The organism is Gilliamella sp. B14448G11 (genome assembly GCF_016101765.1).
Classification (GTDB): domain Bacteria; phylum Pseudomonadota; class Gammaproteobacteria; order Enterobacterales; family Orbaceae; genus Gilliamella; species Gilliamella apicola_N.
In genome coordinates, this window is the sequence record NZ_JACFPX010000013.1 from 1 (window position 1) to 57671 (window position 57671).

General features: G+C 34.4%; 49 protein-coding genes (1 of these 49 running past the window's edge). 35 read left to right on the plus strand and 14 right to left on the minus strand.

Annotated elements, in window-relative coordinates; genetic code table 11:
- Positions 1-118: 118 nt before the first annotated feature.
- From H3S88_RS09190 to H3S88_RS09215, 6 genes are all read left to right on the plus strand, one after another.
- Positions 119-835 carry a hypothetical protein gene (locus H3S88_RS09190; RefSeq protein ID WP_198228731.1) on the plus strand — a complete coding sequence of 239 codons (717 nt, stop codon included), beginning with the start codon at positions 119-121 and terminating at the stop codon, positions 833-835.
- A 54-nt stretch (positions 836-889) separates the two neighbouring features.
- A complete protein-coding gene (locus H3S88_RS09195) occupies positions 890-1552 on the plus strand; it encodes a hypothetical protein (protein WP_198237269.1) in 663 nt (220 codons plus the stop codon).
- A complete protein-coding gene (locus H3S88_RS09200) occupies positions 1553-2260 on the plus strand; it encodes a hypothetical protein (RefSeq protein ID WP_198228729.1) in 708 nt (235 codons plus the stop codon).
- Between the two features lie 94 nt (positions 2261-2354).
- Positions 2355-3059, plus strand: a complete 705-nt coding sequence (locus tag H3S88_RS09205) for a hypothetical protein (protein ID WP_198228728.1) — start codon at positions 2355-2357, stop codon at positions 3057-3059.
- Between the two features lie 392 nt (positions 3060-3451).
- Complete coding sequence (locus H3S88_RS09210) at positions 3452-3724, plus strand: PAAR domain-containing protein (protein WP_039128253.1); 273 nt, start codon at positions 3452-3454, stop codon at positions 3722-3724.
- Positions 3724-4926 (plus strand): hypothetical protein, encoded by a 1203-nt coding sequence (locus tag H3S88_RS09215; protein ID WP_198228727.1) that lies wholly within the window; start codon positions 3724-3726, stop codon positions 4924-4926. Before H3S88_RS09210 ends, H3S88_RS09215 begins: the two co-directional genes overlap by 1 nt.
- Before the next feature lie 94 nt (positions 4927-5020).
- On the opposite strand, the gene lipA is transcribed toward H3S88_RS09215, so the two are convergent.
- Both lipA and lipB read right to left on the minus strand, forming a co-directional pair.
- On the minus strand, positions 5021-5980 hold the full coding sequence (lipA, locus tag H3S88_RS09220) for a lipoyl synthase (protein WP_065737327.1): 960 nt from the start codon (positions 5978-5980) through the stop codon (positions 5021-5023).
- An 18-nt stretch (positions 5981-5998) separates the two neighbouring features.
- Complete coding sequence (lipB, locus tag H3S88_RS09225; protein WP_198228726.1) at positions 5999-6616, minus strand: lipoyl(octanoyl) transferase LipB; 618 nt, start codon at positions 6614-6616, stop codon at positions 5999-6001.
- A 379-nt stretch (positions 6617-6995) separates the two neighbouring features.
- Between lipB and aceE the strand changes: the two genes are divergently transcribed.
- From aceE to H3S88_RS09260, 7 genes are all read left to right on the plus strand, one after another.
- Complete coding sequence (gene aceE / locus H3S88_RS09230) at positions 6996-9662, plus strand: pyruvate dehydrogenase (acetyl-transferring), homodimeric type (RefSeq protein ID WP_039128263.1); 2667 nt, start codon at positions 6996-6998, stop codon at positions 9660-9662.
- A gap of 12 nt (positions 9663-9674) precedes the next feature.
- Positions 9675-11288, plus strand: a complete 1614-nt coding sequence (aceF, locus tag H3S88_RS09235; RefSeq protein ID WP_198228725.1) for a pyruvate dehydrogenase complex dihydrolipoyllysine-residue acetyltransferase — start codon at positions 9675-9677, stop codon at positions 11286-11288.
- A gap of 16 nt (positions 11289-11304) precedes the next feature.
- Positions 11305-12729 (plus strand): dihydrolipoyl dehydrogenase, encoded by a 1425-nt coding sequence (lpdA, locus tag H3S88_RS09240; RefSeq protein WP_039128266.1) that lies wholly within the window; start codon positions 11305-11307, stop codon positions 12727-12729.
- Between the two features lie 1781 nt (positions 12730-14510).
- Positions 14511-17426 (plus strand): type VI secretion system Vgr family protein, encoded by a 2916-nt coding sequence (locus tag H3S88_RS09245; RefSeq protein ID WP_198237270.1) that lies wholly within the window; start codon positions 14511-14513, stop codon positions 17424-17426.
- 15 nt (positions 17427-17441) lie between these two features.
- Entirely contained in the window at positions 17442-18446 is a 1005-nt protein-coding gene (locus H3S88_RS09250) for a hypothetical protein (RefSeq protein WP_198228723.1), read from the plus strand.
- Positions 18447-18589: 143 nt separating this feature from the next.
- Entirely contained in the window at positions 18590-19597 is a 1008-nt protein-coding gene (locus H3S88_RS09255; RefSeq protein WP_198228722.1) for a hypothetical protein, read from the plus strand.
- Between the two features lie 413 nt (positions 19598-20010).
- A complete protein-coding gene (locus tag H3S88_RS09260) occupies positions 20011-21543 on the plus strand; it encodes a tannase/feruloyl esterase family alpha/beta hydrolase (RefSeq protein WP_198228721.1) in 1533 nt (510 codons plus the stop codon).
- A gap of 282 nt (positions 21544-21825) precedes the next feature.
- On the opposite strand, the gene H3S88_RS09265 is transcribed toward H3S88_RS09260, so the two are convergent.
- Positions 21826-22368 carry a DUF4865 family protein gene (locus H3S88_RS09265; RefSeq protein WP_086327750.1) on the minus strand — a complete coding sequence of 181 codons (543 nt, stop codon included), beginning with the start codon at positions 22366-22368 and terminating at the stop codon, positions 21826-21828.
- Positions 22369-22477: 109 nt separating this feature from the next.
- Here H3S88_RS09265 and H3S88_RS09270 point away from each other — a divergent pair, with 109 nt between their 5' ends.
- Positions 22478-23215 (plus strand): LysR family transcriptional regulator, encoded by a 738-nt coding sequence (locus H3S88_RS09270; RefSeq protein WP_198228720.1) that lies wholly within the window; start codon positions 22478-22480, stop codon positions 23213-23215.
- Positions 23216-23232: 17 nt separating this feature from the next.
- On the opposite strand, the gene H3S88_RS09275 is transcribed toward H3S88_RS09270, so the two are convergent.
- Positions 23233-24099 (minus strand): helix-turn-helix transcriptional regulator, encoded by an 867-nt coding sequence (locus tag H3S88_RS09275; protein WP_198228719.1) that lies wholly within the window; start codon positions 24097-24099, stop codon positions 23233-23235.
- 516 nt (positions 24100-24615) lie between these two features.
- Here H3S88_RS09275 and fsa point away from each other — a divergent pair.
- From fsa to H3S88_RS09290, 3 genes are all read left to right on the plus strand, one after another.
- A complete protein-coding gene (gene fsa, locus H3S88_RS09280) occupies positions 24616-25278 on the plus strand; it encodes a fructose-6-phosphate aldolase (RefSeq protein ID WP_086327077.1) in 663 nt (220 codons plus the stop codon).
- A 195-nt stretch (positions 25279-25473) separates the two neighbouring features.
- Positions 25474-26271, plus strand: coding sequence for a siderophore-interacting protein (locus tag H3S88_RS09285; RefSeq protein WP_198228718.1), 798 nt, complete (start codon positions 25474-25476; stop codon positions 26269-26271).
- 18 nt (positions 26272-26289) lie between these two features.
- Positions 26290-26877 (plus strand): ACP phosphodiesterase, encoded by a 588-nt coding sequence (locus H3S88_RS09290; RefSeq protein WP_198228717.1) that lies wholly within the window; start codon positions 26290-26292, stop codon positions 26875-26877.
- Positions 26878-26946: 69 nt separating this feature from the next.
- Here H3S88_RS09290 and H3S88_RS09295 read toward each other — a convergent pair whose 3' ends face one another.
- Both H3S88_RS09295 and ilvY read right to left on the minus strand, forming a co-directional pair.
- Positions 26947-29034 carry a 3-hydroxybutyrate oligomer hydrolase family protein gene (locus H3S88_RS09295; protein ID WP_198228716.1) on the minus strand — a complete coding sequence of 696 codons (2088 nt, stop codon included), beginning with the start codon at positions 29032-29034 and terminating at the stop codon, positions 26947-26949.
- A gap of 110 nt (positions 29035-29144) precedes the next feature.
- The gene (gene ilvY / locus H3S88_RS09300) at positions 29145-30059 is read right to left on the minus strand and encodes an HTH-type transcriptional activator IlvY (protein ID WP_198228715.1); all 915 of its coding nucleotides are present in this window, start codon (positions 30057-30059) and stop codon (positions 29145-29147) included.
- 206 nt (positions 30060-30265) lie between these two features.
- Here ilvY and prfC point away from each other — a divergent pair, with 206 nt between their 5' ends.
- Entirely contained in the window at positions 30266-31858 is a 1593-nt protein-coding gene (prfC, locus tag H3S88_RS09305; protein WP_086308798.1) for a peptide chain release factor 3, read from the plus strand.
- Between the two features lie 85 nt (positions 31859-31943).
- On the opposite strand, the gene H3S88_RS09310 is transcribed toward prfC, so the two are convergent.
- From H3S88_RS09310 to H3S88_RS09325, 4 genes are read right to left on the minus strand one after another with little or no spacing between them, the layout of a single operon-like run.
- Positions 31944-33245 carry a hypothetical protein gene (locus H3S88_RS09310; RefSeq protein WP_198228714.1) on the minus strand — a complete coding sequence of 434 codons (1302 nt, stop codon included), beginning with the start codon at positions 33243-33245 and terminating at the stop codon, positions 31944-31946.
- On the minus strand, positions 33235-34662 hold the full coding sequence (locus H3S88_RS09315) for a glycosyltransferase (protein ID WP_198228713.1): 1428 nt from the start codon (positions 34660-34662) through the stop codon (positions 33235-33237). The genes H3S88_RS09310 and H3S88_RS09315 overlap by 11 nt, the downstream gene beginning before the upstream one ends.
- Entirely contained in the window at positions 34659-35600 is a 942-nt protein-coding gene (locus H3S88_RS09320) for a hypothetical protein (RefSeq protein WP_198228712.1), read from the minus strand. Before H3S88_RS09320 ends, H3S88_RS09315 begins: the two co-directional genes overlap by 4 nt.
- Positions 35588-36778: a YaiO family outer membrane beta-barrel protein gene (locus H3S88_RS09325; RefSeq protein ID WP_198228711.1), complete on the minus strand. Its 1191-nt coding sequence runs from the start codon at positions 36776-36778 to the stop codon at positions 35588-35590. The genes H3S88_RS09320 and H3S88_RS09325 overlap by 13 nt, the downstream gene beginning before the upstream one ends.
- A 492-nt stretch (positions 36779-37270) precedes the next feature.
- Between H3S88_RS09325 and ptrA the strand changes: the two genes are divergently transcribed.
- From ptrA to H3S88_RS09380, 11 genes are all read left to right on the plus strand, one after another.
- Positions 37271-40144 carry a pitrilysin gene (gene ptrA / locus H3S88_RS09330; RefSeq protein ID WP_198228710.1) on the plus strand — a complete coding sequence of 958 codons (2874 nt, stop codon included), beginning with the start codon at positions 37271-37273 and terminating at the stop codon, positions 40142-40144.
- Positions 40145-40258: 114 nt separating this feature from the next.
- Complete coding sequence (locus tag H3S88_RS09335; protein ID WP_198228709.1) at positions 40259-41131, plus strand: helix-turn-helix transcriptional regulator; 873 nt, start codon at positions 40259-40261, stop codon at positions 41129-41131.
- A gap of 29 nt (positions 41132-41160) precedes the next feature.
- Positions 41161-42441 carry a 3-phosphoshikimate 1-carboxyvinyltransferase gene (gene aroA, locus H3S88_RS09340; protein ID WP_198228708.1) on the plus strand — a complete coding sequence of 427 codons (1281 nt, stop codon included), beginning with the start codon at positions 41161-41163 and terminating at the stop codon, positions 42439-42441.
- Between the two features lies 1 nt (position 42442).
- Positions 42443-43123, plus strand: a complete 681-nt coding sequence (cmk, locus tag H3S88_RS09345) for a (d)CMP kinase (protein WP_198228707.1) — start codon at positions 42443-42445, stop codon at positions 43121-43123.
- 112 nt (positions 43124-43235) lie between these two features.
- Complete coding sequence (gene rpsA / locus H3S88_RS09350; RefSeq protein ID WP_086326142.1) at positions 43236-44918, plus strand: 30S ribosomal protein S1; 1683 nt, start codon at positions 43236-43238, stop codon at positions 44916-44918.
- A gap of 100 nt (positions 44919-45018) precedes the next feature.
- On the plus strand, positions 45019-45309 hold the full coding sequence (ihfB, locus tag H3S88_RS09355) for an integration host factor subunit beta (RefSeq protein ID WP_025315113.1): 291 nt from the start codon (positions 45019-45021) through the stop codon (positions 45307-45309).
- 330 nt (positions 45310-45639) lie between these two features.
- Entirely contained in the window at positions 45640-47946 is a 2307-nt protein-coding gene (locus H3S88_RS09360) for a DNA internalization-related competence protein ComEC/Rec2 (RefSeq protein WP_198228706.1), read from the plus strand.
- A gap of 96 nt (positions 47947-48042) precedes the next feature.
- Complete coding sequence (gene lpxK, locus H3S88_RS09365) at positions 48043-49050, plus strand: tetraacyldisaccharide 4'-kinase (protein ID WP_198228740.1); 1008 nt, start codon at positions 48043-48045, stop codon at positions 49048-49050.
- 3 nt (positions 49051-49053) lie between these two features.
- Positions 49054-49239 (plus strand): Trm112 family protein, encoded by a 186-nt coding sequence (locus H3S88_RS09370; protein ID WP_065737363.1) that lies wholly within the window; start codon positions 49054-49056, stop codon positions 49237-49239.
- A gap of 21 nt (positions 49240-49260) precedes the next feature.
- Entirely contained in the window at positions 49261-50025 is a 765-nt protein-coding gene (gene kdsB / locus H3S88_RS09375; RefSeq protein ID WP_198228705.1) for a 3-deoxy-manno-octulosonate cytidylyltransferase, read from the plus strand.
- Between the two features lie 3 nt (positions 50026-50028).
- Positions 50029-50721, plus strand: coding sequence for a DUF2461 domain-containing protein (locus H3S88_RS09380; protein WP_198228704.1), 693 nt, complete (start codon positions 50029-50031; stop codon positions 50719-50721).
- Positions 50722-50739: 18 nt separating this feature from the next.
- Here the strand turns inward: H3S88_RS09380 and H3S88_RS09385 are convergent, their stop codons facing one another.
- The gene (locus tag H3S88_RS09385; protein WP_039127685.1) at positions 50740-51402 is read right to left on the minus strand and encodes a MarC family NAAT transporter; all 663 of its coding nucleotides are present in this window, start codon (positions 51400-51402) and stop codon (positions 50740-50742) included.
- A gap of 105 nt (positions 51403-51507) precedes the next feature.
- Complete coding sequence (locus tag H3S88_RS09390; RefSeq protein ID WP_039127675.1) at positions 51508-52029, minus strand: single-stranded DNA-binding protein; 522 nt, start codon at positions 52027-52029, stop codon at positions 51508-51510.
- Positions 52030-52247: 218 nt separating this feature from the next.
- On the opposite strand from H3S88_RS09390, the gene corA reads away from it, so the two are divergent.
- The 4 genes from corA (at position 52248) to H3S88_RS09410 (ending at position 55031) form a co-directional block, all read left to right on the plus strand.
- Positions 52248-53189 (plus strand): magnesium/cobalt transporter CorA, encoded by a 942-nt coding sequence (corA, locus tag H3S88_RS09395; RefSeq protein ID WP_086308788.1) that lies wholly within the window; start codon positions 52248-52250, stop codon positions 53187-53189.
- Between the two features lie 195 nt (positions 53190-53384).
- The gene (locus tag H3S88_RS09400) at positions 53385-54344 is read left to right on the plus strand and encodes a glucokinase (RefSeq protein WP_198228703.1); all 960 of its coding nucleotides are present in this window, start codon (positions 53385-53387) and stop codon (positions 54342-54344) included.
- Between the two features lie 22 nt (positions 54345-54366).
- On the plus strand, positions 54367-54612 hold the full coding sequence (locus H3S88_RS09405; RefSeq protein ID WP_039127699.1) for a YcgL domain-containing protein: 246 nt from the start codon (positions 54367-54369) through the stop codon (positions 54610-54612).
- A complete protein-coding gene (locus H3S88_RS09410) occupies positions 54609-55031 on the plus strand; it encodes a YcgN family cysteine cluster protein (protein WP_065737359.1) in 423 nt (140 codons plus the stop codon). The genes H3S88_RS09405 and H3S88_RS09410 overlap by 4 nt, the downstream gene beginning before the upstream one ends.
- Before the next feature lie 38 nt (positions 55032-55069).
- Here H3S88_RS09410 and H3S88_RS09415 read toward each other — a convergent pair whose 3' ends face one another.
- Together H3S88_RS09415 and H3S88_RS09420 are read right to left on the minus strand one after the other, a co-directional pair.
- The gene (locus tag H3S88_RS09415; RefSeq protein ID WP_198228702.1) at positions 55070-55627 is read right to left on the minus strand and encodes a YggT family protein; all 558 of its coding nucleotides are present in this window, start codon (positions 55625-55627) and stop codon (positions 55070-55072) included.
- Positions 55628-55664: 37 nt separating this feature from the next.
- Positions 55665-56366, minus strand: coding sequence for a YggS family pyridoxal phosphate-dependent enzyme (locus H3S88_RS09420; RefSeq protein WP_198228701.1), 702 nt, complete (start codon positions 56364-56366; stop codon positions 55665-55667).
- Between the two features lie 36 nt (positions 56367-56402).
- On the opposite strand from H3S88_RS09420, the gene H3S88_RS09425 reads away from it, so the two are divergent.
- Positions 56403-57347: a type IV pilus twitching motility protein PilT gene (locus H3S88_RS09425; RefSeq protein ID WP_198228700.1), complete on the plus strand. Its 945-nt coding sequence runs from the start codon at positions 56403-56405 to the stop codon at positions 57345-57347.
- A gap of 126 nt (positions 57348-57473) precedes the next feature.
- A protein-coding gene (gene proC, locus H3S88_RS09430) for a pyrroline-5-carboxylate reductase (RefSeq protein ID WP_039127658.1) crosses the window boundary here: on the plus strand, positions 57474-57671 show its 5' end (the start). Its footprint extends 612 nt past the window's final position; 198 of the gene's 810 nt are visible here — the first part of the coding sequence; it begins with the start codon at positions 57474-57476; the stop codon falls past the right edge of the window.

Below are 57671 nucleotides of genomic sequence, written 5' to 3' on the forward strand. Positions count from 1 at the left end.
TCAAACGTCGCAAAATAGTCAAAATAAAATTGTTGACAACCAACCATTGATGATTTATTACACTTATAAAAATCATCACTCTCTTATGAACGGTTTTTAAGATATAGGAAAATATATAATGAAAAATAATGTCCAATTAACAATCCTAATACTTGTGTCCAGTCTTCTTTTGGGTTGTGATACCTATGATAAAGATGAGTTCAAAAAATCAGCTCAAAATATGTATGATGGAGTTCAAACTGACCTCAAAATCAAAGGAAATTTCTGTTATTATTTGGGTTCTGTGAAATTTCCTTATACCGACGAGCCAGTATTAGCAGATGATATTCAGTGGGCAATTTGGAATAAAGCTAAATTAATTAAAACATTACCATTATTTGCAGAAATAGGCTTATTAACTCGTCAGCCGGTTGACGGTAAAGAGGGACTTTATCATTATGATTTGACCGAGTTGGGGCAAGAATATTTATACTCTTCTTATAAAAAGTCAGGGAGCGGACGAACAATTTACGATAACTCGTTTTGCTATGGCCCGATAAAAGTCATTAAAGTAACAGATGTGAGCGAAGAAACTTATGAAAGAGGTTTGAGCGGTTATAATGAAACACAAATTACAGTAAAAATCAATTATCAAGTAGTAAACACCCCAGAATGGGTAATTAATAATCAAGATAAACTCAAAGCATTATATGATTCTAGTTCTGTGCGCTTGCCAGATGTTACATACCCTCAAAGCTTATTGTATATAAAAGGTAAAGATGGAAAACTATATAATAAATCTTCCTCTTATTTTCTTATGCAACCTTATGGAGAGTTATTAACTGATAAAGAATAAATGATGAAAAAAATTATTCAATTAATAACTGTGATATTTGTAACGAGTCTTCTTTTGGGTTGTGATATCTATGATAAAGATGAGTTCAAAAAATCAGCTCAAAATATGTATGATGGAGTTCAAACTAACCTCAAAATCAAAGGAAATTTCTGTTATTATTTGGGTTCTGTGAAATTTCCTTATACAGATATTCCTCCTTCCAAGGAGGATAGTCAATGGGGGGGTTGGAACAAAGAGGATTTAGCAAAAACCTTACCTTTATTTGCAGAAATAGGCTTATTAACTCGTCAGCCCGTTGACGGTAAAGAGGGACTTTATCATTATGATTTAACAGATTTAGGACGTGAATATCAATATGAAGATATTGATCGTCGAGATGTCGAACCAATTTATGATAACTCGTTTTGCTATGGACCGATAAAAGTCATTAAAGTTACAGATGTGAGCGAAAAAACGTATGAACGAGGTTTGAGCGGTTATAATGAAACGCAAGTATCTGTTGATATTGATTATCAAGTAGTAAACACTCCAGAATGGGTAATTAATAATCAAGATAAACTCAAAGCGTTGTATCGTACTAGTTCTGTGTGCTTGCCAGATGTTACATACCCTGAAGCCTTACTGTATATAAAAGGTAAAGATGGAAAACTATATAATAAATCTTCCTCTTATTTTCTTATGCAACCTTATGGAGAGTTATTAACTGATAAAGAATAAATGATGAAAAAAATTATTCAATTAACAACCGCAATATTTTTAACGAGTCTTCTTTTGGGGTGTGATACTTATAATAAAGATGAGTTCAAAAAATCAGCTCAAAATATGTATGATAGAGTTCAAACTAACCTCAAAATCAAAGGAAATTTCTGTTATTATTTGGGTTCTGTGAAATTCCCTTATACCGACGAGCCAGTATTAGAAGATGATATTCAGTGGGATATTTGGAATAAGGGAAGATTAATAAAAACGTTGCCTTTATTTGCTGAGATTGGTTTATTGACTCGTGAGCCAGTAGAAGGACACCCCGAGCTTTATCATTATGAGGTGACCGAATTAGGGGAAAAATACCGTTATCAAAATATTGATAGAAGCGGAAGTGATCCGATATATGAAAATTCTTTTTGCTATGGTCAGATAGTGGTAGGGGACGTAACAGATGTCGAAAAAAATGAATATACGCGTGCAAAGGGTTATAGTTACAATCAAACCAGTTTTTATGTTACTTATAATTATCATGTAATTAATGTACCGGATTGGGTATTAAATTCGGAAAATAAACTCAATGCTATATATGAACCAATAACAGTAAGTTTACCAGAAGAAACTTACCGAGATGTCGTAACATTTTATGTAGGTAAAGGAGATAAATTATATCAAGATGGTATACGTTATAAATTGATTAATCCTGTTACTAATATCAATTAAATTATGGAAAATTAATCTCAATTATCAGCCACTAGTCATGTATGAATGCAAAAATTATATAAATACCTTTTTCTTGAAGGAGTAATGAGTACTAATGAAAGTTAACTTAATTAATGTTCACCAATTAATAATCCTGACTCTAGTTATTAACACTTTGTCAGGTTGTTACAATAAAAAGGAATTTAAACGCGTTATACAAGATGGTTTTGACAGTGCTCGCAAAAAAGCCAATGTTAAAGGGGATTTTTGCTTTTATTTGGGATCTGTAGAATTCCCTTATACAGACATTCCTCCCTCAAAGGAAGATACTAAATGGATGGGTTGGAATAAAGAAGATTTAGCAAATACTTTACCTTTATTTGCAGAAATAGGCTTATTAACTCGACAACCCGTTAAAACTAAACAAAGCCTTTTTCACTATGATTTAACCGAGTTGGGACAAAAATATCTATATTCTTTTTTTAACAAAACACTAAATGGAGACACAATTTACAATAATGCCTTTTGTTATGGACCGATAAAAGTCATTGAAGTCACAGATGTGAACGAAAAAATGAATAAACTCGGAAAGAATAGTAATAACGAGACACAATTTGAAGTAACAATCAATTATCAAGTAATTAACACTCCGGAATGGGTAATTAACAATCAAGATAAACTTAAAGCGTTATATGGTTCTACTTCCGTACGCTTGCCAGATATTATATACACTCAAACGCTACCTTATATGAAAGGAAAAAATGGTGATATATATCAAGAATCGTCATCTTATCGAGTTTTGCAACCCTCTGGAAAATAATTAACGGATAAACAATAAAAAAATTATCCAATTAATAACCGTAATATTTAGCTAAATCTCCTTTTTAGTTGCAATAACTATAACCAAAAAGCACCAAATTAACATTTCTTTATATTAATAAGTTAGTATTAAAATATAATAATTAAAATCAGTGAGTTGATAGAACCAAAATGGTAATAAATAAATAGCAGAAGTTAAATGGATTTTATATACAAATATAAGTAAAATTACCTGAAATATTTATCTAACTTCAATGATGTTCATAAAATTAAATGTAACGAAACATACTATAGTGGTGATTTGTTAGGTTATAATTAAAGATAAATAATACGATGATAAATAATTTACTAATATAAAATTTTGATGAAAGAAAGTATAAACAAGGATTTGAAATGAGTAAGTATCGAGGCGTCATTCGATTAGGGGATGATACAGATCATGGTGGTAAAGTCATTACTGGATCAACAACGATAAAAGTATGTGGAAAACCAATTGCACGTGTTGGCGATCTTGTCAGTTGTCCAATACATAAACATGGAGTAAACCCAATTGTTGAAGGTGAAGCAACAATGAAAGATCAGGGCAAAAAAATCGCCTTAGATGGACATCATGCTGCCTGTGGTTGTGCCTTAATCTCTTCACTGCCAGAAGTAGGAAAAAGCTGATGGCTATTGATTTTGAATCCTTACCCAAACCATTGCCCAAAAAAGGAAAAATCAAACTATGGCGTTGGCTTGCACTGCTTATAATATTTTTCCTTATCGGGTTTATCGCTACACTCAGTTATGGTTACTTTTTTGGTATATCTGATTTTTGGTTTATCTGTTGCTCAGGTATAACACCATTTTTATTATGGTCTTTTTGTTTTGTATATAAAATATATATACGATTTTATAATAATATTTATATTGAAGAATGGAATTATAATTGTGAAAGGGAGCATCAACACCTGATTGAGTTTGCAAAAAGAGGATTATATGTTATTAGCCATTCTCTTGAAACCAGTCATGGTAAATATGGAAATGGTGTAGGCGTTGCCGAAAGTAAACTCTCCTTAAGTACAAAACCAGTTGGTAATAATGGTCTATTTTTTAAATATGGTTCCTTAACCGTTCCTGAAAATATCTATCCAAGTGATGTGCCCAAAAGGATTGAATTGTTATTTAATAACTGGTTACCTGATTACCAACCGATTCTTAATCAATTATCATCACAACTTAAATTACATGTGCGTATATTTATTGATACGCAAATAACAACTGACGAGTTAGAAAGGATATGGCTTAAAACATTTGGTAAATTTGTTAAACCAACCAGTTTTGAAATTAACGATTCGGCAACAAGCACCACATTTATCGAATCATGGTTAGATAATAGCGATTATGATAGTGATTTATTGTTGGTGATAAATGCCCACCTTTTTCAATCACCAACCGAAAATGAAGGTGAATTTGCTTCAGTTATTCTTTTTGCAGGAGAAGAAGCAATAGAAGATCCATTATTATCCGATTTTAAAGCTCGAACCGTAAAAGTTCATCGCAGTGAACAAACTTCAACATTAACGGAAACTCTTGATAAAGCACTATTGTGGGGAGAAGATAATCAAAGTGATTATGATGGTATTTGGACAAGCCAAGTATCAGAAGAACAGAATAAATCGATTATGACGCATCTGACTGATATTCAATTTAAATTAAATAATTTTTTTGATGTCGATTTTTCTATAGGTTCAGTTAGAAACTGTGCCTATTGGTTATCTTTAGCATTAGCGGTTGAATATAGTCAAGAAAACAAAAAAAAGCAGCTTGTTTTAATCGGTAAACCCAATGTGACTGCTTTTGTTGTTGCTTTTCCAAATCAGATATAATTTTAAAGGATAAGTGATGATATTTATGAAATGGTATCAACGCTTATCTTATCATTGTTCATTAGCAACCTTTATAAGGTAACTGTTTTTTTATTTACTTCACCTCTTTTCCCATCGCTTGTAAATCAGCATGGTAAGAGGATCGAACAAAGGGTCCGCAGGCCGCATGAGTAAATCCCATACCTAAGGCAATTTGCTTGAGTTCGTCAAATTCTTCTGGTGAAACATAACGCTCGACGGGTAAGTGATACTTACTTGGTTGTAAATATTGACCCAGTGTTAACATGGTTACGCCGTGAGTTCGTAAATCTTTTAGAACCTGAATTAACTCTTCATTGGTTTCACCAAGTCCAACCATTAAACCTGACTTTGTCGGAATATCTGGGTGTTTTTCTTTAAATGCCGATAATAATTTAAGTGAACCTACATAATTGGCTCCAGGACGTATCTTTTTATATAACCGCGGAATATTCTCTAAATTGTGGTTAAATACATCAGGTGGATTATCACTTAATACTTCGACAGCCTCATCGATACAACCACGAAAATCAGGTGTAAGCGTTTCAACTTTAATATTTGGACTTAATGCGCGAATTTCGCGAGTACAGTCTGCAAAATGGCTAGCTCCACCATCTTTTAAATCATCACGATCGACCGAAGTTATTACCACATAACGTAATTTCATCTCTTGAATGGTTTGAGCGAGTTTAACCGGTTCTTCGCGGTCTGGAGGTAATGGTCGTCCGTGCGCAACATCACAAAATGGACATCGTCGTGTACAGATATCTCCTAAGATCATAAAAGTGGCGGTACCATGATTAAAACATTCGGCTAAGTTAGGGCAAGACGCTTCTTCACATACGGAATGCAATCCATGTTTACGCATCGTACTTTTAATATGCGCAATATTGGTGGAATGAACTGGTATTTTGATTTTCATCCAATCGGGTTTTTTTAAAGGCGCAGCATCTTCTAACGTAACGGTTGGAATGAGTCGTGTTTTATCCGCATCTCGATATTTTGAACTTCTGACTATGGTTTCATTATTTTGCATAATAGATATCTTATTAGATTAGTTTGTTAACAGATTAATAAAATTGTTGGTCAACAATTGTTTTAATTCAGAACGGTTAATTTGTGGGACAAATTCTTTTAATTGAGTCATCTGCAATCCAGCGTAACCACAAGGATTAATGTTTTTAAATGGTGCCAGATCCATATCGATATTTAATGCAAGCCCATGCAGTGTAGATCCTCGTTTGATATGTAATCCTAAAGAGCAAATCTTTTTGTGATCAATATACACACCGGGAGCTTCTGCTTTAGCATAAGACATAATATCATAATGTGCCAAAGTTTGAATGACACATTTTTCTAAACAGCTAACAATATCACGAATACCTATTTTACGACGTTTTAAATCAAATAAGATATACATAATTTGCTGGCCGGGTGCATGATAGGTAATTTGTCCACCACGATCGGTTGCGACAATTGGAATGTCTGTTTGATGTAATAAATGTTCTGGTTTGCCAACTCTGCCTTGCGTAAAAACAGGATAGTGCTCAACTAGCCATATTTCATCAGGCGTTTGTTCATTGCGATTGAGCGTAAAATCATGCATAGCTTGATAGGTTTGCATGTAAGGTTGAGTATGTAACTCTCTAATTATAATATTGTTTGTGATCATATTATTTTTTGCTCTATGCAAATTTAATTTTTAGTAAATTTACTTCTATATATCAGATTTTACTATAGCTTGACAACACATAGGTAAACACGGTATAACCGATGTTACTAGTTCTAGCAATTCAATGTTTCTTAAATTTGATTTATATCAAATAATTATCTTTTTCTTTACATAACAATTGGAATAGTTGATTAATTTAATAGGAATTAACATTCTTTTCTAACCAGTTGTCTGCTTTACTTTTTTTTGGAAAATGGCAGACTTATATTCATAAAGCTCCGTAATGCAGATTTGAAGTTTGTAAAGTTAGTTATAATTTTAATTTTAGCTATAAGGATGGCAAATACTGCATTTTTATAAACAAAAAAGAGGTTTTTATATGTCGGACATGCAAATGAATGATATCGATCCTGTTGAAACGCAAGATTGGCTCAAAAGTCTTGATTCAATCATTCGTGAAGAAGGAATTGAACGTGCGCAGTATATTATTGAACAATTAGTCAATAAGGCAAAAGAAGGAGGAGTTCCTTTACTTTTTGGTTCTTCAACCAGTAATTATATTAATACCATTCCGGTAGAAGAACAGCCAGCGTATCCAGGCGATTGGGAAATAGAAAGACGGATTCGTTCAATTGTGCGTTGGAATGCAATTATGATGGTGTTAAGAGCATCTAAAAAGGATTTAGAGCTTGGTGGACATATGGCATCATTCCAATCAGCAGCAACTTTTTACGAAGTCTGTTTTAACCACTTTTTCAGAGCTAGAAATGACAAAGACGGTGGTGATTTAGTTTATTTCCAAGGTCATATTTCCCCAGGTATCTATTCAAGAGCATTTATTGAAGGCCGACTCACTGAAGAACAACTTGATAATTTCCGCCAAGAAGTTCACGGTAAAGGACTTCCATCATATCCGCACCCTAAATTACTCCCTGAATTTTGGCAATTCCCAACCGTTTCAATGGGATTGGGACCGGTAAGTGCTATTTATCAAGCTCGATTCTTAAAATATTTAAATCATCGTGGTTTAAAAGACACCACAGAACAAACTGTTTATGCTTTCTTAGGTGATGGTGAAATGGATGAACCAGAATCTAAAGGTGCAATTACGGTTGCTACTCGTGAAAAACTGGATAACTTAGTATTCGTCATCAACTGTAACTTACAACGTTTAGATGGTCCAGTTACCGGTAATGGTAAAATCATCAATGAACTAGAAGGTGTTTTTGCTGGTGCAGGTTGGAATGTTATCAAAGTTATTTGGGGTGACCGTTGGGATAAACTCCTACAAAAAGATAAATCTGGCAAGTTAGTAAGATTAATGAATGAAACGCTTGATGGTGATTATCAAACCTTTAAATCAAAAGATGGTGCTTATGTACGTGAGCATTTCTTTGGTAAATATCCTGAAACAGCAGAATTAGTAAAAGATATGTCGGATGAAGAAATTTTCAGACTTAATCGTGGTGGTCAAGACCCATCTAAAATGTTTGCTGCCTTTATGCGTGCTAAAGAGACCAAAGATCGACCAACAGTTATTTTAGCGCATACTATCAAAGGTTATGGTATGGGTGAAGCAGCGGAAGCGAAAAATATTGCTCACCAAGTGAAAAAAATGAATATGGATGGTGTCCGTCATGTGCGTGACTTCTTCAATATTCCTGTTACGGATGATGCTTTAGAAAAATTACCATACATTAAATTTGAAGAGCACACACCTGAATATAAATACATTCATGAACGCCGTAACGCTTTAAATGGTTATGTACCATCAAGATTAACTCATTTTTCAGGAACGGTCTCAATTCCTCCTTTAAGTGAATTTGCTCCACTACTTGAAGCACAAACTAAAGAAATTTCAACGACTATTGCTTTTGTACGAGCGCTTAATATCATGTTGAAAGACAAAGATCTTGCGCCACGTCTAGTACCAATTCTAGCTGATGAAGCTCGTACTTTTGGTATGGAAGGACTATTTCGTCAAATCGGTATTTATAATCCGCATGGTCAACAATATACGCCGCAAGATAGAGAACAAGTCGCTTATTATCGTGAAGATGAAAAAGGGCAAATCCTACAAGAGGGGATCAATGAATGTGGTGCAACAGCATCATGGATTGCTGCGGCAACATCATACAGCACTAATGATTACCCAATGATTCCATTTTACATCTATTACTCAATGTTTGGTTTCCAACGTATTGGTGATTTGATGTGGGCAGCGGGTGATCAACAAGCACGAGGCTTTATGATTGGTGGTACTTCAGGCCGAACAACCTTAAATGGTGAAGGGTTACAACATCAAGATGGTCACAGTCATATTCAAGCTTTAACGATTCCAAACTGCGTATCTTACGATCCTGCTTATGCTTATGAAGTTGCTGTTATTATGCAAGATGGTTTACGTCGTATGTATGGCGATCAAGAAAACGTCTACTACTATATTACGACACTAAATGAAAACTATGCTCAACCTGCAATGCCTGAAGGTGTGGAAGAGGGGATCCGTCGAGGTATCTATAAACTTGATACTGTTCAAGGTCAAAACGGTAAACCAACCGTTCAGCTATTAGGTTCTGGTTCAATTTTACGTCATGTACGTGATGCGGCGGATATTTTAGCCAAAGAGTATGGTGTTGGTTCTGATATCTATAGTGTCACTTCATTTACTGAACTTGCTCGTGATGGTCAAGATTGTGAACGTTACAACATGTTACATCCAAGCGAAACACCGAAAGTGCCTTACGTGGCGCAAGTAATGAATAATAATCCAGCCGTTGTTTCAACTGACTATATGAAACTATTTGCCGAACAAATACGCGGCTTTGTACCAGCGGAAAATTATCGTGTATTAGGAACGGATGGTTTCGGACGCAGTGATAGCCGTGAAAATTTACGTCATCACTTTGAAGTCGATGCTTCTTATGTTGTCATTGCAGCATTAGGTGAGCTTGCTAAACGCGGTGACATTGAAGCAAGTGTCGTTGAAGAAGCGATCAAAAAGTTCGAGATCAATGCTGATAAACTCAACCCACGTATTGCATAAGAGGTAAAAAGAATGAGTATTGAAATTAAATTGCCTGATATTGGTAATGATGAAGTTGAAGTTACCGAAATTTTAGTAAAAGTGGGTGATAAGGTCGCTGTTGATGATAACATCATGACGGTAGAAGGTGATAAAGCTTCAATGGAAATTCCTGCTCCACAAGCAGGGATTGTAAAATCAATTATTGTTAAAGTTGGTGATAAAGTTAAAACCGGTGTGGATATTATGGTATTTGATGAAGAGGGCAGCGCTGCTGCTCCAGCGCCACAATCAGCATCACAACCTGCTGCACCAAAAGTTGAAGTCACACCGACTACTTCATCAGTGAGTCAAACTGTTGATGTCAATGTTCCAGATATTGGTGGCGATGAGGTTGAAGTTACCGAAATTTCAGTCAAGGTAGGTGATACTGTTGCGATTGATGACAATATTATAACGGTTGAGGGTGATAAAGCCTCAATGGAAATTCCTGCACCAGTTGCCGGTGTAGTTAAAAATATTATCATTAAAGTTGGTGATAAAGTTAAAACTGGTTCCAAAATTATGGAATTTGAAACGACTACAGCAGCATCTACGGCTAATAGTGCAGCGACAGCTCCTGCTCCAGCTTCAACACCAACTGCATCAGCACCCACCCCTGCGGTTGCTGCAACGCCTACTGCATCTGCAACGGTACCAGTCACTTCAGGTAATGATTTTGTTGAAAACGATGCCTATGCACATGCCACACCGTCAGTACGTCGCTTAGCGCGTGAATTTGGTGTTAATTTGGCTAAAGTCACACCTACTGGGCCAAAACATCGTATTTTACGTGAAGATATTCAAACGTATGTTAAAAATGCGGTTAAACAAGTTGAGAGTGGCGCTGCGGGTGGTGCTCTACCTGGCTTATTACCTTGGCCAAAAGTTGATTTTAGTAAGTTTGGTGAAATAGAAAGCTTACCATTAACTAAAATTCAAAAAGTATCAGGTGCTAATTTACATCGTAACTGGGTAATGATCCCTCATGTTACTGAGTTTGATGAATCAGATATTACTGATCTTGAAGCATTCCGCAAACAACAAAATGCCGAAGCTGAGAAGAAAAAACTCGACCTTAAGATCACACCACTGGTCTTTATTATGAAAGCAGTAGCCAGCGCATTAAAAGCTTATCCACGTTTTAACAGCTCACTGTCTGAAGATGCGCAAACTCTAATTATCAAAAAATACATTAATATTGGTGTAGCGGTTGATACACCAAACGGACTTGTAGTACCTGTATTTAAAGATGTTGATAAAAAGGGTATTGTTGATCTTTCTCGTGAACTTGCGGAAATCTCTAAAAAAGCACGGGATGGTAAATTAACGGGTAGCGATATGCAAGGTGGTTGCTTCACTATTTCCAGCTTAGGGGGAATTGGTACAACTTCATTCACGCCAATTGTGAACGCTCCGGAAGTGGGAATTTTAGGTGTTTCTCGTTCTAGCATGAAACCTATTTGGAACGGTAAAGAATTTACACCTCGCTTAATGTTGCCATTATCTTTATCTTTCGATCACCGAGTGATCGACGGAGCAGATGGTGCACGCTTCCTAAGTCATATTGTTAACGTTTTATCCGACTTACGTCGTTTAGTGATGTAGTGGGGGAATATAGATTATGAGTCAAGAAGTTAAAACACAACTTGTCGTCTTGGGTGCAGGTCCAGCGGGTTACTCCGCTGCCTTTCGCGCTGCCGATCTTGGGTTAGAGGTTACCTTAGTTGAACGCTATTCAACTTTAGGTGGTGTGTGTCTAAATGTGGGTTGTATTCCATCTAAAGCATTACTACATGTTGCTAAAGTTATGGATGAAGCCAAATCATTGACCGCACACGGTATTCATTTTGGTACACCAAAGCTAGAACTGGATAAAGTGCGAGCTTGGAAAGAAAAGGTCATTAATCAATTGACTAACGGTCTTGCAGGCATGGCTAAAATGCGTAAAGTGAATGTCATTCAAGGTGACGCTCAGTTTACTGGTAGCCATACAATGGATGTGACCTCTGCCAAAGGTATTACTAAAATTACTTTTGATAATGCCATTATTGCCGCAGGCTCACGTCCAATTCAATTACCTTTTATTCCTCATGATGATCCGCGAATTTGGGATTCAACGGATGCGTTAGCATTAACTACCATTCCTAAAAAATTATTATTAATGGGAGGCGGAATTATCGGTCTTGAAATGGGAACCGTATACCATGCCTTAGGTTCAGAAGTTGATGTGGTTGAAATGTTCGATCAAGTGATCCCTGCTGCGGATAAAGATGTGATCAAAGTCTTTACTAAGCAGATTCAAAATAAATTCACTCTAAGGCTTGAAACTAAAGTGACGACAGTTGAAGCAAAACACGATGCAATTTATGTCACTATGGAGAAGAAAGACGGCACTACTGAAACTCACACTTATGATGCAGTATTAGTGGCAATTGGTCGCTCTCCAAATGGTAAACTCATCGGCGCTGAAAATGCGGGCGTAAATGTTACCGATCGAGGATTCATCGAAGTGGATAAGCAAATGCGTACCAATGTTCCTCATATCTATGCTATAGGTGATATTGTAGGTCAACCAATGTTGGCTCACAAAGGGGTACATGAAGGACATGTTGCAGCTGAAGTCATCGCGGGTAAAAAACACTTCTTCGATCCTAAAACGATTCCTTCTATTGCCTATACTGAACCCGAAGTTGCTTGGGTTGGTTTAACCGAAAAAGAGGCAAAAGAAAAGGGCATTGATTACGAAGTTGCGATTTTCCCTTGGTCAGCATCAGGACGAGCTATTGCATCTGATTGTTCAGAAGGTATGACTAAGTTAATTTTTAATAAAGCGGATAATCGTTTACTCGGTGGTGCCGTAGTCGGTGCGAATGGTGGTGAATTACTTGGTGAAATCACCTTAGCCGTTGAAATGGGCTGTGATGCAGAAGATATTGCTTTAACCATCCATGCTCACCCTACACTGCATGAATCAATCGGTTTAGCTTCTGAAATTTATGAAGGTTCTATTACCGATTTACCTAATGCAAAAGCAGTAAAAAAATAAAATTTTAATTTTAAGTTTCCTTCAATAATTTGCCGTCAGTTTACTCTGACGGTTTTTTTTATTTTGTACGTTATGTTAATTAAATTTCATTCTTATAAAAAAGCTCAAAGTTAATTATTAAGTTATTTTCAAGTTAACGACACATTTACTTAATAGAACCTATTTCGTGAAAAGAAAATGAAACGGTATAGACTCCTGAATAATTTTTACAAAATAAATTATAAACTATTAATATAATTGATTTTTTTAGATAAAAATCAACCCAATTATTTATTCAAACTAAAATCCTATTCACAATCCTATCGATAGTTTAAAAACTATTTTTTATCGCTGTGCAATCAGTTATTTTGTCAAAAAGCTTCAGGTTATAGCTATATTTGAGTAAAAATCAATTTTTAGGCCTAATGATTTAAAAAACACTCTACAAAATACTTATGCAGAATACATAAAATCCAAATTATACCTACAATTCACAATGATCATTCTTTCTTTGAATTTAAAATTGGCGTGATTTTATAATGAAATGGTATAGACTCCTGAATAATTTTTACATAACTGATTATAACCAAATGATATAATTAAGTTTTTGAATGTCTTTAACTCTATTATTTAACTACTCTAGAATTTTATCCATAATTTTATTGGTATTTTTAAAGAGAAAATTTTTCGGTAATTGTTGGTTAGTTATTTATGCCAAAAGCTTCAGGTTATGGCTATTTTTGAGTAAAAATCAATTTTTAGGCTTAATCATTTAAAAATAGATGTTACCAAATACCTTTGGGTAATACATAAAATTCAAATTCTACCTACAATTCACAATGATCATTCTTTCTTAGAATTTAGATCTGGCGTGATTTTATAATGAAATGGTATAGACTCCTGAATAATTTTTACATAACTGATTATAACTAAATGATATAATTAAATTTTTGAATGTCTTTAACTCTATTATTTAACTACTCTAGAATTTTATCCATAATTTTATTGGTATTTTTAAAGAGAAAATTTTTTCGATAATTGTTGATTAGTTATTTATGCCAAAAGCTTCAGGTTATGGCTATATTTGAGTAAAAATCAATTTTTAGGCCTAATGATTTAAAAAACACTCTACAAAATACTTATGCAGAATACATAAAATCCAAATTCTATCTACAATTCACAATGATCATTCTTTCTTTGAATTTAAAATTGGCGTGATTTTATAATGAAATGGTATAGACTCCTGAATAATTTTTACATAACTGATTATAACTAAATGATATAATTAAATTTTTGAATGTCTTTAACTCTATTATTTAACTACTCTAGAATTTTATCCATAATTTTATTGGTATTTTTAAAGAGAAAATTTTTTCGATAATTGTTGATTAGTTATTTATGCCAAAAGCTTCAGGTTATGGCTATATTTGAGTAAAAATGATTCGTTAGTTGCAAATCCCAATAAAAATTTGGGGCAAAATACTTAATAAAAAATCTGCAAAATCCAAATTCTATTAATCCTTTTTTGATCATGCTTAAGTAACAAATTTTTAATGATATTTTATTAATATAATTAATAATATCAGTAAGTTATACATGTAATTTGATTTAAAAAAATACTAAAAAAAGATTGCAAAAAACGCAAAAAAAGTATTTTATAGACTTCTTAGATTATTTTTTATCACAGCTTTATTCAAGCGTTTTATTTCTAACGAATTTTCAAATAATCAAATTGTTAGTGAAAAATAATCCTAAATACTTATTAATAATAAATAATTCAATAAAACACATTTGCAGTGCACATGAAATATATCGAGGATAACATGGATAAAGGACTAACCAATTTGGTGAATCAATTGGGTAATGGTTTAAGTCGGGGTTTAAAACAAGGTTTGGTTAATGGAGCGGGTCACAATCGCTATACATTAAATATCGACGGTTTACCTGCTGAGGTTTCAATCTTACAGGTTGAGGGTAATGAGCAACTTAACCAGCCTTGGCACTATACGATTACTTTCACCTGCTCGGATAAACAACTATCTGTTGAGTCATTTCTTAATCAAAATGCCCGTTTGAGTTTTAATCCTGCTAATTCTAGCCGTTTAAGCGACTTTGCAACTCAAGGACTTAATGCACTTAATTCCTTAACTTCGGCTAATCCATTAGATGCATTAAAACACTCTGAGCCATTAAAACAGTTAGATAAACTTAAACAATCCAATCCACTCGATTCACTTAATTCTTTAACCCAGTTTAATCCACTTAATCCGTTAAACTCACTATTATCTCAAAGTGGCTCACGCACTCTTTATGGTGGTGTGATAACCCAGTTCAGTCAATTATCAGTCAGTAACGATGAAGCCCGTTATCAGGTTGTCTTATCCTCGCAATTAGCCAAACTGGCATTAAGTCATAACTGTGCTATTTTTCAGAATCAAAGCGTTATCAGTGTGGTTGAAGAGGTCTTGCGTGGTCATGGTTATACCGGGATTGATTATCGTTTAGCACTTAAAGAGCAATACCCTGAACGTGAATTTATCACCCAGTGGCAAGAGAGTGACCTTGAATTTATTCAAAGACTGCTTGCTGATGTGGGGGTCTATTTCCGATTTGAAACGCATGGTGAACACAATTGTGATGTGTTGGTCATCAGTGATTATGAGCAAGGTTATCTGCAGGTGGCTGATATTGTGTACAAACAACCAAGTGGCACACTGGATAACGGCGTTGAAAGTGTCTGGGATATGACCTTGCACAGTCAAATGGTGGAAGCTTCAGTAACAGTACAAGATTATAACTACCGCGATGCGCAGGCCAATTTACTCGGTGAAGTTAACAGCCAAAGGAAAGATAATACCACTTATGGCACCGATTACCATTATGATGAGCACTATAAAGGCTTAAATAGCAATGGTAGTAATACCAATAACAATGATATAAATAATTACAACAGTAATGATGATGAAAACAGTGGTGATATTGATACCGATGACAGTCAAGGCAGTAACGGCAATAGTAATGACAACGACAATAATAGCGATAACACTAACAATAGTAATAGCAATAACAACAGCAGTGATATTAACAGTAATCAAGCTAACACCGGTAATGGTGTTGAAAGTGGTGAATGGTATGCCCGCATTCGCCATGAACACGCCATTAGCCGTCAAATTGTTATCCGGGGTAAAAGCAATCAGGCCAATTTAGCTCCGGGTCAACATATCCGCATCAAAGGCAGTGCGATTGCCGGAATAGATGAGGGGATAATGATATTAACGGTGCAAGGACAGGGAAATCGCAGTGAGGCTTATGAGCTGAGTTTTACTGCTATACCATACCAACCATTAAAACCTTACCGCCCGGAGCCGATTCCTTTTCCGACTATTGACGGCACTTTACCGGCACGGGTAACCAGTCCGAATAATGACACCTATGGTTATATTGATACACAAGGGCGCTATCGAGTTAAATTTAACTTTGATTTAAAAGAGTGGCGAAACGGTGAAGAGAGCTTATGGTTAAGACTGGCTAAACCGTATGCAGGCAGTACCTATGGTTTTCACTTTCCACTGATTGATGGTACAGAAGTTGCGGTAGCGTTTACTAACGGTAATCCGGACCGACCTTATATTGCACATGCGATGCATGACAGTCAACACCCTGACCATGTGACCACCATAAACAAACACCGAAATGTAATTCGTACCCCTGCTAACAACAAACTGCGGATGGATGATAAGCGCGGACAAGAGCACATCAAGTTAGCGACCGAATATGGTAAAACCCAGCTTAACATCGGGCATTTAGTTGACCAAAACAAAGAGCAGCGAGGTGAGGGATTTGAACTGCGCACCGATGAGTGGGGAGCGATTGCTGCCAATAAAGGTTTATATCTGACCAGTCAGACCGAGCCTAAGGCACAGGGTAAACAGCTTGATATGCAAGGTGCCATTACCCAGCTTGAAAATGCGTTATCAATTGCCAAAGCATTGCAAAATGCAGCAACTGCCTCTGAAGCTCATGGTGCGGACACTGACAGTCAAGAGCAACTTAAAGCGACATTAACCCAATTAGCCCAAAGTGGCATTATTGCTTATGCACAAGAGGGCATCGCTTTAACCAGTCCGGAAAACATCCAACTGTCAACATCGAATAGCGTTTCAATGACCAGTGAAAACCAAACTGACATCAATGCGTTAAAAAACATTACCGTCTCATCCGGTGAATCCATCGGTCTATTTGCCCATAAATCAGGAATGAAAGTCTTTGCCAATCAGGGTGATGTTAACGTGCAGGCACAAAATGCCAACCTGAATATGGCTGCTAAGCAAGATATTAAAATAGACAGTGTCGATGGAAAATTAACGGTTACCGCAAGTGAAGAGCTGACGTTAATGTGTGGTGGTTCATACATCAAACTCAGTAGCGCAGGGATTGAACTGGGCACCGCTGATAATGTTTATATAAAAAGTAATGCATTGCAGAAAATGGGGCCGAAAACGATACAAGTTGATTCATTAGCATTACCTGATCTTATAGGTGATTATGCAATTAAATTCATATGTAAAGATGAAACAGGAAAAATTTATGCTAATGAAACTTATATTGCAACATTGCCAGATGGCAGAAAGGTGCAAGGTCAAACTGATAAAAAAGGATATACAAAAGCATTTTATACACAAGATGAAAATGAAACAATCACATTAGAGTTTATTTAAAGGTAAGATAAAATTATGCCGGATAAAACTAAAATAAGTACAACACATGCAGCACAAACAACTAAAATTAATAATGGTAATGTTGCCGTTAAACAAGTTATAGTAAAAAAACCGCCTAAACCATTATTTGTATTATTTGCATATGGGGTTAATAGAAATGGTAGTGGAGATAGAAGTTTCTTATATGCTGCTGAATTTAAAAAAGAACGATTAGAAAAAAAATATCCAAATGCCGAAATTCGAATTATAAAATGGTTTAAGTATCCTTCTCATTTTAAAGCAGAATGGGCTAAATTATATAAAGAGCTAACCAATCCTGAAACAGCTAATAAATATGCACTATGGCAAGTTCACTATTTTGGTCATGGGGGAAACAATTCGCTTTATTTAGAACACGAAGGTGGAATAAAAGGAGCGAATAGTGAAATTTTTTTTAATAAAAGCGATAATATGGCGCGCTTACCTTGGCATCCGGATAAAGGCATTTTTGTTTTACACTCTTGTCGAGGTGGAGCATATGAAGATTCCCACGATCAAACCCTGATTAATGCAAAAATTTGTTTAGCTAATATAATCTCTAAGCAACAAAACACTCGTTGCTTAGGGCAAACTATCTATGCTAATTTTGCTATTGATGTGTTGAAAATTCATCGTTATTCATCATTAAGTGATAGATATAATTATTCTTTTGCACCTGAACTAAAAACAACCGCAGAAGAAGATGCAGAAAGATTTAAATACCGATGCGATCGCTTTACTAATAGATATTATTCTGGTACCCCAATAGATCGAGTTTTGTGGGGATATGCTTTATTGTATGGTAAAACAGAATCAAAAATGATGAAAAATAAAAAAGAGTATGAAGAAGCTATTAAAAAACCTTATCCTATTTACGAAGAAATGAAAAAATTAGATCCAAAAAATCAAATTCTTCCCTGTCGAGTATTTAATAGAGGTGTATTAGAAAAACGCATTGTAGAAGTTGACGTTTTTAATCGCAATGATATGGAGTATATCTAATGAATGACTCTTCCAAAATAACAAAGAGGATACAAAAAAAAACGATAGCTATAGGTATTTTTTTTATTGTCAGTATTGTACTTTTTCATTTTTATAATTCAATAAATTCAGATAATAACTCAATTCAGCAGGACAATATAAGCATGGACTACACTATTTACCGTTCAACCATTCCTGAAAACCAATTATTACGTATAGAAGAGGCTAAAGAGCTATATCGTCGAGCATTCGACAATCAACTATATTATGCTGTCAGAGATCCTGATGAGTTAGTAAAACTTATTAAACATGCTTGGCAGTGGGATAAAAATGCAATGCCCTATTATTATGATCTTCTTCTTTGGCATGACGAATATGATGAAAATGGCAAAAAAGAAGGTAAGATGTCATTTACTGAATTTATGAAAAAATATCGCGATCAGTTGGTTGATAATACCAGCAAACCGCTAGTTGAACCAGTAGTATTTAAAGATCGTAAAATGCTTAGTTATTTATGGGATAAATTTGCTGATTTAAAATATCCAAAATTTGCTTTCCAAAAGGGATGGAGATTTAGTCCGTGTGAAAGTGATAATAATGAGAAATATATTCCATGCTCTAATGAACAATTAGAAGAGAGTATTAAATATTTCAATTATGCTATGGAGGGAGGTTATCACTGTTATGAGGATTTAACAGCACGAATGCTGTTTCAACAAGGCTATCATTATAAAGATAAAGAATTTAAAAAAATTAGTAAATTAACCGAATATCGTAAATCATTAACATCAGAAGATTTAAAACTGGCAATTGATTATGCCGGAATAATGGCTGAGCACAGCTCAATTATTGGTATATTAAGGGTGACTGAAGCCTATTTATATGGTTTAGGGCGTGAGCAAGATCCAGTAAAAGCTTATGCATGGTCACTACTAAGTGATTATGCAAAACAAAAAATTATTGAAATCGATAATAATTTAGCATGGGATTATTATCAGCTTCCCCCAGTTTGGGAATATAATAAGGAAATTCAAACTCGTTTAGAACAAATTCTTACCCCAGCGCAAAAACAAGCCGCTCAAAATGAGTTAGCTGAGTTAAAAACCAAGATTATTGTTTGGGATTACAACGAATGGAAAGAACAAATTGATGATTTTCATCCTAAACCTTAATTTTTTGAAATTTTTTATGGAACATTATAATACGTACTAATGTAAGCCCGATCTGGCTGTCATCTATTTCTTTAAATGATGGTCAGATTAAATAGTTTACTTTTTCTTTCCAAGTCATCTTATCAAATAAATTTTTATTACAATTCTATTAAAGCACATTACAATTTACAACCATCGGAAATATTTATAAATTTTTACAATAATTTAGATATTCAATGTCATGTTTTGAAGGTAATTATCGTTTATGGACATTGTCATTTTTTATTTCTTAAGATTTCGAAGCAAAAAATACGATAGTGTGACATTTGCTGGTAGAAATTAATTATTATTTATGTTGTTATTTATGTAAGTAATGCATAATATTAATCTAAATAGTTTTAGAAAAGATATTTTTTGATGATAGGAATAGAGATATGATGAAATATAGTTTATTGTTTTTATCGGTTTTAAGTTGTCTGGGCGCTTCTGCTTATGCAAAACCACCTTCAATGTGGGATTCAGCCGAAAGCTGCAAAAGATTAAGTGATTTGACGTTAGATAATGCAAAAGTAGTAAATACTGAGTTAATTGAAGGAAATTTTACGCCACTTTCCAATTTAGCTGATACTCTACGGGGCGCTAAAGCAAAAGAAATCGTTGGTTTACCACAGATTTGTCGAGTTGAATTAACTATTGAACCTGCTATTAATGTTGAAGTATGGTTGCCAAGCCAATGGAATCATCGTTTACAATCAATTGGTGGTGGTGGATATGCAGGGTTTATACCATTTGATAAGTTAGCTGTAGCGGCTAAAAATGGTTATGTCACAGCGGCGACCGATACTGGACATGTAGGGAATCTGGTTGATGGTAAATTTGTCTTTAAAGATGGCAAATTACAAACTGATGCGGTAAGAGATTTTGCACATCGTAGTGTACATGAAATGACGATAAAAACTAAACAAATTATTGAATCATATTACGGTCAAGCTGCAGATTATTCATATTGGAATGGTTGTTCTACAGGTGGGCGTCAAGGACTAATGGAAGCGCAATGGTACCCAACTGATTATGATGGTTTATATATTGCAGCACCAGCAATCTATTGGGATAAATTTGTACCTGCAGAAATATGGCCACAAGTTGTAATGCAAGAAGAGTTAGGTAGACCTATTGGAAGTGATAAGCTAGATAAAGTTAGAAAAGCGATCATTGAATTTGCGGATGAAAAAGATGGCATTAAAGATGGAATAATTAATGACCCAACAACATTAGAAATCAGTGATGATCTACTCAATCAAGCAGGCCTAAATAAAGATGAGATTCGAACATTAAGAAAAATCTGGCAAGGTCCAACAGATCAAAATGGAAAGTCTTTATGGTTTAGTATTGAACCATCCGCGCCACTTGATGTATTAGCTGGTAATGAAGGACCTTTTCCTATACCAGTTGATTATTTGAAGTATTGGATTAAACAAGATCCTAATTTTGATTGGAAAAGTTTAGGATATAAAGGTTATGAAAAGTATTTCAATCAATCAGTCAAAATGTTTGCTCCAATAATGGGAACTGATGATACAGATTTAAGTCAGTTCAAAAAATTAGGTGGAAAAATGATTATTTGGCATGGTTTAGATGATCGTTTGATAGCACCAAAAGGATCAATTCAATACTATAACGATGTATTGAAAACCATGGGCGGCAAAGAGTATGTAGATAATTTTGCGAAACTTTATTTAGCACCTGGAGTTGATCATTGTAATGGTGGTGATGGCCCAGATAAAATTAATGGTTTTGAAACATTAGTTAATTGGGTTGAGAAAAAACAAACGCCAACGACTCTAATAGCTAAAAAAATAGAAAATGGTCAGGTCACCATGCAACGACCTTTATGTCAATATCCTCAACAAACACTATATACAGGTAACGGTGATACCAATAATTCTGAAAATTTTGTATGTAAATAATTCAATAACTAGCTAACCTAAATATTGGGTTAGCTAGCTTTTTTTGCTTAAAGCGCACATCATTTTCTTTTTTGTTGAAATTAGCCTTTTATGTGTGTGCAAGTAAGAACTTTTGTTTTTTTTCTCATTAATTATAAACCTTGAGTTTATAATGAAATGGTATAGACTCCTGAATATTTTTTACATGATATAACTGTTACATATTTAAAAATGCATATAATCTATAAATTTTTGAAGTACTTTAAGGCAAAATCAATCTATAAAATTAGCTCTAAAAAATTATCAATAAATCGCTGGTACTGTCCCTTTTGCTAGATACAAAATTTGATAAATATTTTTTTGTTCGCTAACTGGTTTTTTCTTGAAAAAAGTATACGAAGTATATTGCCATTTGTCGGGATTATAGATGACGACATTGCCTATCTGATCTTGGTGTTTAGTTGTTTTGAAACTAAAATTTTTCAGTTTAGCTTGTACAGGTATAGCGTGATGTTCTTCTAATACATATTTACTGAGAAAAAAGTTATCTTCTAATTCAATTTTTGTCGTAATGCCAATATTAATATTTTGCCAGCCAAATGAGTCAATTATATTGTCAAAATAGCCATCAAAAATAAATTTAGTCATGCCGTTAGTGTGATGCCAAACATACAGCGGGCAATAACTATTGGTTAGATTGTCATTGCCTTGTTCTGAGATTAAATAAGCTTTAAAAAGTAAATCTTCAAAGCCATCCATTTTATAACCATTTTGGTTGACGCGATTTTTTATGATCTGCATATCATAATCGGCAGGTAAAAGAATTTTATATTGCATAGCTTGCATTGTTTTTCCTCCTTTTAATTTTATCGTTAGTTTAATAACTTAATTGAGGTTTGAATAATTCTAATTTATGATTGAGTTATCAAAAAAAATGATAGGTTACTGAGCAAAAATGGATTTTAAAGGATTACATATTTTTAAAACGATTTATGATCTTAAAAGTCTTAATAAAGCGGCTAAAGCGTTGAGCTATACACAATCAAATATAACAGCTCATTTAAAAAAGATTGAACATGAATTGCGAGCAACGTTATTTATTCGTGGTTTTGATGGCGTTAGACCTACCGAAAAGGGGGAACAATTTTATCAATTTACTTTGCAGACGTTAGCGCAGTTTTCACAACTCAAACAATCTTTTAAAGGTAAACATTCTACATTATTAATTTCGGAACTTTTATTTCAGTTTCTGGTTATTGAAACGAAAAAATATTGCCTTGAATCCACAGAAATTATTATTAAACGAACCAGTGATATATCTAATGCAATTCATCATCATTATTATGATGAAGTAATTACTTTTGAAAAATTTAAACATCCTGATTATCTTTTAACAAAAACCGAAAATTTACCGATTGCTTTTTTACAAAGTCAATCAGTTGTGGTGTCCGATCTTTTGCCAATATTTATCAATAATGATGAACATTGCCCATTAAGAGCCAAAACACTTGCTTTAAATTATCCATCCGAAAATCTTATTACGGTTGATTCTTTAAGCCAAATATTAAATCTTGTCGAGAAAGGACAAGGTATAGCATTGTTGCCAATTTTTTTAATGAAAGATAAATTCAAAACCATTAATAATCATTGCGACTTTGTTAAATATTATGGTTATCAACATAATGGCGTTTAATTTTTACTAAAATCGCATTATTTTTGAGATAACTTACTGTGATATTGTCGGCGGTATTCGCTAGGTGAACGTTCGGTTTTTTTTCTAAAAATTCGACAAAAATAGTTACTGTCTTTAAAGCCTGAAGCATGGGCGATCTCTTTTACATTTAAATCATAGTTTTTAAGTAATGATTTGGCATATTCTAAACGGATTTGATTCAAATATTCATTCAGTCCAATCTTTCCTTCACGTTGGAAAAGATGTGATAAGTAATTAGGAGAGATGTAGAACATTTTCGCTAAAAAGTCGCGGGTCACATCTTCCCGAAAATGCGTATCAATATACTGGCGAATCGCTTCAAATAAACTGGTGGTTTTTGAGGCGGTTTCGATATCGGCGTTGAGCAAATCAAGCGTACTACTCAGCAAGCTATGAATAAGAAAATAAGCGGTTTGATTTTGTTCTGACGGTTGATTATGCCAAGTAAGTTCTGCAATTGCTTGAATAATAAAGGCACCAATACGAGGCCCACGTCTTGCAATATTGAGTTGACCTTTAGGAATTATCTGCGTGCCATCCCAATGTAATAAACTTAGACCAATTTGTTGTTTGCCAAATAAAATACTCAAAATGGTAACAGGTTTATGCCACAAAGGTTTATTCCAACTATTAGAGGTCACATAGAGAATATCATTGGCATACAGAGTATTACTGATTTGTTCACCTCTATCATTTGCCCATAATATTTCTTGTTGACCATTGATAATGATCTCTATACGAGGAAAATTAACTTGGTAAGCAAGAACAGGGGCGAGTAGAGCATTATTGGCAAAATATATTTTATTGATACTGTTAATCTTGCTTGTAAATTGTCTCAGTATTTGTTCAATAGATAAATCCATAAAAACGCTCCAACTAAATTAATTTATACTTGCCAAAATTTTTTATATAACCAGTGATTAAACTGCATAATTTGGATTGAGCACATGATGCGCAATAAAAAGTAAGTGTATAGTAGGGGAAAGTAACAATTTATTAGATTAATAATGGAAAAATTATCCTGATTCAATCGCTGTTTTACCATTAGTTTTATAGATGAAATAAAACCACAATTTATCATGTTTTATTTCTATTTTATAGTGTTAATGTTTTCACTATTTAATCGAAAATATACACAACATTACAATTAATGACATTTAAAAATATAAACTTAGCATTGTTTTGATATCTATAGTAATTAACTCTCTTATTTTCTGATTATGTGATCAGACTCTCATTTTTATTTACAGCATACAAAAATCCAGTAAATGACAGATTCGTCTTCTAGGTTTTTGCTTAAATATTCTTTATTATCAAACTATTATTTATGTACTACTTTTTTTATATAAAGATTAATTATCCAAGTTAGGGGGTTCAATATGGAACTATATTTAGATACAGCCGATATTGCGGCAATTAAGCGTTTAGCGCCCGTGTTGCCAATTAATGGGGTAACAACCAACCCAAGTATTGTGGCAAAGTCAGGTAAAAACATTTTTGAGTTGTTAGATGAACTGCAAAATGTGTTAGGTCCCGATAAGTTGCTCTTTGCACAAGTGCTGGCAAGTGATGCAAAAGGGATGATTAAAGAAGCCGAACAACTTAGAGAGGTCGTACCGTCAATTGTGACTAAAATTCCCGTTAATGCACAAGGTTTAATGGCTATTAAAGAGTTAACTCAACAGGGAATTACAACGTTAGGAACAGCAGTCTATGGTGCTGGGCAGGGATTTTTGGCAGCACTTGCTGGAGCAAAATATATAGCTCCCTATGTGAATCGTATTGATGCACAAGGTGGCAACAGCAAAGAAACGGTTTTAGAATTACAAAAATTGCTTGATTTGCATTGCCCTGAATCAGTGGTGTTAGCAGCAAGTTTTAGAACGCCAAGACAAGCATTAGATTGTATGTTAGCGGGTTGTAAAGCCATTACCTTGCCAGTCGATGTGGCAGAATTATTTATCTCTGACCCCGCAGTCGATGCGGCAGTAGCTAAGTTTGATCAAGATTGGTGTAGCGCATTTGGTTCATTAAAATATTAATTTTATCTTCTCGGCTATTTTTTAGGTTAAGTAATATTATTATTTGCAGCGGTGAAATCTGTTCCATTAAATTTAAATGGAACAAGTGAGTTTTATTTTCGGACTAAAAAATAGCGTTTTTTTTTGATGTTTTGCTGTATGATAATCCAACATCCAAAGGCAATAATATCCATAAAAAATTTAAGGAGTTAACTAATGACAGATAAACCCAAAAAATCAAAAAAACTTATTGTTAATGCGCTATTAACAGTATTAAAAGTTGAGACGATTTCACCGAGCTTTATACGTGTGCAGTTTAGTAGTTATAAACCGTTTGATGTTGATTCTGCGTGGGTTTGTCCTCATGTTAAATTGCTTTTTCCTGAGCCTATTACAGGTGAAATTTTATTTCCTAAACTAGACGAAGATAATAAGATTGTGGTAAGTGATAAAGTTCGTCAATTGGCGCGCAGTTATAGTGTACGTGAATTTGATAGTGTGACTAATCAGTTGTTTATTGATTTTGCGATTCATGAAAGTGGTTTGGCTACTGTTTGGTCAAGACACGCTAAAGTTGGTGATCAGATCGGTTTGGTCGGTTCTGCCGGTAAACTGTCGTTCACCGATAATTGTTTGGTGTTGATGGGGGATATTTCAGCTGCACCAGCAATCTGTTATACGCTTGAACATTTACCTGAAAAACAAAAAGTTTATGCGTTTATTCTGGTTAATCATCCTAAAGATATTGTGCCACTACCAGATAATGAAAATGTGCAAGTTAATTGGTTAGTTCAAGATAATACAAAACCTAATCAATTGGTCGATGTAGTAATAAATACTGAATTTGCCGAACAGGATAAACTTATGTTTTGGGGCGGAATGGAAAGTTCATTAGCTCAACAATTACGACGAGCATTGAAAGATAAATATACTCAGCTTGCACCAGAAGCGATTCATATTACGAGCTATTGGCGTGAGGGTTTTGCTGAAGGTGAATTTAAACATCGTGACTAATCAATTATACTTGATTTTATGAATATTTTAGCGCATCTACATTTAGCTTCGCTAGCTAGTAGTTCATTAATTGGCAATACGGTAGCGGATTTTGTTAAAGGTGATCCTTATTTAACTTATACTAACGATATTGCTGATGGAATTATGCTACATCGCAAAATTGATAGCATGACCGATAATCTGCCTGAAGTGAAGCAAGCGAAATTATTGTTTCGCCAAACACATCGGCGCGTGGCGTCAATTGCATTGGATATCGTGTGGGATCACTTTTTATCAAAACAGTGGTTGACCTTTGGCGTTATGGGAACTGTTAGCGAATTTAATCAATATACCAAACAGCAAATTCAACCTTTTATTACTCAATATCCTATTGATTATCAAAATTTTATGCAAGCTATGTGGCAAGGTGAGTGGCTAGAAAATTATGCCTCAATTGATTTTGTTGAAAAGGTATTAAATGGTATGGCAAAAAGGAGACCCAAACTCTTTTTATTGAAAGAAAACATCATTGATATTCAGCAAAATTATTCTGAGTTAAAAGCATTATTTGCTGTTTTATATCCTAAAATACGCACATCAGTACTCTTATCCAAATTTACTTTATAAAGATTTTAACTACCGGTATTAAGTCAGTTTAGAAACTTAACCCGATAGTTAAAGATGATTTCTTAATGATTAATTAGGAATAATCAGTTCGCCATTTTCTTTCTTGATGATATTGTTACTGTTAGGCGATTGTAATATAGGTACTAAATTTTGGGCTGTAGCATCGGGTGTAAATGCAATTTTTCCTGCACGGGGCTTAGCATCAATGACTTGGCTTTCTGGTAACGTTGCATTAATGGTCAAATTAGCCCATAACCATTCCATCGCATCTTCACCATAATAATCAATTGAGACGAGCGAATTATCAAATGGAGGTTTTCCTTCTAAATAACTACTATTTTTTACCTCAATGTAACGTAATTGTGAATTGTTACCTTCTACTTGACTGTTTAAGGCCACATAAGCGCGGGAAGTATAATCTGGTAGTTGTTTTACATTGTTGCGACCGTGGATGATAAATGTCTTAATTCCATTTAAATTGGCTGAAGCGATAACTTGTTTCATACCTAACTCAACTCGAGGATCTTTTAATTTGTTATATAAACAAATTGCTCCTTTGCTGTTATAGTCAATTTGATCTTTATTATCGGAACTTGAATAGAAATCTCTTCTTGGCGAATAGATGTCTTTATTATTTACGAGAGCCAACATGGTTGATTCATCTCCTAGCCATATCGGTAGTTGTCCATTTGCCAATCCCCATAGTTTCTGGAAATCTGTCTCTGATAAAGGTTCAACTTTACCCATATAAAGTACAGGATTTTTTTGAGTGCTTGCGACCGAATAATTACACATTTTTTCCGTAACGTCATAATGGCCATAGGCACTAATATATTGATAAGGTAAACCTATTGTTTCTTTAAAATAAAAATAAGGGAGCTGCCTTTCCATTTCTTGAGTCCAGCCATATTGTCGTAATTTTTCAAGTGCTTCTTTTGGAGTTCCATAAATTAATAATTTTGCCTTTTTTAATGCATTACAACGATTTTGTGCATAAGTATAATTATCAGCAAAAGGTATATTGATATCTTTATTATTTCTAATAATCGCTGGAACGGCGCAAGGTATATATAGTGATGCATAAGTACTATATTCCGCTATTGAAAGATATTCAATTTTTGCTGGTGGTTTTTCACCGACTTTTACAGTTACAGGTATTGTTTCAGAGTAAGGTGCGATTTGTGGGTTAACTGCAACAATCCCTTTTATTATATTATTTTTATCTAACTCTCCAGCTTTTAGAGCGGCTCCTCCACCATCAGTTGCACCATAAACCAATACTAACGTATTATCTTTATCAAATATAACCTCTTTAGTAGGAGAAAATTGAGTGTTGATTTGGTAAAAAGCAAACTCAATGGATTTTAAAACAAATTCGCCCCAACGCTCTTCAGAATTCTGTTTTGAGTGCAGTTGTTTTATTGCATAGCGATTAGGGTAGTTTTTTACATAGCGTTTTCTATTTTCTATTTTTGGTTTAAACAGTAAATTGTCTGTTTGTACCTTGCCATTGATCGCATAACCACGTTGATTGGTTATATCATAAATACCATTCCCTAAACCCTTATCATTATAAACGACTGCACAGTTATGACGAAGTCCCCATAGTCCTCGAATTTGTACATCATATGCATTAAATAACCCATCAGAATCAGTTGATGGTACTGCAACAATACATGGTTTATTTTTATCAAAATCCAATGGAATTTGTACTAATAACCCCACACTTTCATCGTTATTTTTAAAGGTTGCTAATATTTCAGTACCTGCTATTTTGCCATCAAACAGCGGTGTAAGATTTTTTCTTTGAAAACCAAAAAGTGATCCTTCTCCTGTCTTGATATCAATAAAACGATTCAATTTTAGTTGTCTAAGTTCTTGTGGGGTTGGTTTGGCAGGGTCAGCAATGGTTGGTTTAATCATGAGTGTTGATAAAGGTGAGAATCCCAAACCTGCTGTTACTAGGTCATCGGTATCACCGTTATAGTAAATCGAACTTTCTATTGTTATTCCGGCTGGATACTGGATGAGATTCATCTCTTCGCGAGATATACTTAATCTTGAATCACTTTTAGCTTGAACTGCAAAAGGAATGATAGCGGTGGTAAAACATATTAACGATACCAATGCTTTTATTTTTATATTTTTAATTCTCATTGTACGTATTTCCTTTCTTAACAACCAAATTATTTTAGATAGAACGATCAAGATATTATTTTGGTTATTTTAAACAAAATAATCTAAATTTTTAACTTGATGAATAAATATTATATTTTATTTTTTTGATTATTGGGTAGATTAAGAACACAAAGTGTCCAAAATGCCGCAATGATCCTTTCGGACAATCGTCTTTTTTGCACGCAAATGCCTACATCAAAGGGTTCCATTAAATTGGTTGACCATTCGGTTATTCGCTCTCTGATTCTTTCAGGACTGTTTTCCATTACAACTTTAGGTAACAATGCTACGCCACATCCTAATGCGACCATAGATACGATTGCTTCGTGCCCAGCTACAGTGGCATAAATTTTTGGACTGGTTATTTTTTGTTGTTTAAACCAAAGATCAATTCGGTGTCGACTTGGTCCATGTTCAGGTAAAATAAAAGGGATATTATGCCAATCAGGCTGTTTTTGATGAAGTTTATCACTAAATGAACTGTTAAGTTTTGGTATTAATAGTACCATTTCAATTTCACCAAATTTTAAGAATTCAACGCTGGCTGGTAACTGTTTAGGTTTACCGGCAATGGCTAAATCAGCAAGGTTTGATTGTACTTTCTCAACGGCATCGGCCGCATCGCCTGTGGAGAGCTTAATTTCAATCTGAGGATAATTTATACGGAATCTATCAAGTATTTCGGGTAGATGGCTATAAGCAGCGGTAACCGAGCAAAAAAGGGTAAGTTCACCGACTAATTGCTGATCTGATTGATCTAAATCTTGTCTTACTTGTTGATGTAGATTCACAACTTGTTGAGCAAAGCGTTTTACTTTTTCACCTTCCGATGTAATTTGTACTTGGCGATTATCTCGAATAAATAGAGTATGGCCAAAATGCTCTTCCATACGTTGGATCTGTCTGGATAACGTTGATGGACTTACGTGCATGGCATCGGCTGTCATTCCAAAATGACAAGTTTCACATAAATGTAAATACAAATTTAGATCACGGATATTCATAACAAGTTCCATTTTTATACTGAAACGTTAGTGTAATCTGAAATTTCTTGTCAAAAAGACAAATAACAGCTAACAATATTTAATGTAAACATTATGCATAGATACACAAATAAGGCAAATAGCATCGTTTATAACTTCAATGGCAAAACAGTTAGATACCTGTTAAAATACGCGATTATTTTGTATAGATTAAAACAGTTAATTTTATGACAGAACAAGCTTATTTAGATGAAGTGAATGCACGTCGCACTTTTGCTATCATCTCGCATCCCGATGCTGGTAAAACAACCATTACTGAAAAAGTACTATTATTTGGACAGGCGATTCAAACAGCGGGTACCGTTAAAGGTCGTGGTGCCAATGCCCAACATGCAAAATCTGACTGGATGGAGATGGAAAAACAGCGTGGTATTTCGATCACCACTTCGGTTATGCAGTTTCCTTATAACAATTGTTTAGTTAACTTACTCGATACTCCTGGGCATGAAGACTTCTCAGAAGATACTTACCGTACTTTAACCGCAGTAGATAGTTGCTTGATGGTTATTGACGCGGCAAAAGGGGTCGAAGATCGTACTCGCAAATTGATGGAAGTTACCCGTTTGCGTACGACGCCAATATTAACCTTTATGAATAAACTTGACCGTGATATTCGTGATCCAATGGAGTTGCTTGATGAAGTTGAAAATGAGCTCAATATCATGTGTGCGCCTATCACATGGCCAATTGGTTGCGGTAAGCTGTTTAAAGGTGTTTATCATTTAGCTAAGGACGAAACGTACTTATATCAATCAGGCAAAGGTCATACCATTCAAGAAGTGCGAATAATTAAAGGCCTAACAAATCCTGATTTAGATGCTGCTGTGGGAGATGATTTAGCACAACAACTGCGTGAAGAATTAGAATTAGTGCAAGGTGCATCAAATGAATTTGATTTAGAAGCGTTCTTATCAGGTGATTTAACCCCAGTGTTTTTTGGTACTGCATTAGGCAATTTTGGCGTTGATCATATGCTGGATGGTTTAACTGCTTGGGCTCCGACTCCGCAACCTCGTCAAACTGATAAACGTCAAGTTGAATCATCAGAAGAGAAATTCAGTGGCTTTGTATTTAAAATCCAAGCCAATATGGATCCAAAACATCGTGACCGTGTGGCATTTATGCGCATTGTTTCGGGTAAATACGAAAAAGGGATGAAGTTGCGTCATGTTCGTTTGGCAAAAGATGTAAATATTTCTGATGCATTAACCTTTATGGCTGGCGATCGGGAGCAAGTTGAAGAAGCTTACGCTGGCGATATTATTGGTTTACACAATCATGGCACAATTCAAATTGGTGATACTTTTACCCAAGGTGAAGATTTTAAATTTACAGGTATTCCTAACTTTGCACCAGAACTGTTCCGTCGCATTCGTTTAAAAGATCCTCTTAAGCAAAAACAGCTATTAAAAGGGCTAGTTCAGTTGTCAGAAGAGGGGGCTGTACAAGTATTTCGCCCAATCACCAACAACGATTTAATTGTCGGAGCGGTTGGGGTACTTCAGTTTGATGTGGTGGTGGCTCGATTGAAATCGGAATATAACGTCGAGGCAATTTATGAGCCAGTTAATGTCACTACAGCGCGTTGGGTTGAGTGCAATGATGTGAAAAAACTTGAAGAGTTCAAACGCAAATGTGAGCAAAATTTAGCATTAGATGGCGGTGATAACCTATCTTATATTGCGCCAAGTATGGTGAATTTGAATTTAACCCAAGAGCGATATCCTGACGTTGAATTTAGAAAGACACGTGAACATTAATCATTTTTTATGAGTACGTGTTTTGTGCTGATAATTAAAGAGCTGGTTTGCCAGCTCTTTTGCTTTGTTTGAAAGGGATTTATAGTTATAAAGTAAGACCATGTAGGGCAATACCATCAAAAAAACGCCATTGAGTTAAGTCATTTTCCAGCAAACTTACCGTTTCAAATAACTTTTCTTCATCCCCCATAAAACTAATTTCATTATTTCCTATTCTTGCTGATAAGTATGAAGAGTTACTGTAAACATCATTATCGCCACGTGGGTTATTTTTATGTTGTAAAATAACATTGTTATCATTGGAGCCGAATTTTTCTACCTCGTCATTAGTCATAATCGGAATGTAAAAACTCTGAACTTCTTCATCAAGTAGACCATTTTCAAGCGCAATAATAATTTTTTTTTCGTTTTGATCCCCCCAAGTTAACCAATCCTTGCTAATATGATAAATGTCTTCGTAATTAGTACGGTAAGCCATAATAATATATTTTGAGATATAGAAGGATTCAATGTTTTTTATAATTTGTTCGTCAATATCTTTATTGAGTAACCAAAAAGGGATAACGACATCAATTTTATCGCCCCATGACTGACTAAGCATTTCTATGGCATTATTCCAAAGTTGCCAAAAATGATTAGCATCTTGATTGTATTCTTTTAACACATAAGGTTCGATATCATATTGAATACCAGCAAGACAAGGTTTGTCTTCACGCATAGAACAGAACTGTTTAATTATTTTATTGCGCCTAATGGCATTTTTTAAACCTGAGCCTATGACCATATCGGGTGAACCTTCTACCGCAAAGATCTTTATCTGATTTTCATAGGCTATATCGAGTAGTTGACTTAACTGTTCTTTAAATTTTATTGTTTCATTTTCAATCGCTAATTGTAGATAGACTTGATTTATCCCTTTCGACTTTATTTTAGTTATAAATTGTTCTGGTGAAGTATTCCAAGTGCGAGTTTCCCAGTTCCACATTCCAAAATTAACTAATTTTTTGGTAACTTGTTGATTATTGGTGACAGTAGATGGGGTAGTTATTGTTTGATTATTAGATAGGGTATTATCATTTTGTATCGAATCAACCATTTCATTCGCAGTGGTGGATTTAACTTCATCGTTGTCATCGTAGCTAAATAAAACAATATTGTTATTTTGTTCTTTTTTGATGGAAATTGAGGTAAACATCCCGTTTTTTGTTTCACTTAAAACTGCTTTTTTTTTATATGGATATGAATCTTCATTCGATTGCTCCCCTAACACATTATGAGTAACGTTTGGAGTTTTACATAAAAAAAGATCAACCGCAAAAGAAGGAGTAATAGTAAAAGCTACTATAAACAATAGGATATATCGTATTGTAATCGTATTATTTGTCAAATTTGACCCTCTCCATTTTTCCCCAAGATATTTTACCTTTTTTTAATCGCAGAAACCCCCTGAGTTTCCAAAACAAACAAATTTGCCGATAACCGAAATTTTCCAATAAAGATATAAAAAAAAGTGATAATAAAAATTTTACTTTATCAAGCCCTTTGAATAATAATCCATCTATGGCAATGGCTACCGAAGTAATAAATATATTGTAACAAATGACTAGCATGAAGTAGGACAGAATTATATTGCCATTAACAATCTGAAGATACCAAAAGAGAGGTAGTAATACGTAACCTAAAAATTCAGACAATGGCCCTATAATATCGGTTAATATTGAAAAGGGCATGATTAAAAAACCAATTCTTCTGTATTTTATATCAAAAGTTAAATTTTGGAAATGAAAAAATGTTTGCAATGCACCGATATGCCAGCGGATACGTTGATTTTGTAAAACCTTCAATTTTTCAGGAACCTGTGTCCAGCAAATGGCTGTAGGGACATATTTAATTTTATAATCAACTTTTGAATCATAAATATATTTATGTAATTTTACTGTAAAATCATAATCTTCACCTACCGAACCGATAGAAAAGCCACCAATGCGAATAGCGAAATCACGACGAAACAAGCCAAAAGCACCTGATATAATTGGTAATGCACTAATGTGATTCCAAGCAACTTTTGCCATTAAAAAAGATCGCATATACTCAATAATTTGCAATTGAACAATGTATTTTTTGGATAACTTAATTTTTTTCACTATACCATTTCTGATCAAACAACTATTAGCAACGCGTACTGTTCCACCAACTGCAATCGTTTTCGGATCGTCAATGAAAGGAACCATCGCATTTGTAAGGGCATCGGGCGCTAAAATTGAATCTGCATCTAAAAGACAAATAATTGGTGAACGACTTAAATTAATCGCAGCGTTATGTGCATCAGCTTTGCCACCATTTACTTTATCGATAACACGTAATCGGCTATCTTTACGCGAAATATAAACTCCTTTTATTTTAGCGTGTGAAAGATAATTTGGATTATTAGAATTGAGATTGTGTAAAGTTTTTTCTAAATTAAAAAATTGATTAATTAACTCAAAAGTATCGTCGGTTGATCCATCATTAACAACTATCACATCTGCATTCGGATATTCTGTAGCAAGTATAGATTTAATACTTTCAATTATGGTTACACTTTCATTGTAAGCCGGCATAATAATCGTAATTGGATGTAGCATACCGTCATTTTTTTGTATGCTTTGTATTTTTCTTTCTTTATGCGGATTATCAAAAAATACGTATAGTGCTATGATAAGTTGTATAAAATAAATGAAAATTTGTAACAGTCCAATAAACATAATAAAAAAAACAGTTGTTTGCATTGAAGCAATTAAAGAGTTGTATACATAACTATTCATAGTGTTGCCCATACCTGATTTCTATAAAAACCGTTATTGATATCAGCCCAATAAACAAATAATTTAGTATCAAAATTAAAATTCTTTGTTATAAGATCCTGAATGCTACATACTTTTTCTTGATAACAAAGTTCATTAATGAAATTTAAAATATAACAACTATGAATGATTCCTGATGCTTTACATTGCAAGCCAAGTAAAGTTTCAAATAATTTTTGCATGTAATCTCGTTGATCTTCTCTGGCAAACATAACATAAGGGGTTATGTAGTTATTGGAAATTTCTCTTAACATGGCAAGTAATCTACTATCGAAATTACTTGATTCTTCATCCATTATTTGTGATTCAAATTGTAATAAGTTATACGATGGAATAAGACGTAAAAAACAAAATAAACCTTTTTGTGGTATTGAATTAAACAGCTTAGTTATGAGTTCAATTAATGATACATTTGGATCACTGACTACTAAGCTTAGTGCTGCAGCGATAGCGACTTCTTGCCGATGGTCTAAACAAGCTTTTTCTAAAGCATTAAATGATTTTTCACATGGGTAATAAGACAACATATTGGCCGCGTCAACACGTTGTTGAACGGTTCCTTTATGTAAGAGTAAACGTAATTTTTTTTGAAACGTTTCTTCTGCAAAAAAAGGTAGTAATTCTTGCACTTCATAGCGCTGTCTTTTGGCAAAAAAAGAGACAATCAGTACAAGTGAACCCGAAGATAATGTTTTATTAACGGTATTTTTAAAAATAATTTTATTATTTTGTTTAATACTTTTGTTGTAAGCGGTAATTAAGGTTAATTTTAATTTATTGAAGTGTCGCCGTTGATTCCTTCTTTTACAGTAAATGATCGATGTTATGATTATCACAATGAAACCGAACAGCACCAAACTACCATTATAGATATTGATATAACGTATTAGAATGTCCATTTTATTCCGCACCCTATAGTTTTTTTGTTATATAATTTACGGTTATGGGTTGTTTCTTTACGATCTTCGTTTGTATAGTTGATATTTATGGTAACGATTTCAGAAATATCATAAGAAAAGCCAATAAAACGAGCAGACGCTTTAATTAATGAACGAGTTAAATTGCTTGATCGATCCGATGTCTCTTGTGAATTGGAATAGCCTGCAAATAAGTGTAGTTTTTCGGTAGGTGAACCCGCTATTTTAACTAAAAAACCACTCATATGTTTGTTATCTTGATCAAAGGTGTTATTCCATTTTCCCGATAATGAAAGTCGTTCACCAAAAAGATATTGGAGTATACCTAGATCGATACTTTTAATATTTCCATCATTGTAATGATCGAACTTCATATCCAAAGTGACATGAAAGGAGTTAACATCATTATTTATTGAATTAAATAAAGTGTAATCGATTCCATTAATTAGTGTGTATTTGGCAAATAATTTATTTGAGGAAGAGACAAATACTGTTAAGTAACCATACGCCTTGTCGTTGAAAGTATGCCAAAGTGTCCCGCCATATTTTTGATCGTTCATATGAAAACGATGTGACTGTGCAAAATAACCCGTAACCGTATCTGTTTTCGATAATTTATAAGATAGAGCCATTTCTATTTCGTTCCAATCAGCATAAGATTTTGATAAATGGCTATGGGTACCTCCTAAATTAAAATCCCAATTATGAATAGAATTTTTTATGGCTTCGATGGTTTTGCTAATTGTTAATAATTGAACATCATTTGGTGATTGTTCTATATATTGATTTAACAATTTTTCCGCTTTATCGGGGGCATCAGGATTTTGCGCTAAAATAACGCTCACCAAACCATATTGTGCATCAACATAGTTAGGAGAAATGGATAAGGCGTTTTGAAATGAGTGTTTGGCTTGGTCTAATTTGCCTAACGCATAATAATTGAAACCTAACTGAACCAAAACATCAGAATTAGTTGGTGATAAATGATTTGCAATTTGCAGTTTTGATAATGCGAGTTCAAAATTCTGAAACTTTTTAGCCTCTATACTTTCTTTCAGTAGTTGATCGGCTTTAATAGCGTTATCAAAATCGTTGTTGTCTGCTATAGCTGTGGAGCTATAAGTTAAAATACTAATAATTAAGACGATTCTATAGAACATATAAATCCTTAATCCATTATATTTTTGTTTGGTATTTTTTATGTATTTAATTTACCAATCACAAAGCTGCTATTCCGATCATAAAGCTGGCGGAATCAATATAGGGAGTGCTGAAAATAGAGTCGAACGATGTACTCCCTTCCTTTTTGAATCAATGCATTTTCGATTAAAATCCAAACTACTTTAAATCAATTGGAGCTACTACATTATTGTGTTCATTTGTACTGGTATTGATTGTGAAACTGATAAGAAAATATCATTTTTATGACAATTAAATTGTAAACAATTTATAAAACTACTGAACTGACCGTATAATTGTTAAGATTACTTATCCAACGGTAGTGATTGAATTATAGTATGATTTTTCAACAAAAGATATTCATCACTGGTTATTTTTTGTAAAGAAATTTTAGCATTCAAACAATGTTTGTTTTTCTCCCTAATTTATTAAAAAAAGACTATAATGTTATTTTTTTATTAGGCGAAGATTATATGGATAAGATAAAAATTATTTTTTTTATAGTATCAGTGTTTTTAATTTTTAATTCATCTTTTGCAATTGAAAACAAAATTTCTTTCCCTGTTCTTTTAGAAAAAATACAACAAAGTGATCGCGATAAACGCCAATACGAGGTAATTGAATTAGCAAATCAGATGCGCGTACTGTTGGTTTCCGATCCTAAAGCAGCAAAATCGTTAGGATCTTTAGCATTACCAGTAGGTTCACTGCAAGATCCCAAAGATCAGCAAGGATTAGCTCACTATACAGAACATATGGTACTGATGGGATCGAAAAAGTATCCTGAACCCTCCAGTTTCTCCGAATTTTTAAACCGCCATGCAGGTAGCTATAATGCCAGTACTGCTGCGCATCGTACCGCTTTTTATTTTGAAGTTGAAAACAGTGCGTTAGATACTGCGATAGATTATTTAGCCGATGCTATAGCGGAGCCTAAATTAGATTCTAATTTTGCAGATAAAGAACGCAATGCGGTTAATGCTGAAATGACTATGGCCAGATCAAATGATGGTTTTAGAATCCGGCAAGTTAATGCGGAAACCATTAATCCTGATCATCCAGCAGCGCAATTTGCAGGTGGTAACTTAGAAACATTAAGTGATAAACCAACTAGTAAACTTCAAGATGCTTTAGTGGCTTTTCATAAAGATTATTATTCATCCAATATTATGGTAGGGGTGATTTATAGTAATCAATCTATCAATAAATTGACTAAATTAGCAGAAACAACCTTTGGCAGAATCCCGAACAAAAATATTATTGCTCCTAAAGTGGATAAACCCGCATTAACTCCAAATGTGCTAAGCAAACAAATATCTATGGTACCGGCTCAACCGAAAAAATTACTGTTTTTACAATTTCCAATGGAAAGTAATTTGGCTAAATTTGCCGATAAAACGGATGAATATATCAATTATTTGATCAGCAATAGCAGTCAAAATACCTTATCAGACCAATTGAAAAAACAAGGTTTAATTGAAGGCATAAGTTCAACTTATGATTCTATTCGTTACGGTAATAGTGGAACGTTTAGTATAAATGTGAGTTTAACTGATGAAGGACTTGCTCAGAAAGACAAAGTGATTGGTGCTATTTTCAATTATTTACAATTAATTCAAGAGCAAGGTGTTTCCGATGCCTATTATGATGAGCTTAGAAAAGTTTTAGCATTACAATTTAAATATGAAGATATAGAACGAGATATGTCTTATGTAGAGTGGCTATCCGATCAGATGTTGTTATATCCAGTGGAAAATATTTTAAATTCCGATTATGTTGCAACTAATTTTGATAAAGCAGCAATAATTGCTCGCTTAAAAAGTTTAACGCCTGATAATATTCGAGTTTGGGTGATTGCACCGGATCAAACTACTGATAAAACAGCTTATTTTGTCGAGGCACCTTATAAAATTGAAAATATCACCAGCGAACAAAAAGACAGCTGGTCAAAGTTAGGTAAAAGTTTTATTTTCACTTTGCCGGAATTGAATCCTTATATTCCTGATGATTTCTCGATAGCGAAACAAAATTATGATCAAGCTCAACCCACTAAGCTTAGTAAACGTGGTAATCATATCCATTTTGTTAGCCAATATTTTAAAAATGAACCTAAAGCTGCTATTGTGGTTTCATTGCGTAACAATCAAGCTTTTGATTCAGCCAAAGCAGATGTCGCCTTTGAGTTACTTGACTATATTGCGAACCGAAGTTTAAGTAATTTACAATTTCAAGCTGCGGTAGCCGGAATTTCATTATCCACTCAAAGCGATAATGGTCTGATGATCTCAGCAAGTGGTTTTAGCCAACATTTACCAAAAATGGTTACATCCGTTCTTAATAGTTATCGCAATGTAACTATTGATGAACAAACTTTAGCTTTAGCAAAATCTTGGTATCTGCAAAGACTTGATAATGCCGATCATGCTAGAAGTTATTGGCTAGCTGTACAACCGATTAATGCGTTATCGGTGTTACCACGTTATTATGAACGAGATGAACGACGTCAAATTACTGCCAATATTACTATTGCAGATATTGTCGATTATCGTGATAATTTACTCTCTCGCTCTGTGCCATACATGATTAGTTTGGGTAATTTATCTAACGAGAACTCTTTAGATCTTTATAACTCCATCCAAAAAACGTTAGTAAAGGATGTTGAATATACACCGAATGAAAATATTAATATCAAAAATTCACTGGATGCCAAAATTACTCAACAAGCTAAGAGTACTGATAATGCTTTAATAATGGGTTATATTCCAACAGGCTATGATAGGATTAGTAGTGGGATGTTGAGTTATACCTTGACTAAAATCATATCCCCATGGTTTTATGATCAAATACGTACTAATGAACAATTAGGTTATGCGGTATTTGCGGCTCCTATGACAATAGGTGATTCCATAGGAATGAGCTTTATTGTGCAAAGTAACCAGTATGATCCAGCTTATTTATTTAAACGTTATAAAGAATTTTATCCTGTAATATCAAGTAAATTGCATGCATTATCTAAAGATGATATTGATCAATATAAAAAAGCGGTACTTGATGAATTAACTATGCCACCGCAAACTTTAGATGAAGAATTAAACCGGTATTTACCTGATTATCGCAATAACCGTTTAACGTTTGATTCATTAAGAAAAAAAATTGAGCAAGTGAAGAAAATCACCAAGCAAGATCTTATTGATTTTTATCATCGTTCAGTTATGGAACCAAAAGGCTTGGTGTTAGCGTCACAAGTTTTAGGTAAACGCGAAGCTGATGCAACACAACCCGAAGCCATTTCAGAATTTACTGAATATAAAAATGTAACATCTTTACAAGAAGTTCTATTAAACTAATTTATGTTTTAAAAATAAACATAAAAACGGGTTAAGACTGAAAGATATTCACAAAAATTGGCATTGTTATCACCATGTGATACACTGCCAAAATCCCAATGTTTTGAGTGTATTATGATTACTGGAACGATTGATTATTGTGCTATAGGTCAGCGATTGCGCGCATATCGAATTGCGGCTTCGCTAAAAGCGGAAGATGTTGCAAAAAATCTTAAAATTTCACGAGCAGCTGTCTATCGGTTAGAGAAAGGTGAAATTGTTAAGATAGAAACTTTAGAGCGGTTGGCCTCTTTACTCAATACTTCTTTTGCGAGTTTACTTGGAATCGATACTGAATATTATTCAAGTGGTGAAGGATTTTTTGAAAGAATGCGACAGCTTGAAGAGCAATCAACTCATATTTATTCTCATTTCGATCCTTTCTCATTTTTATTAACTTCACCGAATTATCTTAACCATTTAGCTATGATGCTAGAAGAGTCTAGCGAGTCAATCGATCCGCAAAAATATGCAATGATTTTGTCAATTTTAAGACACCGTAAAACACAGTTTCACCAATCAATTCCTAAAGTTATTAATTTAATTAGCTTACGTAATGTTGAGCGTTTTTTACATATCGGTTTAGTAGGCAACTTAACTATTTCGCCAGGTAAAAAGTCTGAAAGAATGCTGCTTGCTCGTAAAGAAGTTTATCATTTGATTGAACTCATTGAGCAACAATCTTATGCGCCAACCATTGCTATCACACAAGAAGCTATTCCATCAATTGCTTTTCAAATTTTTTATCAAAATGGTGAGCCAATTTCACTTGCAATGAGTCCTTTTCGTTTGGGTGAATTGCCAAATGTAACGACGGGTATTGCTTCAATTACTTCTTCGCATGATGCCATTAAACATCATCGTTCCTTATTTGATAAATTATGGCAAAATAGTGCCAAAGATGAGCATGCAATTGATTTGCTAAAAACAACATTAGATAAATTTTAAAGAATACAAAAATATTTAAGAGAGCCATTATGTTATCCCTAACATTACAACCAATAAAAAAATTTAACGGCACCATTAATTTACCCGGTTCTAAAAGTGTGTCTAATCGTGCATTACTATTATCCGCTCTAAGTAAGGGGAATACACGTTTAACCAACTTACTTGATAGTGACGATGTTCGCTACATGCTTGATGCTTTGGCGGCTTTGGGTGTGAAATATCAGTTGTCGCATGATCGAACCATTTGTGATGTTGAAGGTGTAGGCGGTATGTTACATTCGACGCATGCCTTAGAACTTTTTCTTGGAAATGCAGGTACAGCAATGCGACCACTCGCTGCGGCTCTATCTTTAGGCAATAATAATATTGTACTAACGGGTGAGCCACGCATGAAAGAGCGTCCAATTGGTCATTTAGTTGATTCGCTCCGTCAAGGTGGTGCTAAAATTGATTATCTTGAAAATGAAGGTTATCCACCACTTCATATTCAAGGCGGTTTTACTGGTGGTAATATTCAGGTTGATGGTTCGGTTTCTAGCCAATTTTTAACCGCTTTATTAATGGCTTCACCATTGGCGCCAAATGATACTGAAATCACGATAGTCGGGGATTTAGTTTCTAAGCCTTATATTGATATTACGATTAAGATGATGGCAATTTTTGGTGTCACAGTGACCAATCATCATTATCAAAAATTTACAATTAAAGCCAACCAAAGTTATCAATCTCCAGTTAATTATTTAGTTGAAGGCGATGCTTCGTCCGCTTCTTATTTTTTAGCCGCTGCTGCAATTAAAGGCGGTACGGTGCGTGTTACAGGTATTGGTAAAAAAAGTTTACAAGGCGATACTCAATTTGCCCATGTACTTGAAAAAATGGGCGCTAAAATCACTTGGGCTGATGACTATATTGAATGCACTCGTTGTGAGTTAAATGGCATTGATATGGATATGAATCATATTCCTGATGCAGCAATGACTATTGCAACAACGGCACTGTTTGCGAAAGGACCAACAACAATTCGCAATATTTATAATTGGCGAGTTAAAGAAACTGATCGTTTATATGCGATGGCAACTGAATTAAGAAAAGTTGGTGCTACGGTTGAAGAGGGTAAAGACTTTATTACTATCGAACCACCCGCTAAATTAACTCATGCTGAGATAAAAACTTATAACGATCACCGCATTGCAATGTGTTTTTCATTAGTTGCATTATCTGATACGCCAGTAACCATATTAGATCCTAAATGTACAATGAAAACTTTTCCTGATTATTTTGAACAATTTAAACGATTAAGTGTAGAATAAAATGAATAAATCTGTTCCTGTTATTGCAGTTGATGGGCCAAGTGGTGTTGGTAAGGGCACATTATGTCAAGCATTGGCAAATCATTTTAAATGGCATCTTTTGGATTCTGGAGCAATTTATCGTGTGCTTGCACTTTCGGCGCTTAACCAAAATATTGCTCTTGATGACGAACAAAAGCTTGCCCAATTAGCGCTTAATTTACCATTGACATTTGATACGACAGGCATTGAAGTAAAAATTTTGTTAAATAATGTTGATGTGTCAAAAGATATTCGCACAGAACTTACAGGGGGAGCTGCCTCAAAAGTTGCTGCAATAAATAGTGTTCGAACTGCTTTATTACAACGCCAACGAGACTTTAGACAAGCACCGGGACTGATTGCTGACGGTCGAGATATGGGTACTGTAGTGTTTAAAGATGCGCCAGTTAAGATATTTTTGGATGCGAGTGCAGAGTCCCGCGCAGAAAGAAGAATGAAACAGTTGCAAGATAAGCAAAATCATGTTAAATTCGCCGAAATTTTGCAGGAGATAACTGCGCGTGATGAGCGCGATCGAAATCGAACTGTTGCGCCACTTAAGCCTGCGGATGATGCTTTAATAATTGATACCACATCCCTATCTATTCAAGATGTTTTCAATCAATCTATTAAGTATATAAATAAAGAACTTGCGTTGTAAATTTGCTTACAGCGTGGAACTCGCTCCAATATAAGGATGTATGGAGTATCACCAACAACCCCACAAGACACGATGTAATGTGGACGTTAATTTTAACTTAAAGTATATAAATATGACTGAATCTTTTGCTCAACTCTTTGAAGAGTCTTTAAATCAACTAGACACTCGTTCTGGTAATATGATCCGTGGTACTGTCGTTGCAATCGACAAAGATGTTGTTTTAGTTGATGCTGGTTTAAAATCTGAATCAGCCATTCCAGTAGAGCAGTTTAAAAATGCCCAAGGCGAATTAGAAGTTCAAGTTGGCGACGTAGTTGATGTCGTTCTTGACTCAATTGAAGATGGCTTTGGCGAAACAATCTTATCTCGTGAAAAAGCTAAACGTCACGAAGCGTGGCTAACACTAGAAAAAGCAGTTGAAGATGCTGCAACAGTTTTAGGTGTTATCAATGGTAAAGTTAAAGGTGGCTTTACGGTTGATCTTAATGGCGTTCGCGCGTTCCTACCTGGTTCGCTTGTTGATGTTCGTCCATTACGCGATACTTCTCATATTGAAAACAGAGAAATCGAATTAAAAGTTATCAAATTAGACCAAAAACGTAACAACGTAGTTGTTTCACGTCGTGCTGTTATTGAATCTGAAAACAGTGCAGAAAGAGAACAACTTCTTGAAAATCTACAAGAAGGTTCAGAAGTTAAAGGTATTATCAAAAACCTTACTGACTATGGTGCATTCGTTGATCTTGGCGGTGTTGATGGTTTACTTCATATCACTGATATGGCTTGGAAACGTGTTAAACATCCAAGTGAAGTGGTTGAAGTGGGTCAAGAATTACTTGTTAAAGTACTTAAATTTGACAAAGATCGTTCACGTGTATCTCTAGGCTTAAAACAATTAGGCGAAGATCCATGGGTATCAATTGCTAAACGTTATCCAGAAGGTACTAAAGTAACTGGTAAAGTAACTAACTTAACTGATTACGGTTGTTTTGTTGAAATCGAAACGGGTGTTGAAGGTTTAGTACACGTTTCTGAAATGGATTGGACAAACAAAAACATTCACCCATCTAAAGTTGTTAGCTTAGGTGACGTGGTTGAAGTTGTTGTTCTTGAAATTGATGAAGAACGTCGTCGTATCTCTCTAGGTCTTAAACAATGTAAACCAAATCCATGGTTACAATTTGCTGAGTCACACAATAAAGGTGATAAAGTTAGCGGTAAGATCAAATCAATCACTGATTTCGGTATCTTCATCGGTTTAGATGGTGGTATTGATGGTTTAGTTCATCTTTCAGATATTTCTTGGAATATGCCTGGCGAAGAAGCAGTTAAATCTTACAAGAAAGGTGATGATATCGAAGCGGTTGTGTTACAAGTTGACGCAGAACGTGAACGTATCTCTTTAGGTATTAAACAACTTGAAGACGATCCATTCAGTAGCTTTGCAGCTAACTACAAAAAAGGCACAATCGTTAAAGGTACTGTGACTGCAGTTGATGCTAAAGGTGCAACTATCGAAATCGCAGAAGGTATTGAAGGCTACTTAAAAGCACAAGATATCTCTCGTGAACGTATTGAAGATGCAACTACTGCATTAAAAGCTGGTGATGAAGTTGAAGCTAAGATTGTTAATATCGATCGTAAAACTCGTGCTATTTCGTTATCAATTCGTGCTAAAGATGAAGCTGACGAAAAAGAAGCACTTGCAGCGGTAAATAACACAACTACTCAAGAAGATGCATCATTTACTAACGCAATGGCGGAAGCATTTAAAGCAGCATCAAAAACTGAGTAAAAAATGTTTATGTAAAGAGTAAAGAGGGCTTGCCCTCTTTTTCTTTTGTAGTATAAAATGAATTGATTTTATGCCGCGCAAAAATTAATTAGGAGTGACCATGAACAGATCAGATTTAGCAGAAAAAATAGCCAACTGGCGGGCACACCTTCCCGTGCAGCTAGTTGATGATGCTGTGAGAGATATTATCGAACAGATCGCGTTGGCTATGGAAAGTAATGATCGTGTTGAAATTCGAGGTTTTGGTAGTTTCAGTTTGAATTACCGAGCCCCACGTAAAGCAAGAAATCCTAGAACTGGTGGTAATGTTGAAGTTAAACACAAATATATTCCACACTTTAAACCAGGTAAAGAGTTACGTGAAAGAGTAAATAATGCTGCTAAAGCATAATATTTAAATATTATCATTCATAAAGCCTTTGATTTCGATCAAAGGCTTTTTATTTCACTGCGATTTAATCTTGGCATCAATAATTTACTTACCTTACTACTAAAAATCTTTTCTTAAGATTGCAATTCGCTGGTTTATCAAGTCAACGTCACTGTTGCTCTGATAAATAACAATATTCCACAATAAACTATCAAATAAACTTATTATCCTAAAATTATTCTCACCTCATTAATAAATTGGAAGCTAACTTCAAAATTTCAAGATAGATTATTCTGATCAATTAATCATATGATAAGTTGACTGCTCTATAAAATGAATCTTGTTAGGTTTATGCGACGATTATCACTTGATTTATTGGCAATCATCTTTTCGTTAGGCTGTTTGCCATTGATGTTTTTACCTTCACTGCTCTGTGACGATCAATGGTATATGATAACGTTGATATTGATTATTGTGATTTTAATTGCTCCATCTAAATTTCAAAACTATATTACTGTTATTACTGTATTTTCTATTAGTTTTTTATGGTCCGTAGCGTATTCTAAACAATATTTAATAAAAATTGAGCCATATATCGACAAAACGATTGTGGTAAAAGCAAGAGTTGAAAGTATAAACACTCGTGTTTCTACTTCGCCAACCGATCTTTATTATGTAAAAATTGCAATCAATGACGATTCTCAATCTTTTTTATATCCTAAGGTAACAATATCGGTATATTGGGATGAACAAATTAAACCAAAAGCAGGACAAATTTGGCAATTAACCTTAAAAACAAAAGTAGTACATGGTTATTTAAATGAAGGAGGATTTGATAGCCAACGTTATGCCATAGCTAATCGTAGCCTTCTATCAGCAAAATTAATTCAGGCTGAGTTACTTGAAGATAATTTAAGTATTCGGCAGCTAATCGCTGATCATTCGTTACCTTACATTGATCGATTTACTTATCGAGGTATTTTACTCGCATTAGCTTTTGGTGATCGTAGTCAAATGGTTGATGAGCATCGAATTATTATGATGCAAACAGGTGTTGCCCATCTAATGGCTATATCAGGTATGCACATTTTATTGGTTTTTGGACTTTGTTGTACTTTATTAAAAATTTTGATGTTTTTTATTCCTCAGCGTTTTATCTACTTTTTCATCCCAATCATAATAGCATGGCTAGCTGCACTATTTTATGCATGGTTAACAGGACTTAATCCTCCTGCATTACGAGCCATGTTAGCATTATCTATATGGATATATTTACGTTTTAAAAACAGTCAAATCAGTGCTTGGCAAAAATTAAACCGTATCGTTGCGTTATTATTACTTTTTGATCCGCTAATGATTTTATCAGAAAGTTTTTGGCTATCTTGTTATGCAGTAACGAGCTTAATTTTTTTATCTGACTGGCTACCTCTACCTAAAGTTATAAATAATAAGAAACGCTGGTATTGGATAAGATTATTACATTTACAATTTGGTTTAATCTTATTAATGTTACCGATTCAATTGATTATCTTTCAAGGTATCAGTTTGGTATCTTTGTTAACAAACTTAATTGCTATTCCTGTTATTACATTATTGACTTTGCCCTTGATTATTTTTGCCCTGTTCTTTAGTGTTAGCCATTGTACTCATCTTGCTTCATGGTGTTGGTTTATCGCTAATAAATCGCTTGAATGGTTATTTGTTTGTTTAGATAAATTAAATCTGGTATGGCTTGATATTTCCTCAGATTTTTATCTATTAAGTATTTTCGGTTGGCTAGCTTTTGTTATTGTACGTACCGAATTATGGCGACGTTTTGGGTTCACCTTATTAATCATTTTAATGATACTTTGCCCCCCCCTTTTTAAACAGCAAGAGGATTATTGGCGTTTAGATATGCTTGATGTTGGGCATGGGTTAGCAATTGTGATTCATAATGGTAAATCAGCAATTTTGTTTGATACGGGGGCTAAATGGGAAAAAAGCTCCGCAGCAGAGCGGATTATTCTCCCTTTTTTACGATGGCATAATTTGAATTTGGAAGGAATCATCATCAGCCACCAGCATAATGACCATATAGGTGGTTTAGGTTTACTGCAAAGTCGTTATCCTAATGCTTGGCTAATGAGTTCATCTTTAGCATTAGATAACCATTACCAATGTTTAGCAGGTAACACTATTCTATGGAATAGTTTGTCTGTTAATGTGCTATGGCCAACTCAATTAGTTAAATATGCTCAAAATGCAGATTCGTGTGTGGTTCAGGTGACCGATGGGCATTTTTCTGTACTTTTGACTGGGGATTTAGAACGCAATCAAGAATATCAATTAGTCACTAAATATCGAAATCAGTTAGCATCAACCATATTGCAAATTCCTCATCATGGCAGTAGTACTTCATCTAGTTATGCTTTTTTAAATCATGTTAAACCAGTAAAAGCATTAATTTCAACTTCTCGATATAATCCATGGAAGTTACCATCACATAAAGTCATAGCACGATATCAAGATTTACACATAGATTACTATGTTACCGCTAAAACAGGTCAAATCAGTCTGATTTTTGATAATCAACAGTGGAGATTAAAAACCATGCGCAGTGAAATTAATCCAAGATGGTATCATGATTGGTTTGGTAGTTTACCGATTTATGAGTAAAATAGCTTATCTTTTGCTATAAGCAATTAATCTTGTAAATGCTATATCTAACAGGTATAAAAACAAGACTAAACATAATTGAGTGATATTAACGTGATGATTGAAAAACTTTGGTATGGTAAAAATCGGTTATTTTGGTTACTAATACCATTTTCTCTATTATATGGTTTAATTGCGTTTGTTCGTCGTTTTTTATATAAAATTGGTATTTTTAAATCTTGGCAGTCACCGGTACCAATCATTATTATTGGTAATTTATCTGTAGGCGGTAATGGTAAAACACCATTGGCTATTAGTTTGATTGAAGCGTTACAGGCAAAAGGATTGAAAGTTGGTCTTGTCTCACGTGGATATGGAGGTAAGGCTGAAAACTATCCGCTTATTTTAGATGACACAACAACAACCGACCAAGCAGGCGATGAACCTGTACTTATTTATCAACGAACCCGTGCCCCTGTAGCTGTCTCGCCTAATCGATGCCAAGCTGTTAAAGTATTATTGGAACAAAATCAATTAGATGTAATTTTAACGGATGATGGTTTGCAACATTATGCATTAGCAAGAGATATTGAAGTTGTTGTCGTGGATGGTAAACGATTATTTGGTAATGGTTGGTGGATGCCAGCCGGCCCAATGAGAGAGAGACAAAATCGGTTAAAATCAGTTGATTTAATCATTGTAAATGGTGATAGTATCAATAATTTGACCCAGCAATATCCTGATAAAACTTACACTATGCAATTAGTACCGAAATATGTGATAAATTTGCTCACTAAAGAAAAAAAAGAGTTATCTTCGTTATCAAATATTTGTGCCGTTGCGGGTATTAGTAATCCGAAAAGATTTTTTGATATGCTGATGAATATGAAAGCTGATTTAAACAAAACCGTCGCATTTGCCGATCATCAAAAATTTACCTTATCATTATTAAATAATGTTGTTAGTAGTGAGCAGACACTTTTAATGACTGAAAAAGATGCCGTTAAATGTCAGCAGTTTGCTCAACCCAATTGGTGGTATTTGCCTATAGATGCGGTGATACCCAAACCAGCCATTGATCAGATCTGTGTATTATTAGATAAAACCAAATCTCAAAGAGAATAAAAAATGAAACAAATTCTATTAAGTGCGCTTGCTTGCCCTAAATGTCATGGACAATTGCAGTATGATGCAGAACATCAACAACTAATCTGCCAAGCCGATAATCTTGTTTTTGCAATTAAAGATAAGATTCCAGTGTTGCTTGAATCAGAAGCTCAACCAATCAAACAAACACAATCTATTGAAGAATAAAAAAGATATAAGGCTTTAGTTATGAAATTTTCAGTTATTATTCCTGCTAGGTATGCTTCAAGTCGTTTACCCGCTAAGCCACTGGCAGATATCCATGGTAAACCAATGATTGTGCGCGTAATGGAGCAAGCACAAAAATCTTCAGCTCATCGTGTAATTATTGCTACTGATCATCAGCAAGTATTTGATGTTGTCAAAGCCTATGAGGGTGAAGTGATTCTCACTAGTGATAAACATAATTCTGGCACTGAACGTTTAGCGGAGGTGATTAATCGTTATCAATTCGCAGACGATGAAATAATTGTTAATGTGCAGGGCGATGAACCATTAATTCCACCCGTTATTATCGATCAGGTGGCTAAAAACCTAGTGCAATATAAAACAGGCATGGCAACATTAGCCGTACCTATTGATTCAGCTGAAGAGGCCTTTAATCCTGGAGCAGTAAAAGTTGTGACTGATAAAGATGGTTATGCGTTGTATTTTTCTCGTGCAACGATACCTTGGGAGCGAGATCGATTTGCTAAATCAACCGATTTACTGAAACAATCAAGCATTGGTGATTTTTATCTTCGTCATATCGGTATTTATGCTTATCGTGCTGGTTTTATTCGCCAATATATCAACTGGGCGCCATCATCACTTGAGCAGATTGAAATGTTAGAACAATTACGGGTACTTTGGTATGGTGAAAAAATTCATGTGGCAGTTGCAAAACAATCTCCAGCAATTGGTGTAGATACACAAGAAGATTTAGAAAAAGTAAGAGCATTATTTAAGGAGTAAGCTATGGCAAACTTTACTGGTTTTACGCAAGCAGGGCTTAATTTTCTACAAGATGCTTGGATCAATAATAGCAAACCTTGGTTTGAAGAGCACCGAGCAATTTATGATAACGATTTAGTTAACCCTTTTCGCTTATTGGTCGAACAACTAACGCCAGATATGCTTAAAATTGATGAATGGTTTGAAACGCGCCCAGCGATTGGTAAAACAATATCACGTATTCATCGTGATACGCGGTTTTCCAATGACAAATCGCTTTATCGAAGCCGTTTGTGGCTAACCTTTAAACGCCCCAATCGTGATTGGAAAGAAGCACCTGCTTACTTTTTTGAAATAAGTCCAAGTAGTTATCAATATGGACTTGGTTATTACTGTCCTTCCAAACAGACAATGGATATCTTCCGAGAAGAAATTCTTAATGATACGAATAAATTTCTCGAAATGACATGCTGCGTTAAAAAGCCATTTGAATTGGTTGGTGAAAGCTATAAACGCCCTTTAATTAAAGAGCAAGACGAAAAGATAGCGACATGGTATAACCGAAGAAATTTAGCTGTGATGGTAACAAGCAACCATATTGAAGATGTGCTGAATGGTGAACTACCTAAAAAATTGGCAAAAGGATTTAAACAGCTAGTTCCACTTTATGATTTTCTAATGCGTGTAGAAATGATTAAAAATATCCCAAAACTATAAATTCTAATTGTCGATAAACTATATATTTGGGAAATTTATCACTAATTCTTTAATACCATTAATAATAAATTGTGTACCTACACAAACCAACAAAAATCCCATTATTCTTGAGGTGGCTTCGATGCCACTTTTTCCCATAAATCGCATGATGCTGCCAGCACTACGCATACAAAACCAAAGAATAATGCATAATGATAAAGGAACCAAAATCGACGCGGTATAAACAACCCACGTTGAAATATCATAGCCACCACTTTTAACTGTTGAAGACATACTGATGATCATCGCTATTGTACCTGGACCTGCGGTACTTGGCATAGCCAGTGGCACAAAGGCAATATTATTGGAAACTTCTTTCTTTTTAGCATCTGCTTCAACGGTTTTATGCGATGGTTGTTGAGGAAATAGCATTCTAAAACCTATCACACCAACAATCATTCCTCCCGCAATACGTAATCCGGGAATAGATATTCCAAAAGTGTTCATCACTAGTTGCCCACAATAAAATGAAACAACCATAATCAAAAACACATAAATACAAGTTAACTTTGATTGGTAATTACGTTCTTCATTGGTCATATCGCCAGATAGACCCAATAAAAGAACAACGGTGGTTAATGGGTTCGTTAATGGGAGAAAGAGAATTAAACCGAAGCCAACAGTCTGTATAAGTTCCAACATAGTTATATCTTGAATCCATTAAAATTATAACTAAGTATAATAGAAATAAACAAAAAAAGATATAAGGGCGCAGATAAACGCCCAAATATAACAGAGGTGATAGTTTTAGAACGGAATGTCGTCATCAAAATCCATTGGTGGTTCTGGTGCTTTAGGTTGTGGTGCAGGCGCATTTTTATTTGGTTGACGAGATGGTGCAGCCGGTGCCGATGAAATATTATTGGCACTTTGCCCCCAATTTTGAGAACCATCATCATAACTATCATTATTGTTTGCACGTGAGCCTAGAATTTGTAAAGTTCCACCGATAGGATTAATGACTACTTCTGTCGTGTAACGATCTTGCCCTGATTGGTCTTGCCATTTTCGAGTTTGTAGCTGCCCTTCAAGATAAACTTGAGTACCTTTTTTAATGTATTCACCAGCAATTTCGGCTAATTTACCAAAAACGACAACTCGATGCCATTCAGTGCGATCACGGGTTTCACCAGTTTGTTTATCTTTCCATGATTCTGAGGTTGCTACACTAAAATTAGCTACAGCATTTCCATTTGGCATGTAACGGACTTCAGGATCTTGTCCTAAATTACCAACTAAAATGACTTTATTTATTCCTCGGTTTGCCATTATAAACTCCTAAAAATTGCATAAGTATTTAAGTGGCGTATTGTAGCATGAGACAGTAGTAATATCAGCGAATTTAATTTAATAATGGAATTTTTATCCCATTTTGTAAATGTGTAGAAAGATTGGCTTAGACATAGGAATTTGTAGCTATAACGAGTATAATGCCTACCATTTGTTAACGTATTGTAATAAAACGTTCCCCCACTACAGGAGTCCTTATGATTAATGCGTTTGGATTAAAAAACAAACAATTAGTAAAAATTAATGAAAGCGATATAAGTAATGCGACATGGATTGATTTAATTGAACCAGAAGAAGCCGATCGCGATTTTGTTTTAACACATTTAGGACAAAACTTAGCAACGAGTATTGAATTGGATGATATCGAAGCGTCAGCCCGTTTTTTTGAAGACAATGAAGGCTTACACGTTCACTCATTCTTCTTTTATGAAGATGCAGAAGATCGCGCCGGTAACTCGACGGTTGCATTTACTGTACATAATGGTCGACTGTTTACTTTACGTGAGCGTGATTTACCTGCATTTCGTTTGTATCGAATGCGCTCACGTTATCAGGGGATGAACGATGGGAACCCGTATGAAGTATTACTTGACCTATTTGAAGTTAAAGTTGAACAATTAGCTGACCAAATCGAGAATATTTATAGTGAACTGGAAGAATTAAGCTTAATTATCATGGATCGTTCATCTCAAGAACATTATGATGAAGCAATTACATCATTAGCCGAACTTGAAGACACTGCATGGAAAGTAAGACTCTGTTTAATGGATAGTCAACGTGCCGTTAATTATGTAGTACGCCGTGCTAAGATGCCAGCAGATCAATTAGAACAAGCTCGAGAGGTTATTCGCGATATTGAGTCACTTGTTCCACATAATGAATCATTATTTCAGAAAGTAAATTTTTTAATGCAAGCAGCAACTAGCTTCATCAATATTGAGCAAAGCCGAATTATTAAAATATTTTCGGTTGTGTCTGTTGTATTTTTACCTCCGACAGTGGTGGCCTCAGCTTATGGTATGAACTTTGAAAATATGCCAGAATTGAAATGGGAATATGGTTATCCATTTTCGTTGTTATTGATGTTACTTGCAGGGGTTGCACCTTATATTTATTTTAAACTTAAGAAGTGGCTATAATTGTTATTTACTTACAATATTTAAAATATTTATCTGCTGACTGAGTTAGCACAAGTGTTTATTGGAGTAATAATCAGTTAAGGGAATTAACTTAATGTAACTAGTTAATCACATTGACCGTTTTACTTTCTTTAACAAATAAATGTAATGCTTGCTATTTAAAGAAAAGAATTAATTTTTACAGAAGGGAATAACATGAATCAACATGCACTAGTTACGGATATTGGTGGAACCAATGCCAGATTTGCACTTTATAATTTAGCAACTAACGAACTATCAGGGGTTACTAAGGTTGTTCTTTCCAAAAATGATGTTTTATTAAATTTAATCAAGGATTACTTGCAAACACAAGCAGTCAAAATTAGTACGGCTTGCATCGCAATTGCTTGTCCAATTGATAATGAAGATATCATCAATATGACAAATAATCATTTGTCATTTTCACGTTCAGAACTGATTAAAGAATTAAATCTGACTAAACTTGAAGTAATTAATGATTTTACGGCTGTATCGACTTCAATTCCTAAATTAACGAAACAAGATTTAGTAAAAATTGGTGGTGATGAACCTGATTTAAATTATCCAATTGCGATTTATGGAGCGGGCACTGGACTTGGTGTATCGCATTTAATCAAAGTTAATGAGCGGTGGATTAGTTTGCCAGGAGAGGGGGGGCATACTGAATTACCGATGACCAGTGAAGATGAAGATCAGATTTTAGCCCAATTACGTAAAAAATTTGGTCGTGTTTCAACAGAACGCTTTTTATCTGGTAATGGCATTGTCAATATTTATCAAGCTTTATTACAAATTAATAATCAACCACAACAAGATATTACACCTGATGTTATTGTTAAAAAAGCATTAGATAATAGTTGCCCAATTTGTTTACAGACGCTTACCTATTTTTGTACTTTTATGGGGCGTTTTGGTGGTAATTTAGCTTTAACGCTTAATACCCAAGGTGGTGTTTATATTGCTGGTGGTATCGTACCGCGATTTATTGAATTTTTTAAAGCATCCCCATTTAGAGCGGCTTTTGAACATAAAGGCCGTATGTCATTTTTAGTCAAAAAAGTTCCTGTTTATGTGATAACACATGAAGATCCAGGTCTATTTGGCGCAGGTGTTTATTTACAAAATAGTCTTAAATAATTGAGTAAGGTTCTATTCTATGATGTGGTGTTATATTTACCGAAGTACTAAAAAAGAAAATTGTTATTTGTACATGGAAAATGAAAATGATTTTTCTGCGATTCCGGAAAAAATAATGTCTATTTTTGGTGCTCCAGTGTTTGTAATGAAAGTACTTCTTGATGGTAAACGTCAATTTGTGGTGGGTACTGCACAAGAAATAGAAGAAAGAATTAAAACGGATGGTTTTTTCTTACAAATGTTAAAAGAAGACGATTTCAAAGTATGATTGAGCCATTTTGGGAACACAAAACCTTAGAACAAATGAGTGATGATGAGTGGGAGCAACTTTGTGACGGTTGTGGTCAGTGTTGCTTAAACAAATTACAGGACGAAGATACTGGCGAAATATTATATACCAATGTTGCATGCAATTTGCTTGATTCTAAAACTTGCCAATGCAGGCATTATCATAATCGTTTTGCCTATGAGCCTGATTGCATTAAATTGACGCGAGAAAATCTTTTAACCATTGAATGGTTACCGTTAACCTGTACTTATCGTTATTTTTCAGAAACAGGGCAGTTACCTGAATGGCATCCTCTTATAATGGGAAATAAAAAGCTTATGCACAAGCTAAAAATTTCAGTTAAAAATCGCATTGTGTATGAAAAAGATGTGATTTGTTGGGAAGATCATATTCTTTAAAAAAGGGAGCATTTACTCCCTTTCTTAGTTTTAAAAACTTAAAGTAAAATCCATAGATAGCCCACAATATCAAAAGCGAGCATATTTAAAAACATTAAAATAAACACAAAAATCATGAACGAGATATCAATTATACCAAGAGGCGGTACAATACGACGGATAGGAGCTATAAACGGTTCAGTTAATTGAGCTAGTAATTCATCGGCTCCAGATTGCCCTCTACTTACCCAACTTAAAATCGCTCGAAATAGCAATAACCAAAATAAAAGATTCCCGGCATCATGAACTATTGCGGCGACGGCATATAACAGATATTCAATAGAAAATATTGGACTGTTAGTTAAATTAAAGTACAAAACAAAAATAATTTTAATAACTGCAAATAGATATAAAAGGATCCATGTAGCAGTATCAATTCGACCAATTGATGGAATAACTTTACGTAATGGACCAATGATAGGTTGCGTTATTTTGACGATAAATTGGGTAAAAGGATTATAAAAATTCACGCGCACACGTTGCATCCATAACCTTAAAATCAAAACATATAAACAAAAGGTTAATACGGTTTTCCCTAAAAAGAGAATCGATGTCATTTAAAATTCCTCAGAATAAAGATATTTAGCCAATATATCACAAATACTGCCGTGCGCCAAAGATAGCCGTACCAATGCGAACCATAGTACTACCTGCATTAATGGCAGCCGGCATATCGCCACTCATGCCCATAGATAATGTATCCATAAATGGATAATCTTTCTGTAATGAATGCAAGAGTTGTTGCATCTTAGTAAATACCTTAAGTTGTTTATCATAGTCATTTTCAATTTCAGGGATTGCCATTAATCCTCGTAGATTCAGATTAGGTAAAGCAACAATCTGCTTGACCAAATCCGTAACCTCTTCAGGTTTTACTCCAGATTTACTGGCTTCTTGACTAATATTAACTTGAATCAATACATTCAATTTAGCCATATGGTTTGGACGTTGATCACTTAATCTTTGTGCTATTTTGAATCGATCAATGGTGTGCATCCAATCAAAGTGTTCAGCCACTAATTTACTTTTATTTGATTGTAATGGACCTATGAAATGCCATATTAAGTCATTATTTGGCATGTTCTTTTCGAAATACTGAATCTTTTCAATTCCTTCTTGCACATAATTTTCACCAAAAGCTAATTGACCCGCATTAATTGCTTCCATAATTTGCTCAACAGGTTTGGTTTTACTAACTGCAATAAGTTGTATTGTGTTGGGATCTCTTTCGCACTTTTTAGCAATTTCTGTAATTTCATTTTTAATGTTAAGTAAATTGTCTTGTACTGTATTCATGTTAATTCCCAAAGAATAATTAATAGGTAGAATTTAATGTTAAACTCAATGTTGGCTCTTAGTGTAACGCAAAATGCTTCGGATTTGCACCTTTCAAGTGGTGAAGCGCCTTATGTTCGTATTAATGGGCAATTACAGTTTTTAAATGCTGATAAACTAATACCAAACACCCTTGAAATAGCGTTATTTGGTTTATTGAATGAATCCCAAAAAAAAATTCTACAGCAACATAGGCAAATAGATTTTGCTTATGATTTGGCTAAAATAGGGCGATTTAGAGTTAATATTTTTTATCAACACCGTGGTATTTCAGCCGTGTTTCGAGTGATTAATCATCGTATTCCTACATTGTCTGATATTGGTGCTCCCGCTATTTTTAGCGAACTTGTAAAAAATGAATCAGGCATCATCCTTGTGACAGGAGCAACCGGTAGTGGTAAATCCACTACTTTAGCCGCATTGATTCAATACATTAATACGACAATTGCCAAACATATTATTACGCTTGAAGATCCTATAGAATATATTTATAAAAATGATAAATCGTTAATCCAACAACGTGAAATAGCCGATTTTGGTCAAGCTATTGATAGTTTATTAAGGCAAGATCCAGATATAATTTTATTGGGTGAGTTACGCAATAAATCATCAATTCAAGCTGCATTGACTGCCGCAGAAACAGGTCATTTGGTTTTTGCAACTTTGCATACTAATTCTGCTGTGCAAAGTATCAATCGCATTATCGATGTATTTGAAGATAATTCTCGTGATTTTATTCGTAGCCAACTCTCTAACTGTTTGAAAGCTATCATAAGTCAAAAGCTAATACGTCATAATAATGAACGTAAAGCGCTATTTGAAATATTGATTAATACACCAGCAATCAGTAATTTAATTAATGAAGGCAAGATGAAACAAATTTTATCACTTATGCAAACTGGACAACAATATGGCATGCAAGTAATGCCAAAAAGTTTTTAATAAAGCTTAAAAGTTATATTGTGAAAGATTTTATTTAAGAGTCAGAATTAATAGAAAGATAAATTTTGGGTTTTATTAAAAAAATAATCTATAATCAATTTAACTTACATTCATAGGAGTATACAAATGGAACAGCGTATTGGTTTGATTGGTTTAGGTAATATGGGTAATGCTATATTACAAGGTATTTTAGGGAGTAATATTGTACCAGGCACACAAATTTATGTTTATGATACTCATCCAGAAAAAGGTGAAGATTTAAATAAATCTCACGGAGTGAATAATTTAACATCAGCAAAAGATGTAGCTCGAGAGTCAGATATC

Bases quoted from the DNA above. Each gene is read 5' to 3' on its own strand.
- H3S88_RS09270 (WP_198228720.1), top strand. From the start codon at position 22,478: ATGGATTTTAAAGGATTACATATTTTTAAAACGATTTATGATCTTAAA.
- H3S88_RS09275 (WP_198228719.1), bottom strand. From the start codon at position 24,099: ATGGATTTATCTATTGAACAAATACTGAGACAATTTACAAGCAAGATT.
- ihfB (WP_025315113.1), top strand. From the start codon at position 45,019: ATGAACAGATCAGATTTAGCAGAAAAAATAGCCAACTGGCGGGCACAC.
- aceF (WP_198228725.1), top strand. From the start codon at position 9,675: ATGAGTATTGAAATTAAATTGCCTGATATTGGTAATGATGAAGTTGAA.
- rpsA (WP_086326142.1), top strand. From the start codon at position 43,236: ATGACTGAATCTTTTGCTCAACTCTTTGAAGAGTCTTTAAATCAACTA.
- H3S88_RS09290 (WP_198228717.1), top strand. From the start codon at position 26,290: ATGAATATTTTAGCGCATCTACATTTAGCTTCGCTAGCTAGTAGTTCA.
- H3S88_RS09260 (WP_198228721.1), top strand. From the start codon at position 20,011: ATGATGAAATATAGTTTATTGTTTTTATCGGTTTTAAGTTGTCTGGGC.
- ptrA (WP_198228710.1), top strand. From the start codon at position 37,271: ATGGATAAGATAAAAATTATTTTTTTTATAGTATCAGTGTTTTTAATT.
- H3S88_RS09385 (WP_039127685.1), bottom strand. From the start codon at position 51,402: ATGTTGGAACTTATACAGACTGTTGGCTTCGGTTTAATTCTCTTTCTC.
- cmk (WP_198228707.1), top strand. From the start codon at position 42,443: ATGAATAAATCTGTTCCTGTTATTGCAGTTGATGGGCCAAGTGGTGTT.
- kdsB (WP_198228705.1), top strand. From the start codon at position 49,261: ATGAAATTTTCAGTTATTATTCCTGCTAGGTATGCTTCAAGTCGTTTA.
- lpdA (WP_039128266.1), top strand. From the start codon at position 11,305: ATGAGTCAAGAAGTTAAAACACAACTTGTCGTCTTGGGTGCAGGTCCA.
- H3S88_RS09295 (WP_198228716.1), bottom strand. From the start codon at position 29,034: ATGAGAATTAAAAATATAAAAATAAAAGCATTGGTATCGTTAATATGT.
- lipA (WP_065737327.1), bottom strand. From the start codon at position 5,980: ATGCAAAATAATGAAACCATAGTCAGAAGTTCAAAATATCGAGATGCG.
- aceE (WP_039128263.1), top strand. From the start codon at position 6,996: ATGTCGGACATGCAAATGAATGATATCGATCCTGTTGAAACGCAAGAT.
- aroA (WP_198228708.1), top strand. From the start codon at position 41,161: ATGTTATCCCTAACATTACAACCAATAAAAAAATTTAACGGCACCATT.
- H3S88_RS09405 (WP_039127699.1), top strand. From the start codon at position 54,367: ATGTGGTGTTATATTTACCGAAGTACTAAAAAAGAAAATTGTTATTTG.
- H3S88_RS09255 (WP_198228722.1), top strand. From the start codon at position 18,590: ATGGACTACACTATTTACCGTTCAACCATTCCTGAAAACCAATTATTA.
- H3S88_RS09335 (WP_198228709.1), top strand. From the start codon at position 40,259: ATGATTACTGGAACGATTGATTATTGTGCTATAGGTCAGCGATTGCGC.
- H3S88_RS09285 (WP_198228718.1), top strand. From the start codon at position 25,474: ATGACAGATAAACCCAAAAAATCAAAAAAACTTATTGTTAATGCGCTA.
- fsa (WP_086327077.1), top strand. From the start codon at position 24,616: ATGGAACTATATTTAGATACAGCCGATATTGCGGCAATTAAGCGTTTA.
- H3S88_RS09420 (WP_198228701.1), bottom strand. From the start codon at position 56,366: ATGAATACAGTACAAGACAATTTACTTAACATTAAAAATGAAATTACA.
- lipB (WP_198228726.1), bottom strand. From the start codon at position 6,616: ATGATCACAAACAATATTATAATTAGAGAGTTACATACTCAACCTTAC.
- H3S88_RS09200 (WP_198228729.1), top strand. From the start codon at position 1,553: ATGATGAAAAAAATTATTCAATTAACAACCGCAATATTTTTAACGAGT.
- H3S88_RS09315 (WP_198228713.1), bottom strand. From the start codon at position 34,662: ATGAATAGTTATGTATACAACTCTTTAATTGCTTCAATGCAAACAACT.
- H3S88_RS09370 (WP_065737363.1), top strand. From the start codon at position 49,054: ATGAAACAAATTCTATTAAGTGCGCTTGCTTGCCCTAAATGTCATGGA.
- H3S88_RS09415 (WP_198228702.1), bottom strand. From the start codon at position 55,627: ATGACATCGATTCTCTTTTTAGGGAAAACCGTATTAACCTTTTGTTTA.
- H3S88_RS09390 (WP_039127675.1), bottom strand. From the start codon at position 52,029: ATGGCAAACCGAGGAATAAATAAAGTCATTTTAGTTGGTAATTTAGGA.
- lpxK (WP_198228740.1), top strand. From the start codon at position 48,043: ATGATTGAAAAACTTTGGTATGGTAAAAATCGGTTATTTTGGTTACTA.
- H3S88_RS09360 (WP_198228706.1), top strand. From the start codon at position 45,640: ATGCGACGATTATCACTTGATTTATTGGCAATCATCTTTTCGTTAGGC.
- H3S88_RS09325 (WP_198228711.1), bottom strand. From the start codon at position 36,778: ATGTTCTATAGAATCGTCTTAATTATTAGTATTTTAACTTATAGCTCC.
- H3S88_RS09320 (WP_198228712.1), bottom strand. From the start codon at position 35,600: ATGGACATTCTAATACGTTATATCAATATCTATAATGGTAGTTTGGTG.
- H3S88_RS09215 (WP_198228727.1), top strand. From the start codon at position 3,724: ATGGCTATTGATTTTGAATCCTTACCCAAACCATTGCCCAAAAAAGGA.
- H3S88_RS09205 (WP_198228728.1), top strand. From the start codon at position 2,355: ATGAAAGTTAACTTAATTAATGTTCACCAATTAATAATCCTGACTCTA.
- H3S88_RS09380 (WP_198228704.1), top strand. From the start codon at position 50,029: ATGGCAAACTTTACTGGTTTTACGCAAGCAGGGCTTAATTTTCTACAA.
- ilvY (WP_198228715.1), bottom strand. From the start codon at position 30,059: ATGAATATCCGTGATCTAAATTTGTATTTACATTTATGTGAAACTTGT.
- H3S88_RS09400 (WP_198228703.1), top strand. From the start codon at position 53,385: ATGAATCAACATGCACTAGTTACGGATATTGGTGGAACCAATGCCAGA.
- prfC (WP_086308798.1), top strand. From the start codon at position 30,266: ATGACAGAACAAGCTTATTTAGATGAAGTGAATGCACGTCGCACTTTT.
- H3S88_RS09425 (WP_198228700.1), top strand. From the start codon at position 56,403: ATGTTAAACTCAATGTTGGCTCTTAGTGTAACGCAAAATGCTTCGGAT.
- H3S88_RS09190 (WP_198228731.1), top strand. From the start codon at position 119: ATGAAAAATAATGTCCAATTAACAATCCTAATACTTGTGTCCAGTCTT.
- H3S88_RS09250 (WP_198228723.1), top strand. From the start codon at position 17,442: ATGCCGGATAAAACTAAAATAAGTACAACACATGCAGCACAAACAACT.
- H3S88_RS09210 (WP_039128253.1), top strand. From the start codon at position 3,452: ATGAGTAAGTATCGAGGCGTCATTCGATTAGGGGATGATACAGATCAT.
- corA (WP_086308788.1), top strand. From the start codon at position 52,248: ATGATTAATGCGTTTGGATTAAAAAACAAACAATTAGTAAAAATTAAT.
- H3S88_RS09245 (WP_198237270.1), top strand. From the start codon at position 14,511: ATGAAATATATCGAGGATAACATGGATAAAGGACTAACCAATTTGGTG.
- H3S88_RS09410 (WP_065737359.1), top strand. From the start codon at position 54,609: ATGATTGAGCCATTTTGGGAACACAAAACCTTAGAACAAATGAGTGAT.
- H3S88_RS09265 (WP_086327750.1), bottom strand. From the start codon at position 22,368: ATGCAAGCTATGCAATATAAAATTCTTTTACCTGCCGATTATGATATG.